Raw genomic sequence first — 56,915 nt, 5'->3', positions numbered from 1 at the left:
CCGCGAGCGCGGTGAGCTTCGGCGTGATCTGCGCGCGCACACGCACGCCGAGGCCCGCGAGCGGATACGCGGGGCCGCCGTTGGGCAGGTCGTACGACGGCAGCGCGGGCCAGCCGAACATCGTGTTGACGAACGTGTTCGCATACGTGCTGACCATGAATTCCTGGTCCAGGCTCTGCTGGCCGATCTTCACGTCGACGCGCTTGTCGAGGAACGACTGCTGGTACCACAGCTCCCACAGGCGCGTCGTGCCCTGCGCCTCGATGCCGCTCGCGGTGTTGAGCGTGCCGAGGTTCCGCGCGCTCAGGTTGGTGCCGTGGATCTGCAGCGCGCTGACGTTGAACGTGCCGCCGGCCAGGCCGATCGCCTTCTGCGTGTCGACCGTCAACGTGGCCGTCGTCAATCCGTCGTAGGCGCCGCCGCGGTTCAGGCCGCCGCGCAGGTTCGCGAGGTATTCGCTGGTTTCGGTGATCTGCAGCGTCGCGCCGTACTTGCCGAGCCACGGGCGGATGCCGCCCATGTCGCCGAGCAGGCTCTGGCGCGTCCAGATGCCGGTCCACATGTTGGTCGGCTTCGCCTGGATCGCCAGGTCGGCCTCGGGTGCTTCGGGTTGTGCGTCGACGGGTACGTCGGCGAAAGCGGCGCCGCTCGCGAACGACGCGCATGCAAGGATGGCCGCGCAGGCGGCGGGGCGCATCCGGGCACGGACGCTGTCTCCCTGGAACGACGCAAACTTCATATCAAATTCCTGCTTCTAATTGGTTTGGAGTCCTGCTTGTCGATCGCTGTCCAGACGCTCGGCTTCGATTGGCCAGGGCAAGAAGCGAAGCGCAACGCGGCGCATCGTAGGAGTGTCAAATGGGAAAGTCAATGTAAACGAGAATGATTCGCATTAAATTACCGAATGTAATCCAGGGGCTTACGGACAGGGCGTTTGGCGTGTTTAGTGCAGAGGTAAACCGTAAATATCGGCGTAATGAAAATGAATGATTCGATGTGAGTCGATGGATCTGCGCGGGTGGGGCGCGCGAGGTATTGGGCTGGTGCCGGAGGGGGTGTGTCAGCGGACAGATGTGGTGCCGTTACGGAAGTTTTTGTGTGATGACGTCGATCGCAGGAACTCCGTGCTTTCCCGGTGTCCAAACGGGGCTGGATGAGATTTCTGGGCCGCGCGGGCCTGCCAGGTTGGCCGGGAAGTGAATGTAAGGGGCTGTTGTGAAAGGATTTTTTGCCGTTTCCGCGCGCTTTCTGCGCTGCGTCTCCGCCCTGAAAATTCGTCCGGTTTCCCTTCTTGAATTTGTCAAAACCCGTCCATATAATTAGCACTCGCTGCACGAGAGTGCTAACAATTCTCTGCCGGGCGATAAGCCGGGCAGATTCGCTAAGCGTTCTTCAATCTCAGTCAAGAGAGGAGTGAATATGAACCTTCGTCCTTTGCACGATCGCGTGATCGTCAAGCGCCTGGATCAGGAAACCAAGACCGCCTCGGGCATCGTGATCCCCGACGCCGCTGCTGAAAAGCCGGACCAGGGCGAAGTCCTGGCCGTCGGCCCGGGCAAGCGTGACGACAAGGGCGCCCCGATCGCGCTCGACGTGAAGGTCGGCGATCGCGTCCTGTTCGGCAAGTATGCAGGCCAGACCGTGAAGGTCGACGGCAACGAACTGCTGGTCATGCGCGAAGAAGACATCATGGCCGTGGTCAACGCCAAGTAAGCGTCCACCGACGGTACATATTCCCAAGAATTCAAGGAGTTAGAAGATGGCAGCTAAAGACGTCGTATTCGGCGATTCCGCCCGTTCGAAGATGGTCGAAGGCGTGAACATTCTCGCCAACGCAGTCAAGGTCACGCTGGGTCCGAAGGGCCGCAACGTGGTGCTCGAGCGCAGCTTCGGCGGCCCGACGGTCACCAAGGACGGTGTGTCGGTCGCGAAGGAAATCGAGCTGAAGGACAAGCTCCAGAACATGGGCGCGCAAATGGTCAAGGAAGTGGCTTCCAAGACCAGCGACAACGCAGGCGACGGCACGACGACGGCAACCGTCCTCGCGCAATCGATCGTTCGCGAAGGCATGAAGTACGTCGCATCGGGCATGAACCCGATGGACCTGAAGCGCGGCATCGACAAGGCAGTCGCAGCGGCTGTCGACGAGCTGAAGAAGATCAGCAAGCCGTGCACGACGAACAAGGAAATCGCACAGGTCGGCTCGATCTCGGCGAACAGCGACACGTCGATCGGCGATCGCATCGCTGAAGCGATGGACAAGGTCGGCAAGGAAGGCGTCATCACCGTCGAAGACGGCAAGTCGCTGGCCGACGAACTCGACGTCGTCGAAGGCATGCAGTTCGACCGCGGCTACCTGTCGCCGTACTTCATCAACAACCCGGAAAAGCAAGTCGCCGTCCTCGACAACCCGTTCGTGCTGCTGCACGACAAGAAGGTGTCGAACATCCGTGATCTGCTGCCGGTGCTCGAGCAAGTCGCGAAGGCTGGCCGTCCGCTGCTGATCATCGCTGAAGACATCGAAGGCGAAGCGCTCGCAACGCTGGTCGTGAACAACATCCGCGGCATCCTGAAGACCGTTGCGGTCAAGGCGCCTGGCTTCGGCGATCGTCGCAAGGCGATGCTGGAAGACATCGCGATCCTGACGGGCGGCCAAGTGATCGCCGAAGAAACCGGCCTGACGCTCGAGAAGGCAACGCTGGCAGAACTGGGCCAGGCGAAGCGCATCGAAGTGGGCAAGGAAAACACGACGATCATCGACGGCGCAGGCGAAGCCGTGAACATCGAAGCACGCGTGAAGCAAGTGCGCGCGCAAATCGAAGAAGCGACGTCGGACTACGACCGTGAAAAGCTGCAAGAGCGCGTGGCCAAGCTGGCCGGCGGTGTTGCAGTGATCAAGGTCGGCGCAGCGACCGAAGTCGAAATGAAGGAAAAGAAGGCACGTGTCGAAGACGCACTGCACGCAACGCGCGCAGCTGTGGAAGAAGGCATCGTGGCAGGTGGCGGCGTTGCGCTGATCCGCGCTCGCACCGCGATCGCAGGCCTGACCGGCGCGAACGCCGACCAGAACGCCGGCATCAAGATCGTGCTGCGCGCAATGGAAGAGCCGCTGCGCCAGATCGTCACGAACGGCGGCGAAGAAGCCAGCGTCGTGGTGGCGGCAGTTGCTGCAGGTACGGGCAACTACGGCTACAACGCAGCAACGGGCGAGTACGTCGACATGGTCGAAGCCGGCGTCGTCGACCCGACCAAGGTCACGCGTACCGCACTGCAGAACGCAGCTTCGGTTGCAGGCCTGCTGCTGACGACGGACGCAGCCGTTGCCGAACTGCCGAAGGAAGACGCACCGATGCCGGGCGGCATGCCGGGCGGCATGGGCGGCATGGGCATGGACATGTAATCGACTTCGGTCGATGGTGTCCGGAGCGCGCAGCGATGCGCGTTCCAGCCAAAAGAAAAGACCCGCAGCGATGCGGGTCTTTTTTTATTGGCGCCGTCGAATCGGCGGCAGGCGCGGGACGGCCGGGTGCGGCAAGGATGGCGCCGCCGGTTCGCCGCGACGGCGGGACGTGCCCGCCGTGTCAGGCTCAATGCCGGTGCGACGTCCTCGGCACCGGGTCGACCTTGACCGCCGGCGGGGTATCGGCGTCTTCATTGCTGCGCGCCCAGAAGAACCGGTCGGGCAAATACGCGCCCATGCCGGGCCGGAACGCGTCACGCACGGCCTGGTATAGGTATTCCTGCGCCTCACGAACCGCTTCGGGCGGCTCCTGGCCGTTCGCGAGCAGTGCCGCGATGGCCGCGCCCAGCGTGTCGGTGATGCCCATCAGCCGATGCGGCGAACGATCCCACATGTCCTCGCGCAGCTGGCCTTCTTCGCCGTACAGCGTGTTGACGAGCCGATGCGAGCCGGTCTCGGACGACAGGATGTACTCGCAGCCCTGCGACAGCAGGTGCGACACGGCCGCGTCGAGATTCGGCGCCTCGGCGTCGCCGTCCGGCTGCGCGAGCGCGATCAGCGTCGCGTAGTCGGCAACCAGCAGCGTGGTTTGCGGCGCCAGAAGATCGGCGATCGATTCGCGCAGGTCGTCGGCGGCGAGCACGTGTTCGTCGTCGAGCGTGAAGTCCGGCGCGAGCACGAGCGGCACGCCGTCGTAGTCGGCGACGACCTCGGCGATCGCGCTCACGACTTCCGCACGCGTCGCCGCGCCGATCTTGAACGCGGCAACCGGCATGTCTTCGAGCAGCATGCGCGCCTGGGCGGCGACCACGTCGGGATCGAGACCGGTGACTTCGTCGCAGGCGGCCGAGTCGCGCACCGTGTAGCCCGTCAGGACGGACACGCCGTGACAGCCCATGCTCGCCAGGGTCATCAGATCGGCTTGGAGGCCGGAGCCGCCGGTGGGATCGGACAGGCCGAAGGTGAGGACGATCGGAGGGGCGTTGCTGGACATGTAAAAATGGGGCAAGAGAAAAACGGGAAAGCGACGGACATGCGGACGGCGAGGCGAAATGGGCGTTTTCGGCCCTGTGTTGCCCGGCAGGCCGCACTTTTCAGCCATTATGCGGCGGAATCCGGCCCGCACGACGGATTTTTTAGCGCAGCGCAACGTAGTCGCCTTACTCGAGCGCGATTGCTAGGCAGTCCGGCCCCGACACGGTACCATCATGGCTCCCGAATTTACCGACTTTCCCGACGCGGCTTAAGATGGAATACAAGAGCTGGATGTGCCTGATTTGTGGCTGGATTTATGACGAAGAAGCCGGGCTGCCCGAAGAGGGCATTGCCCCGGGCACGCGCTGGGAAGACGTCCCGATCAACTGGACGTGTCCTGAATGCGGCGCCCGCAAGGAAGACTTCGAGATGGTCCAGATCTGACCGGACCCTCGGCCCACGGCACACCGCTCAGGCCTCGCATCGGCCCGGCGCTCGCGCGCCGAGGCCTGCGCGAGCGACTTGACGATGACAGGCGCGCGTGTGCATGAGGCCCGAACCGGCGAACGTTCCCCACCCTGACGCATTGCCCAACCCGCGCGGCGGGGCCGTGCGCGCGGCCGACGCGTGGCTTGCGGCGGCTGCCGACGCATTCGAGCGTCGCGACGACGCGGCCGCGCCGCTGTCCGCCGCGGCGGCCGTGCTGGCGGAAGCCGGCTGGCTGCCGGCCGCGCGATTCGCGGGGCAGTTGTCGGCCGCCGTGCCGCTCGTCGCCGTCGAGCCGACTTCGGCCGGCTGGCGGGTCGCCCTGCGCGATTTCCGCGCGGCCGTTGGCCGTCACAACCTGCGCGAGCTCGCGTGCTCGCCCGTTCTCTTCGAGCATTTCCGTGCGTTGCGCGCGCAAAGCGCCGCCGACCTGCGCGCGAGCGCGCCGCTCGACGCGCTCGCGCTCGTCGGCCGCGCGGTGCCGCCGGCCACGCTGCGCGCGTTGCCCGATGCGTTTGCGACCCGGATTCGTGCCCGCTACGAACAGGCGCTGCTTGGCGTGCTGCGCGCGGAACACGGCGCGCCCGATGCGGCACTCGCCGAACTCGACGCGATGCTGGCGGCGCTCGCGGGCGACGATCCCTACGATTTCTGGCGGCTCGCGGCCGCGTGCGTGCGCGCGCTGCGCGCCAGCGGCGCGCCGGAGCTGAAGCGCTTTCTCGCGCGGACGAACCTGCTGCTCGGCGAGCACGCGCAGGGCCGGCGCAGTGCGCCGCCGGAACTCGTGCGCGAGACGGTGGCGCTGCTGTGGCGCGATTTCGCGCTGTTCGGCGCCGCAGCCGAGGATGTCGCACTCGTCGACGTGCTGCACGACTACGGGCTGACGGTCGACTGGCACGTCGCCGGCACGCCCGCATCGGAGGCGCTGTGGGAGGCCGATGCCGCCCGGGCCGAGCACGATGCGGTTGCCGCCGCGCCGACCCGCGCGCTCGGCGTCGTGACGGTCAATGCGCACGCCTATGAGGATTTCCTGCAGACGGCCGATGCGTCGATGGCCGACCTCGCCGCCGATCCGGCCGCGGCCGACGCGGGGGCCGCATGGCACGCGTCCGGCGCGGCCTACCGGGTCGGTACGGCCGCATGCGCGCTCGGGCTCGGCCATGCGGCGCTCCTCGCCGACACGCTGGGCCTGGCGTGGCGGCGTGCGGCGCACGGCGTGCCGCTCGCCGACGGCGGCCTCGATGCGCACGGCCACGCGTCCGACATGCTGCGCGCGGCGCTGCTGAAGATCGCCGCCGGCGTGGCGCCGCCGGACCTCACCGCGGCGTCCGGCGCGCTCGGCGCGGCGCTCGGACGGGCCTGACGAACAAGGGGACGAGCAGGGGGGCGAACACGCGGCGGCGGCCCTTGCCGCGCGGGCCTGCAACACGCTGCCGACAGCGCCCGCGCGCGTGTTAGAGTGCCGTGTGATCCGCGCGCGCCGTTGCCAGCGCGGCGCGGCGTTGCTTGTTGATCGCGGCCCGGTCAGGCCGCGGCGTCTTTGCTAAAATTCAAACCATGTCAAAGCCTTCCGATCGCATCAATCTCACCAACCAGTTCCTGATCGCCATGCCGAACATGGCGGATCCGACGTTTTCAGGAACGGTGGTCTATCTTTGCGATCACAGCGAGCGCGGTGCGCTCGGCCTCGTCATCAATCGTCCTACCGACATCGACCTCGAATCGCTGTTCAACCGCATCGACCTGAAGCTCGACATCGAGCCGCTGCTGCACATCCCGGTGTATTTCGGCGGCCCGGTCCAGACCGAGCGCGGTTTCGTGCTGCACGAGCCGGTGGAGGGCGCGAGCTACAACTCGTCGATGTCCGTCGAGGGCGGGCTGGAGATGACCACGTCGAAGGACGTGCTCGAGGCGGTCGCGACGGGCAACGGCCCGAAACGCTTCCTGCTGACGCTCGGCCATGCGGGCTGGGGGGCCGGGCAGCTCGAGGAAGAAATTTCCCGCAACGGCTGGCTGACCGTGGCCGCCGATCCGCGCATCGTGTTCGACACGCCGGCCGAAGAGCGCTTCGAAGCCGCGCTCGGCCTGCTCGGCGTCAGTTCGTCGATGCTGTCCGGCGAAGCAGGGCACGCATGAGTGGCGCGAGCGCGCGCGATGCGACGCTGCTCGCGTTCGACTACGGCGAAAAACGTATCGGGGTCGCGATCGGCAATGCGCTGACGCGCTCGGCCCGTGCGCTCGTCGTGATCCAGAACCTGAACCGCGAACACCGCTTCAAGGCGGTCGGCGACCTGCTGGCCGAATGGCGGCCGGACGCGCTCGTCGTCGGCCTGCCGATGCATCCGGACGGCACGCCGCACGACATGACGCAGCAGGCGAAGCGCTTCGGCAACCAGCTGAACGGCCGCTTCGGGCTGCCCGTCACCTGGGTCGACGAGCGTTATTCGTCGGTCGAGGCCGAGGCCGGGCTGCGCGAGCGCAACGTGCGCGGCCGTGCCCGGGCCGAGATGCTCGATGCCGAGGCCGCGCGCGTCATCCTTCAACAGTATCTCGATCAATTGTCCGACCATGAGCACCATTGACGCCGAGGCGCTTTACCGCGTCCTGCTCGACCAGATCCGCGCCGCGTACGGCACGGCGTTCGCCGAACCGGGCGGCCCGCGGCTCGCCGGCATTCACAGCGGCGGCGCATGGCTCGCCGAGCGCCTCGCGCGCGATCTCGGCGCGCCGGCGTTCGGCGTCGTGAACGTCGCGCTGCACCGCGACGATTACGCGAAAAAGGGGCTGCACAGCCAGGCCAGCCCGACGTCGCTGCCGTTCGAAGTCGACGGCGCACGCATCGTGCTCGTCGACGACGTGTTGTATACCGGGCGCACCGTGCGCGCGGCGCTCAACGAGCTGTTCGACTACGGCCGTCCGGCCGCGGTCGAGCTTGCAGTGCTCGCCGATCGCGGCGGCCGCGAGCTGCCGGTCGCCGCGCGCTTCGCGGGCGGCACGCTGGACGTGCCGGCCGGCGCGACGCTCGTGCTCGCGCGCGACGACGCGCAGTTCACGCTGCGCGTCGAGGCGCACGGCGCCTGAGCGGCACGCGAACCGTATCCCGGGCCGCTGGTTTGCACCGCGGCCCGTTTGCATAGTTGGAATCACGCACACCATGACCACCGACACCACTGGCCGCACCGGCAATCCCGCTGCGGCCGCGAGCCCCGACCGGTTCCGCTACGGCTTCCTGAAGGGCAATCCGCAGCTCACGAAAAACGGCGAGCTGAAGCACCTGCTGTCGATCGAGGGCCTGCCGCGCTCGATCGTCAATCACATCCTCGATACGGCCGAGCAGTTCGTCAGCGTGACGGACCGTGAAGTGAAGAAGGTGCCGCTGCTGCGCGGCAAGTCCGTGTTCAACCTGTTCTTCGAGAACTCGACGCGTACCCGCACGACCTTCGAGATCGCCGCGACGCGCCTGTCGGCCGACGTGCTGAACCTGAACATCAATGCGTCGTCGACGAGCAAGGGCGAATCACTGCTCGACACGATCAACAACCTGTCGGCGATGCATGCCGACCTGTTCGTCGTGCGTCACGCGTCGAGCGGCGCGCCGTACCTGATCGCCGAACACTGCGCACCGCACGTGCACGTGATCAACGCAGGCGACGGCCGTCATGCGCACCCGACGCAGGGCCTGCTCGACATGTACACGATCCGTCACTACAAGCGCGACTTCACGAAGCTGCGCGTGGCGATCGTCGGCGACATCCTGCATTCGCGCGTCGCGCGCTCCGACATCCACGCGCTCACCACGCTCGGCGTGCCGGAAGTGCGCGCGATCGGCCCGCGCACGCTGCTGCCGGGCGGCCTCGAGCAGATGGGCGTGAAGGTGTTCCACAACCTCGACGAAGGGTTGAAGGGCGTCGACGTGATCATCATGCTGCGCCTGCAGAACGAGCGGATGAGCGGCGCGCTGCTGCCGTCGGCGCAGGAGTACTTCAAGACCTGGGGCCTGACGCCCGAGCGCCTCGCGCTCGCCGCGCCCGACGCGATCGTGATGCACCCCGGCCCGATGAACCGCGGCGTCGAGATCGACTCGCAGGTCGCCGACGGCCCGCAGTCGGTGATCCTCAACCAGGTCACGTTCGGCATCGCCGTGCGGATGGCGGTGATGGGCATCGTCGCCGGCAACAGCGACTGAGCCCGCTTTCGCGCATCCTGATCCAGGCACTCAACGCATTCAACGCATTCACAGACAGCGCATGAAGATTCATATCAAAGGCGGCACGCTGATCGACCCGGTCGCCGGCACCGAACGGCAGGCCGACGTTTTCGTCGCGGACGGCAAGATCGCCGCGATTGCCGACGCTGGCACCGCCGCGCCGGCCGGTTTCAACGCCGGGAAGACCATCGACGCATCGGGCCTGATCGTCGCGCCCGGCCTCGTCGACCTGTGCGCGCGGCTGCGCGAGCCGGGCTACGAGCACAAGGCGACGCTCGCGTCCGAGATGGCCGCGGCCGTCGCGGGCGGCGTCACGACCCTCGTTTGCCCGCCGGATACCGACCCCGTGCTCGACGAGCCGGGCCTCGTCGAGATGCTCAAGTTCCGCGCACGCAACCTCCACCAGGCGAACGTGCATCCGCTCGGCGCGCTGACGGTCGGCCTCAAGGGTGAAGTGATCACCGAGATGGTCGCGCTGACCGAGTCCGGCTGCGTCGGCTTCACGCATGCCAACGTGCCGGTGCGCGACACGCAGGTGCTGCTGCGTGCGCTGCAGTACGCGAGCACCTACGGCTACACCACGTGGCTGCGCCCGCAGGACGCATTCATCGGCCGTGGCGGCGTTGCCGCGAGCGGCGCCCTTGCGTCGCGGCTCGGGCTGTCCGGCGTGCCGGTCGCGGCCGAGACGATCGCGCTGCACACGATCTTCGAATTGATGCGCGTGACGGGCGCACGCGTGCACCTCGCGCGGCTGTCGTCGGCGGCCGGCCTTGCACTCGTGCGCGCGGCGAAGGCCGAGGGGCTGCCCGTGACGTGCGACGTCGGCGTGAATCACGTGCACCTGATCGATGTCGACATCGGCTACTTCGATTCGCAGTTCCGGCTCGACCCGCCGCTGCGCAGCGAGCGCGATCGCGAAGCGATTCGCGTGGCGCTCGCCGACGGGACGATCGACGCGATCTGCTCCGACCACACGCCGGTCGACGACGACGAGAAGCTGCTGCCGTTCGGCGAAGCGACGCCGGGCGCGACGGGGCTCGAGCTGCTGCTGTCGCTGACGCTGAAGTGGGCGGACGAGACGCGTACGCCGCTCGCGCAGGCGCTGCGCCGCATCACGTCGGCGCCGGCCGACGTGCTGCAGCTGCCGGCCGGCCGCCTCGCCGAAGGCGGCGCGGCCGACCTGTGCGTGTTCGACCCGCGCGCACACTGGCGCGTCGAGCCGCGTGCGCTGAAGAGCCAGGGCCACAACTCGCCGTTCCTCGGCTACGAACTGCCCGCCTGCGTGCGCACGACGCTCGTCGCCGGACAGATCGCGTTCGAGCGCCCCTGAACCACGCCGAACCTTCGCCATGATTGCCCATCGCAAGCTGCGTCTCGTCTTTCACCTGTTGCGCGGCATGGCGATCGTCGCGCTGCGTTTTTCGCACGTCACGCCCGCGCGGCGTGCCGAGATGACGCGCCGCTGGTCGCTCAAGCTGCTGCGGATCTGCGGGATGCGCCTCGTCGTCCATAACGACGGCGCGCGGCTCGATGCGAGCGCGCTCGTGGTCGGCAACCACGTGTCCTGGCTCGACATCTACACGATCAACGCGTGGCGGCCGACGCCGTTCGTGTCGAAGGCCGAGGTGCGGCAATGGCCGGTCGTCGGCTGGCTCGCCGAGAAGCTCGACACCGTGTTCCTGCAGCGCGAGAAGCGCACCGAGGCGATGCGGGTCATGCACGAAATGGCCGAGCGCCTGCGCAACGGCGGGCTGATGTGCGTGTTTCCGGAAGGCACGACGACGGACGGGCAGGAACTGCTGCCGTTCCATGCGAACCTGTTCCAGGCCGCGGTATCGGCGGGCTGCGCGGTGCAGCCGATCTGCCTGATGTACGAGGACGCGCAGCGGCGGCAGTCGGTCGCGCCGGCCTACACGGGTGAGCTGGCGCTCGGCAAGTCGCTCGACATGGTGCTGCGCGGCGGCCCGATCGTCGCGCATCTTTACGTGTGCGAGCCGATCGCGCCGGGCGGCGACCGGCGGGCGACGTCCGCCGCGGCGCGCGATGCGATCGCGGCCGCGCTCGCGACGCTGCAGGAGAAGGTCGGCAAGCCGTCGGCCGAGTCGCTCGCGGAACTGGCGAAGCATGCGTATCCGGCGACCGAGGTCGGTGGCGGCGAAGCGGGGAACGAGGCGGCCGACGCGCCCGTGCCGGGGCGAGAGGGCTGACGCGTTGGGGCCGATCCACCTCCGGCCCCGCGAATCAGTTTCTCGTCACTCTCCGCCCGGTGAGCGGCACGCTTCGCACTGCACCTGCGTGACCGTGCGCTGCGCCGGATCGGCCGCCAGCCGCACGGCCGACAGCTGGTTACCCCACACACATCCCGAATCGAGCGCGACGACGTTCTCGCGCAGCATCAGGCCGAGCGCGGCCCAGTGCCCGAACACGACCGTTACGTCCTCCGTGCGGCGCCCCGGTACGTCGAACCACGGCAGGTAGCCGGGCGGCGCGCTGTCGGGGCCGCCGTTCGCCTTGAATTCCATCGCGCCGTCGGGCGTGCAGAAGCGCACGCGCGTGAATGCGTTGAACGCGACGCGCATCCGGTCGCGTTTCTTCAGGTTGGGACTCCATTGATTCGGTTCGTTGCCGTACAGCTGCTGCAGCGTGTCGCGCCAGTCGGGCGCGCGCAGCGCGCGCTGGAGTTCGTCGGCGAGTTCGAGCACCAGCGTGGTGTCCCACTGCGGCAGCACGCCCGCATGCACGAGCAGCATTCCGTTTTCCGCATGCACGAACGGGCGGTGGCGGACCCAGTCGAGCAGCGCGTCGGCGTCGGGGGCGTCGAGGATTTCGCCGATGGTGTCGCCCGGGCGCTCGGTGCGCAGGCCGGCGGAGACCGCAAGCAGGTGGAGGTCGTGATTGCCGAGCACGACGGTCGCGCGCGGGCCGAGGTCGCCAACGGCGCGCAGGGCGGCGAGGGAGCCGGGCCCGCGGTTGACGACGTCGCCGGCGATCCAGAGCGGGGTGTCGGCAGGTGGGGACAGCTTGTCGAGCAGCGACTGGAGAGCGGAATGACAGCCCTGGATGTCGCCGATGGCGATGGGGGTGCGGGTCATGGGAGGCAAGTTGTTACAAATCCTGACGCGGGTCGAAAAAGGATGCGATCGCTGCAATGCAACTGCGAGCGTATTCGGTGAATTTTAACGTATTGATTTGAATGGGGATTTTTTCGGGGGAGGGGCCGGGGCGCTGTTTCAAGTTGTTAGCGACGTGGATTTTGACCCAACCCGCTTCTTATAATCAGTGGCCCCTCAACAAAATTAGCATTTCATGGTTTTGACGGTTACGGTCAGCAGTTAGAATGCCCGCCTTGGGGGGACGTGCACGTCATCGTCGCGTCCGGAGTTTGTGGCGGCTCGCGCTTGAGGCACGCCATGTATGACGAGAGGGAGCCTCATGATTCTGGTGACGGGCGGCGCGGGTTTTATCGGCGCCAATTTCGTAATCGACTGGCTGCGTCAATCCGACGAGGCCGTGCTCAACGTCGATAAATTGACCTATGCAGGCAACCTTCGCACGCTGCAATCGCTGAACGGAAGCCCGAAGCACGTATTCGCCCGCGTCGACATCTGCGACCGCGCGGCACTCGACGCGCTGTTGGCCGCACACCGGCCGCGCGCGATCCTGCATTTCGCGGCGGAAAGTCACGTCGATCGCTCGATTCACGGTCCGGCCGAGTTCGTTCAGACCAACGTCGTCGGCACTTTCACGCTGCTCGAGGCCGCGCGCCAGTACTGGAGCGCGTTGCCCGACGAGGAGCAAGCCGGCTTCCGGTTCCTGCACGTGTCGACCGACGAAGTGTTTGGTTCGCTGTCCGCAACGGATCCGCAGTTCTCTGAAACGACACCGTACGCGCCCAACAGCCCGTACTCGGCAACGAAGGCGGGCTCCGATCACCTGGTGCGTGCGTATCACCATACGTATGGCCTGCCGACGCTCACGACTAACTGCTCGAACAACTACGGCCCGTACCAGTTCCCCGAAAAGCTGATTCCGCTGATGATCGCGAATGCACTCGCGGGCAAGCCGTTGCCGGTCTACGGCGATGGCCAGAACATACGCGACTGGCTGTACGTCGGCGATCACTGCAGCGCGATCCGCGAAGTGCTTGCTCGCGGCACACCGGGTGAGACCTACAACGTCGGCGGCTGGAACGAAATGACGAACCTCGACGTCGTGCATATGCTGTGCGATCTGCTCGACGATGCTCGACCCAAGGCGCAAGGCACGTATCGCGACCAGATTACGTACGTGAAGGATCGTCCGGGGCACGATCGCCGTTACGCGATCGATGCGCGCAAGCTCGAGCGCGAACTCGGCTGGAAGCCGGCCGAGACGTTCGCAACCGGCCTCGCGAAGACGGTCGCCTGGTATCTCGACAACCAGGCGTGGTCGGACGAGGTGGCTTCGGGCGAATACCGCAAGTGGGTCGAGACCAATTACGCAGCACGCGTTTGACAGGAGAGGCGATGGCACGCAAGGGCATCATTCTCGCCGGCGGTTCAGGCACACGGCTCTATCCGATCACGCATGCAGTATCGAAGCAGCTGCTGCCGGTGTACGACAAGCCGATGATCTACTATCCGCTGTCGACGCTGATGATTGCAGGCATCCGGGACGTGCTGATCATCTCGACGCCGCAGGACACCCCGCGCTTCGAGTCGATGCTCGGCGACGGCAGCCAGTGGGGGATGAATATCCGGTATGCGACGCAGCCGTCGCCGGACGGGCTCGCGCAAGCGTTCGTCATCGGCCGGGACTTCGTCGGCAACGAGCCGTCGGCGCTCATCCTCGGCGACAACATTTTCTACGGGCACGATCTCGCGAAGCAGCTCGAGCGGGCCAACGCGAAGGATACGGGCGCGACCGTATTTGCGTATCACGTTCAGGACCCCGAGCGGTATGGCGTGGTCGAGTTCGATCGCGAATTCCGCGCGATATCGATTGAAGAGAAGCCGGCAAAGCCGCGTTCGAGCTATGCGGTCACGGGGCTGTATTTCTACGACAGGCAGGTTTGCGACATCGCAGCCGACATCAAGCCGTCGGCGCGCGGCGAGCTCGAGATCACCGATGTCAATTCGCGCTACCTGGCGGCGGGCCAGCTCGACGTCGAGCTCATGGGGCGCGGTTATGCGTGGCTCGATACGGGTACGCACGATTCCTTGATCGAGGCGGCGACGTTCATCGCGACGCTGCAGAAGCGTCAGGGTCTCATGGTTGCGTGTCCCGAAGAGATCGCGTACCGCCGCAACTGGATCGACGCGGAGCAGGTGCTGAAACTGGCACAGCCGCTCGCGAAGAACGCCTACGGGCAGTATCTCCGGAACCTACTCACCCATCAGGTCGCATGGCAATCCACGTAACGGCAACGGCACTGCCCGAAGTCAAGCTTATCGAGCCGAAAGTCTTCGGCGACGCGCGCGGGTATTTCTACGAGAGCTTCAACGCGCGCGAGTTTGCGGAGCACGTCGCTCCGGGCTTCGAGTTCGTGCAGGACAATCACTCGCGATCCGCAAAAGGCGTGCTGCGCGGGCTGCACTACCAGATCGAACACACACAGGGCAAGCTGGTACGTGTGGTCGAGGGAGAGGTGTTCGACGTCGCAGTCGATGTGCGCCGCAGTTCGCACAATTTCGGCAAGTGGGTCGGCGTGACGCTGTCCGCCGACAACCATCGGCAGCTTTGGGTTCCGCCGGGGTTCGCGCATGGCTTCCTTGTGGTGTCCGAGTCTGCTCAGTTTCTCTACAAGACGACCGATTATTGGTTTCCCGAGCACGAGCGCAGCATTGTCTGGAACGATCCGGACATCGGGATCGCGTGGCCGCTGGATGGCGAGCCGCTGCTGGCCGTCAAGGATGCCGCGGGCATGCGGTTGATGGACGCTGATCTTTTTGAGTGAGGTCGTGATGAATTCCGAGTCGACGATCCTCGTAACCGGTGTCACGGGTCAGGTAGGTTTTGAGCTGCTGCGCTCGCTGCAGGGGCTCGGCCGTGTGGTGGCGTGCGACCGCTCGATGCTCGATCTGTCCGATCTCGACCGGATCCGTGCTGTCGTGCGGGCGTTGCAGCCGGCCTTCATCGTGAATCCGGCTGCCTATACGGCCGTTGACAACGCCGAGGACGACGTCGATGCGGCAAGACGCATAAATGCCGATGTGCCGCGGATCCTGGCGGAAGAGGCTGCGCGCAGCGGTGCGGTGCTGATTCACTACTCGACCGATTACGTGTTCGACGGAACCAAGGCGGGCGCGTATACCGAGACCGATGCAGTGAATCCGCTGAACGTGTATGGGACGACCAAGCTCGAGGGCGAGCGTGCGATCGAGAACGCAGGGTGCGCGTATCTGACCTTCCGAACCAGCTGGGTATACGGGCGACGTGGCAGGAATTTCTTGCGCACGATGCTCAAGCTGGGCGCGGAGCGACCCGAATTGCGTGTGGTTGCCGATCAGGTCGGCGCGCCGACCTGGTCGAAAACAATTGCAGCCGCGACTGCGCACATCCTCTCCAAAGGGCTGGCGGCCCATGATGAGGCGTGGTGGCAGGCGCGCTCCGGAACCTATCATCTGAGTGCGGCCGGCGAGACGTCCTGGCACGGTTTCGCCAAGGCGATCCTCGGCATCGCGATGGGTGACGACGCACCCGCTGTGGTGCCGATTTCCGCGAGCGAGTTTCCGGTGCGCGCAAGTCGTCCGGCGAATTCGCGCTTGTCCCACGGCAAACTCGCCGAGACGTTCGGCTTGCACTTGCCCGATTGGGAATATGCGCTGGGCCTCTGCATGGCCGACTGAAAGGGACCGCCGGCGGTCGGCCCCCTGCATCGCCAGGTATTGACGGGGAGCGTCAGGGTAACGGGCAGTCGCGCAAGCGGCGGGTCCCGTCACCGAGCTTTGCCGTCTTGTCAGCCTTGCATGCCAAAACGAACCGCGATCGAGCAGGGATGGAACACTAGCCGAGAATGCCTGTTGCCGAGAAACGGGCGGCCCAGCTGTTTGCGCCCCGGATCCGCGATACCTCGTCGGGCGTCGTCCGGTATTCGAGCGCCTCGACAACGATTGAAGACAGGTTCTCGGATCCGCTCGAGAGGAATGTACCGGGTTCGTCGCACCGCGTTGCCATTTCTCCGAAAGGGGTCGAGATGACCGGTAATCCAAGCGCTCTGTACTCGTAATACTTGATCGGATCGACACCGTCCGTGAGCGGGTTGCGCAGGAACGGAATCAGGCCGACGTCGAAATCCGACATCGCGGCGAGAGCGGCGGCGTGCTTCAGCGGCGGAAGAATCTGCACGTTCGCGGGCAGCGCGATTTGCGGGGGATGGAATAACGGCCCGATCAATCGAATCGTGTCCGCGGGGCAGCATTGCGCAAGCGCAGCGAGCCATTGCCAGTCGAACCACGGCCCCATGGTGCCCAGGTAACCCAGTACATGCGGCCCGGTATGATCCGACGTCTTTTCGCGGAACGCCGGAAGGACGGCTGGATCGAGCCCGTTGTGGACCAGCTTGGCGTCAGGCCGAATACTGCTCCAACTCGAGCGCAAGCCCGAAGACGATACGAAAACCGTGTCGACCTCGCGCGCGACAGCGAGTTCGGTGCGTTTCATCGCCGAGCGCGAAACGCCTCGATAGAACGACGGGAAGTCGTCCATCCTGTCGTAGAGCGACCGGGCGGGACGAGCCGCTCGTAACACGTCGAGCGCGAGCGCGGACGGCTTTCCGACCGCGAGAAGCGTGTTGCGCTCGGCGCAGAATTGCGTGACGCGACGCGTGATGTCACGCCATCCGAATCGATTGATCGCGGTGCCGAGGGGCAGTGGCTCGAGCGGAAGGCTGCGAATGCGGACGACGTCGAGCCAAGGCGGCGCGGCGGTATGCGCGTCGGACTTGCCTTCGCCGGATGGACGGCGCAAGTCTTGAAGCATGGGCAGGCGGGTTGGATACGGATCGATCCAGAGCACCCGGCCATGGGTTTCTTGATGAAACCACTCGACGAACTTGTGAGGTCGCTGTGCGAAGCTGCTCCATGGCACCGGCGACAGATAGACGAGTTGTTCGATCACGCGCATTGTTCCCGGATGACGTCGAAAATCCGCTGAGCTGCCTTTCCGTCACCGTAGGGTGAGACGCCGCGTGCAACCTTGCTGTACTCGTCGGCGTTGTCGAGCATCAGCTGGACCGTATCGACGATCGTATCGGTTTGAGTGCCGACGAGCTTGACGACACCGGCTTCGACAGCTTCCGGGCGCTCGGTCTCGTCGCGCAACACCAGAACCGGTTTGCCCAGAGCGGGCGCTTCTTCCTGCACGCCGCCCGAGTCGCTGAGGATGAGGTACGAGCGCTGCATGGCGGCGACGAACGGCACATAGTCGAGCGGCGGGCAGAGTCGGATCCGGGCGTGGTGCGACAGCAGTTCGCGCGTCGTACGCTGGACGTGCGGATTGGGATGGACGGGAAACAGCACCTCGACGTCGTCGTTGGCGTCGACAATCTGGCGAATGGCATGGCAGATCCGTTCGAGCGGAGCGCCAAAATTCTCCCGGCGATGCGCGGTGACTAGAATCAGCCGCTTCGTGTCGTCGATATCGACGCCGCAGGACGGATGTGTCCGCAAGACAGTGTGAAGCGCGTCGATGACGGTGTTCCCGGTCACCCAGATCTGGTCGCTGGGGATGTTTTCATGCAAGAGGTTGTCGCGCGAACTCGCTGTCGGCGCGAAATGCAGCCTTGCAAGGCGCCCCGCGAAAACGCGGTTCATCTCTTCAGGAAACGGATTGCGGAGGTCGCGGGTACGCAGGCCCGCTTCAATATGACCGAACGGTATATGCCGATAGAAGCATGCAAGCGCCGTGGCCATGACCGTCGTGGTGTCGCCTTGCCCCAGTACGAGATCGGGACGCTTGTCCACGAGCACGGCATCGATGCCGTCAAGCAGACGCGACGTCAGGCTGGCAAGCCCCTGATTCGGACGCATGATGTCGAGATCGACATCCGGTTTGATATCGAAACAGGTCAGGATCTGGTCGAGCAGATCGCGGTGTTGCGCGGTCGCGAGCACGTGCACCTTGAATCCCGGATCCGCTCGCAAACGCAGGATGACCGGCGCCATCTTGATGGCCTCCGGTCGCGTGCCTACGACGCACAGTATGGTTCTAGACATGCTGTCGCTTCGAATCAATCGATGTAGTCCAGATAGAAATGCGGGTAATCGCGCCACTTCTCCTTGAAATAGTTCGCGTTTCGAAGGAATAGCTTGCGATAGGCCTCGCTGCCGCTGTCGGCGCCGGTCGTTTGATGGGGCTGATGGCGGATTCCGGACAAATCCCGGTAAGTGACCTTCATTCCGAGTGCCTTGACCTGGAAGCACAGGTCCGTATCTTCAAAGCAGGTCGGGTCGTAGAAGGTATCGAATCCTTGCGTCGCATCGAACGTGCGCCGACGCATGAAGAAGCCGCTGGTGCCGAGGAAGCCGATGTCGGCACGATAGCCGTCGCGGATTGCCGCCGCGTTCATCGCCCGATTCGGACAATAGTCGGCAATCATGCCGCCGAGATCGGTGCGCGTGGCGTCGAACCAGCCTGCATTCCATCCGATGACGCCGACACTCGCGTCGTTTTCCAGGACGTGCAGCGCTTCTTCGAAACCCGACGCGCCCACAAACCACTGATCGCTGTCGAAGAAGACGATGTACTTGCCCGTGCTGTGCTGAACGCCGAGATTACGTCCCGACGAGCAGCCATTCTCCGGGTTGCGGACCAGCCTGACGTTGGGAAATTCGCGCTCGACGAGTTCTGCGCCACCATCGGAACTTGCATTGTCGACGACAATCACTTCCGCTATGTACGGCGCAGCGTGCTGGAGGAGGGTCTGCAGGCAGCGTGCGATGATGCCCGCGTTGTTGTGGATCAGGATAACGACACTGACGTCATGCCGGGGCTGCGGCGGGCACAGCTGCTCGATGCGGCCGAGCCAGCTGTTGCCCGCAACGAAGATGTCGTCGTTTTGTGTGACGGGTTCTGCCGCAGCAAGTGCGCCGCATTGCGCCGCGAACGACGCAAGGTCCGTGCGAACGTGCAGCAGCGGGGTGGCTGTCACGCCAAGTTCCATCGAACACACGACCGGTTTGCGCTGAAGCAGCGCCGCATAAATACCTGCGGTGGAGTCGGCGTAGCGCAGGCTCCGCGCCGCAAGCGGGAAGAACATGAAATCCGCATGGGCGATGTAGGCCGGCACTTCGCTCGTGTGCCGCATGCCAAGCATGACGACGTTATCCGGCAGGCCCGGCGTCAATTGCCCATCGGCGATCACGCAGAACGTGACGTTGGCGTTGCGCTCCGCGGTTTCCTTGAACCACTGGTAATCCACCGAGTCGAGTCCGTCGACCGAGTAGAACAGTGCGACGCTGCGGCGCTTGGACGGCATGTCGCCCGGACGGTTGTACTGCTTGTAGACGTCGAAGACCGTATGAACCGCGGCACCGGGCAGCAGCTCGATTTTTTCCCGGGCACGCTGCGGGAGGGTGTCTGCAAGTGCCGGCATGCCGACAGTGCATCGATCGGCATCGACGGCGATCGACTCGAGGATGCGCATGGCCTGGCCATCGTGGCTCCAGTCCTGTGCGACGTCGAGGATCGTTTCGAGCCCGCGATTGCGCGCGAACTCGAAAAAGGGTGTGACCCGGGAGTCGGGCACGCCGATGATCAATTTCGCGCTTTCCGATACCTGACCGAAAATGTCCTCGATCTTCGTCGGATCGATATATTCGTGAATCAATCCGGGAATGCGGGGCGTGAGCGGCGCGGGCGTCGATCCCGTATCCGGAGGCACGACCAGATAGACAACGCGATGGCCCGCGGCGAGCGCCGTCGTGGTCAGTTGTGCATAGCGATGCCCGGAACCCGCCCAATCGTAGGCGTGAGCGGCGATGACGATGATTTCTTCGCGTTGCAGCTTGGCTGCTGCGCGGAACGAGAGGCGTTGATCTTCCGCAGTCGGAGTGCCGCTTGCCACTTCGATGGCGGCCTGCTGGATCTGCTGCTGTGCTTGCTGATACCGGTAATGGCGTCGTGCAGCAGACACGAGCGCGCGTACGCCGCCATTGCGCAGAATATAGGCGGCACGGCTCATGTAGGTGAGAGGGGCGGACATGTACCGGCGAAAAAGCATAGAGGATCCCGAAGTGGAGTGAATTGCGGCTGCGGCCACATTGGGTTGCGTGAGTGCTTCGGATTCGGCGTGACCCTGCTCGAATTGCCGGATCGTTGCCTTCAGGCTTGAAATTTTATCAGCTTGTTCCTCCGCGACTTTTCGAGCGGAGTCCTTGAGCGTCGTCGTTTGTGCGGCATGCATCTGTGACGCGTGCTTGACGAACGCTTCCGCCGCGAGCAGTTTATGGTTCGCCAGTTCCAGTCTGTTCTGAAGCTCGGCGACCTGTTCTTCCTGTTGCGCAAGCTGTGCGTCGCGGAAGTGCAGCAAACCCACTGTTTTCCCGAGTTCCGTCTCAAGCTGGCCGACCCGTGCGTCTTTCTCGGCGAGTTGTGAATCGCGGTAGCGCAGCAGGTCGAGCGCCTTCTCGCTCATGCGAGCGGCGCCATTCTTTTGCCAGATGAGCTGCTCGAGCCATGTGCTCATCCAGTCCAGCTGCTGGCTGCTCCAGCGACGCGGGGCTCCGCCCGACGCGGAGCGAACGGCCGCAAAAGCGTCGTCCAGTACGGTCGAATGTACGCAGGCCGAAGCGTTTAGCGCGTCGAGCTTTTCCTGCGCGATGATCCAGGGCGCGCCATCCGGATGTGTCAGCCTGCGCACTGCGGCGGTGAAGTCCGCCGCGTCGTCGTTCAGCTGAAGGCGCAGCGACGCCGGCAGGCCCGCCATATCGTGCGCACGCGCCATCTTGGCGTCATATTCCAGCGCCGCGACCGGGATCGATTTTCCGAGTGCGAGGATGCTTCCGTGCAGGCGCATCGAGAACGCGGCGTCACACTCGCCGATGACCGCGAATGCCTCGTCGGGCGTGATCCGGTCAATGATGACGCTTTCGATATGGGGCGACACCGCGAGCTTGAGGTGCTCGAGAAAGGATCGATCGGTGAGACGCTCCTGGTCGCCGACGCTCCATTGAAAGCCGAGCCACACGATCGACCAGCTGTCGTCCAGCGCTTCGTTCAACGCGGCGACGAGTTTTCCTTCCCAGTTCCGGTTGAACTCCCACGATCGGGCGATGACCGCCAGCTTCTTCTTTGTCCCCAATGGGGCGAGCTTGCCGGAAATGTGGACTTCGGCGGGCGGGCGGCTGACGAATGCCCAGCCCGGATCGGCGCCGACGGGAATGTCCCGACGTACGCCGATATCGTGCAGAAGCGCCTCGGAGTCGGTATCGCGCAGCGAAACGTGATCTGCATGCGTGAACACGTCGCGCGTGATGTCGCGGCCGGCCGGGTTGACCAGCGGTCCGACACCGTGTGCCCAGATGACCGTGCGGACCCCGAACTGTCGAGCCATGTAAAAAATCCGCGCATAGCCCGCGATATCGTTTTGGGTCGGGTCGTAAAGTGCCTCGACGTTGAACGGATGATGATCCTGAAAGATGCCGCCACCGCCGAATACCAGCAGATCGGCGTCGGACAGCGCGCGGCCGACGGCACCGAGATTGAAATAGTCGACGGCGGCGATGCCGTGGGCATGCGTCGTATATTCGGGGTTGATGCTCAGTGCGACGAGCTCGCCGCCGCGCTCCCGAACCTGGCGAGCGAGCAGGCCCAGCAACAATTCGTCACCGACGTTGGGTGCGCCGTAATAGCCGACCGCGACGACCTTGATGCTGCGCGCTTGCATGGTGTCGTTCTCCGTCATCATTCGAACTCGAATACCGGACACGGCGCGAGCCACCCCGATCCACTGTTGTTTTCCGGAAGCACGTCGATGTGGCCACCATAGGGCAGGCGCGCGTGCCGTTTGTATTCGCCGGAGGCGATATCGCCGACGCCGACCGCCAGCACATAGCGGTTGCCGGAGAAGCTCGCGCGCATCTTCCAGGTGAACTGGTACGTTCCGGCGGACAGGGGCGGGAGCGCAATATTCATGTGCTGGGTGGTCGCGCTCCACAGCACGATATCGTCGATGCTTTTGATCTGAAGTCCGAAGCAAGGCTTCGGGTTCGGCTCGGACACGCTGATCGATACGACGACGCGGAACGCTTCATTGAACGAGAAGGTCGTGCGTTCCTTGCCGTTCGCATCCTCGATCTTCACGTCGAGAATCGACGTCCGGTCCGACATGGCCGTCATGGCATCGCTTACCGCCGGGCTGGCGGGGGAATCGGTGTCGGTGTGCTGTGTCGGCACCTCGATGTCGATCGCGCTCCCGCCTTCTTCGTCGACGAGGTCGTTCGCATAGAGCTTGACCACGTCGCGGCACGGACCATCCTTTACCAGCCGGCCCCGCTTCAGGTAGATGGCCCGGTCGCAGTACTCGACGAGGGTGTTGGTGGAGTGTGTTACCAGCAGGATCGTGACGCCTTCCTTCTGCATCTTCCGGATCCGCGTCAGGCATTTGGTCTGAAACGCGGTATCGCCGACCGCAAGCGCCTCGTCGACCACCAGGATATCGGGGGAGACGTGAATGGCTACCGCGAATGCGAGCCGGACGTACATGCCCGACGAGTAGGTCTTGACGGGCTGGTCGATGAATTCGCCGATGTCGGCGAACGCTTCGATTTCGTGAAAACGCGCGCGGATTTCTTCCGACGTGATGCCCATGATTCGGGCAGACAGCATCACGTTCTCGCGGCCGCTGAATTCCGGATTGAACCCGGCGCCGAGTTCCAGCAGTGCGGAGATCCGGCCGTTGACCGTGACCGAGCCGTCGCTCGGCGACAGCGTGCCGGCAATGATTTGCAGCAATGTCGACTTTCCGGAACCGTTTCTGCCGATGATTCCAATGGTCTCTCCCCGCCGGACGGGGAAAGAGACGTCGTGCAGCGCCCAGAAATCGCGACCGTATTGCCGGGAATTGCTCCCAGGGAGCTTGATGCGAGTCGCGAGCGAGTGCCGCAGCCGGTCCGCCGGTTTGTCGTAGATACGGAAGCACTTGGAGAGGTGCTCGACGTTGACGAGCAGCTGTTCCGTTTGGCTTGTAGGTTCAGGCTCGCGAGTTTGCATGAGAGGGAGCGAGTTAGCTTTCACGTGTTCAGCGCAGGCGGAAAAAAGACGATCGCACAGTGGACCCAGGGGTCGGATGCCGACTTGCCTCGCGGCCACCGCGGTGGCACGGCGAGGTCGGCATTCGTTCGGTTACCGCGAATGCATCAGCCTATTGTAGAGGTCCCGTTTGGTGCGGACGCACGCATCGAGATCATACTTGTCCTTCAGGAGCTGACGGGCGTTCGTGGACAGCGTCGCCAGCATCTCGCGATTCTGGGCGAGCTCGATGATTGCGTCGGCAAATTCAGCCGCCGTATCGCAAATGACGATATCCCGACGGTTGACGGCGCCCAGCCCCTCGCAGCCCTTTGCCGTGCTGAGGACCGGAATGCCGTTGCTCATCGCTTCCAGGATCTTGACGCGCACGCCGCCGCCTGAAAGCAGCGGAACAAACAGTAGATGTGCATCCGCCAGAATCGGGTCGAGCGACGGCACGAAGCCGTGAACGAAGATGTGTCGTCCGTCGTGCAGCGCCTTGAGATCGTCCGGCGGGTTGCCTCCGGTGAAATGGAGCTTGATGTTGTGCGTCTCGAGCCTGTCGCGTACCAGTGGGAGAATGTCGCGGACAAACCACGCAACGCCTTCCGCATTCGGATACCACCAGAAGCCACCCATCCAGAGCAGGTTGACCTCGTTGGTCGGCTTCGCTCGGTAGTCGGTGTCCTTGATCGGGAAGCACAGCGGCAGATAGTGTTTTTCCACGGGCGCCTTCACGCGATCCATGTCTTCGCGTGAAATGAACGTCATGGCGTCGAAGCGCCAGACGTTGTCGATTTCGACGCGTCGGGCGTTGCGGCGGCTGATCTCGGCGATGCGCGCGACCGCTGCTTTTTTCCAGCCCGTCAGCTGCGCCGGGATCCAGAACGGGAAGAGGTCGGATTCGATGTTGTGACTGACCAGGACGGCCGGCAAGGCCGGGAAGAACTTGCGGAAAAAGGCCAGATGACTGCTGTGCACCTCAAGCATGTCGATCTTCTTTTCCTCGACGATCCGGCGGGCACTGCGAATTGCCGCAGGGCTGAAGTAGCTCGCATCCATGAACGGCAGCCCATGGAAGCAGTGGACCAGTGAATGCCACGCTCGTCCGGGCGTACCCATGTCGGCAGGCATGGCCGCCCGCGGCTCCACGTGGACCGATTTGAAATGTCGTTCATATAGTGAACGATTTTCCTCGATCTTCTTCTTTTCCTCGTCTCCACCGATGGTGAACAGATGGAAATCGTACTCGTCGACCAGCGGCGCGAGCGTATTCATCACGTAGATCGGGCCACCCGCGCTGGCAGGAAGCGGCGGGGACAGCGTAAAAACGAGGATGCTCTTTTTCTGCATATTAGCCACGGGATTCGTCAAACACGTCGGTGTCGAAGAAAGGGGAAAAGTCGGTCAGATAGGCAATGTCGGGATTGCGTTGGCCGATGATTTTTGCAGGCACGCCACCGACCACGGTGAAATCCGGGACGTCCTTCGTGACGACCGCGCCGGCCGCGACGACCGCGCCTTTGCCGATCGTTACGCCTGGCAGGATAATGGCGCGCGCGCCCAGCCATGCGTGATCGTGGATGGTCACGGTGCCGCCGATCGACATGAAACCAGGGTGGTTGTGATCGTGATGCAGGCTGAGAAGGCAGCACTGGAACGAGATGTTGACGTTGTTTCCGATCTCGATGCCCGTGCGACCGTCCAGGTAGATCTCACGATTGAGCACGCAGTTGTCGCCGATGCGTACGTTGCAGCGTGTGTGGTACCCGGTGAAGAACTGCCGCATGCTGACGTGCGTTCGTTGGCCGATGACGACACCCAGCACGCGTCGATAGTAGAAGTTGCGGACTCTTTCAATCGGCATGCGCGCAATGAAGTTGTTGCCGATGTAGTACTTGAGCGCGGCCAGGAAAAAATACGTCGACGACGCTAGCAGGCGGGCCTTGATCCTGCTTTTCATGCGGCCTCGGAAGCTTGCATTGGTCATGATGTGAGGGAGCGGTTATTCAGGCAGTTGTTGTCGTCGCGCGCCGGAAAGGACGACGACTGCAACCGCCTTTGCGCGATGGCAGAGGGCTAGCTTCGACCGTAGTTGTCGTCGAAGCGGACGATGTCGTCTTCGCCGAGGTAGTCGCCGCTCTGGACTTCGATCATCACGAGGTCGACGACGCCCGGATTGGTCAGACGGTGCTTGTGTCCGGCCGGGATATAGGTCGATTCATTGGTGCGCAGGTAAAACTCCTCATCGTTGTTGACGACGAGGGCCATGCCGCTCACCACGATCCAGTGTTCGCTGCGATGATGATGCAATTGCAGGCTGAGGCTTGCGCCCGGTTTGACCTCGATTCGCTTGATCTTGAAGCGGGTGCTTTCTTCGAGAACCGTATACATGCCCCACGGACGGCCTACCGTTCGATGTACCCGGAAGGTTTCGTGGCCTTGCGACTTGAGGGCCGCGTAGACGTGCCGAACGTCTTGCGCGCGATTGCGATCGGCAATGAGGAGCGCGTCGGGGGTGTCGACGACCAGGAGGTCCTTGACGCCTACGGCACCGACCAGCCGGTTGTCGCTACGGATGTAGCAATTGCTGACATCGTGGAGCAGCGCTTCGCCGTCCACACGATTGCCGTGGTCGTCCGGCTTCAACAGGTCGCCGAGCGCATTCCACGAACCGATATCGCTCCAGCCGATATCGCAGCGCACTACCGCAACCTTGTCGGAGCGCTCCATCAGCGCGTAGTCGATCGAAATATCGGGCGTGCGATTGAGCTGGTCACCATTCAGTTCGACCAATGAAACGCCACCGCCTTCCGACTGACGAGACTGCGCGATGCATGCACGCGTGGCTTCGAGCACGTCGGGGCAATGTTTTGCCATTTCCGCCAGCAGGAATGCGGCGGTAAAGCAGAACATGCCGGAGTTCCACAGGAACGATCCCGACTCGACGTATTGCCTGGCCACATCCACCGTCGGTTTTTCCACGAATCGCTTGACCCGCGTGCCGTCTGCCTCGATGTATCCGTATGCGGTTTCCGCAAACGTCGGCGTGATGCCGAAGGTGACCAGCGCACCCTTGAGCGCCAAGGCGGCAGCTTCCTGGACGGCGGTCGCGAAGGCGGCATCGTCCGTCACGAGGTGGTCCGCGGGAAGCACCAGCAGGATGGCATTTTCGCCGAGCGTTGCGGCAACACGCAGCGCGGCGGCGGCGATCGCGACGGCCGTATTGCGTCCGAACGGCTCGAGGATGAACGACGTCGACAGATGCCCGGTATTGACGGTGCTGAATTCGTCGCTTGTCTTGAAGTACAACTCGCGGTTCGTGACGGTCACGACTTCGGTGACGCCCGGAAGCTGGGCGCCGCGCTTGAATGCCTTTTGCAGCAGGCTCTCGCCATCTTCGAGGCGGATGAACGGCTTCGGATGGGATTCGCGCGAAACGGGCCACAGGCGAGAACCTGCGCCGCCACACAGGATGGTGGGAACTATTTGGGGCTGCGTCGACATGTGCAGAATATCTCCGGTGATTGCTCTATCGCGTCATGATCCGATCAATCGGCGATCTATCCGCGTGCACGGCAACTGCCACTGATGCAAGGCGGCGTGCGAGCGCGCTGGCATGGATTACAGGACGTCTGCGAATCCCTTTCGGGTCCGCTGGAACCACCAGAATCCGAACCACGCGAGAAGCAGGGATGCGATCATGCAGGTTAGCCAGTTCGTCCAGTCGGGGGTGTGCCCGAAGATCAGCGTGTTGCGTCCCTCTTCGATGATGAACGTAAGGGGGTTGAGTTCGATCCAGTACCGATACTGTGGCGGCAGATTCGACACAGGGTAGAAAACCGGCGACAGGAACATCAGCACTGACGTGATGACGCCGGTAATCTGCGAAATGTCTCGAATGTAGACGCCCAGAGCCGACAGAAACCATGCGAGCCCCAGTGAGCCGACGATCAGAGGCAGCATGACGACGGGGAACAGGATGGCGGTCCAGGGCAGCGAGTGGATAAGGATGCACTCGGCGATGATCAGGACCAGCAGGCTGATCGCGCTGTGGAACAGCGCCGACGCGAGCGCGACCACCGGCAGTATCTCGAGCGGGAAAATAACCTTCTTGACGTAGTTGACGTTTGCGAGGATCAACGTCGGCGCCCGGTTGATGCACTCCGCCAGCAGGCTGTGGAGGATCAGGCCGACGAACAGGACGATCGCGAAGCTTGCCTTGTCGTCGCTCGTGGTACCCCATCGCGACTTGAAGATGACGGAGAAGAAGAAGGTGTAGACGACGAGCATCAGCACGGGATTGAAGAACGACCACGCAAGACCCATTGCTGACCCGCGATAGCGCCCGACGACCTCGCGTTGAGTCATTTGCAGAATCAGTCCGCGATTACGGTAAATGCTACGGGCGATCGCCATCGGCGATGCCGGGTGCTTCGAGTTCGGATTCATCAAGTTGCGTGTCGTTGCATTCGGATCGGTGATGGAGCCCCCAACCCCTCGCCCACGTGGCGCAGCCATTGTTGCGGGGTGTCGTGAGTCTGAAAAAGGCGGCAATCCAGTTGGCCGCGACGTTTCAATGTGCTCCCGACTTCAATCCTGAGCGATCGGGCAAATAAAGTGCCATCGCCCGCAACGTATTCTAATGCAGGCCATCCGTCCAGCCCTGGGCTGAAGCGCTCCCCGCCTTGATCGACGGCGCTTGGCGACGCTGGGTTGAGACCGGACCGGTACCGACTGACGACGGCTCGCCCATGGAAACCAAGTATCATCGCCGGAATGCCGATGACGCGCAATAGATGTTAATGTTTTCACATCTTTTAACAACTGGGCGTCCGGCGGGGGATTGACATGCTCAGGCCTCCTGGTGTTTATGAGATGCGGTATTCGGCACCGCGAGTGAGGCGCGCCCTGGAAGGGGCGCGTATCTCGTGCCGAAGCCGGTCCGGCCGTGGCTCGCCTGGGTCGCCGATCAGGGCGCGAACGCGCCGGGCCGGCACGGGGTGAGGGCAACGGCATTGCACGGCGTTCCGGGACGGGCGCGTCCGGCAAGGGTGCGACCAGTTAGAATTGCACCCGTATCGAGAGCACGCGGCAGGCATTCCCTGCACGCCTGACAAATGAGTAAGCCCGCTGTCTCCCAGACGGGCTAGCCAACCCATCGCGCTTGCTGCAGTCAAGCGCTTAGCCGAACTCCGGATGAATGTCATAAGCGCCCCACAACGTCAGTCCGATGACGTCGATGGTCTCTCCATTTCCCTGGTCGTATACCGCCCCGATATCGCGCAGCTGCGGCAGACGCTCGACAGCCTCGGCGCAGCGTGCGAGAACCTGCGGGTGGTTTCACCTGAATACCCCGTCGAGCTGTTCCTGGTCGACAACGGCGGACTCTGCGACATTTCGGGGGCGGTCGACCGGCTCGGCGCGCAAGGTGTGGCATGCCGAATATTGACGGGGCATGGCAACGTCGGTTACGGGCGTGGCCACAATCTGGCGATCGAGCATTCCACCGGGGCGCTGCACTTGATCCTGAATCCGGATATCGATCTGGATCCGCAGGCATTGGTGTTGGCCCGAGCGTTTTTCAATTCGCACGCCGACACGGGCTTGATCGCGCCTTGGGTCGGGGATGAAACAGGCGGGTTTCAGTATCTTTGTCGCCGGTTTCCGTCGATCGTCGATCTGCTGGTTCGCGGCTTCTTGCCGATCTGGGCCAGACGGCCATTCCGGAAGCGACTTGCCCGCTATGAAATGCGCGATGCCATCGACGGCAAGTCCGTCGTCTGGGATCCCCCCATCATCAGCGGTTGTTTCATGCTGTTTCGAACGAGCGTGCTGAAGACGCTAGGGGGCTTTGACCCTCGATATTTCCTGTATTTCGAGGACTATGACCTGAGCTTGCGCACCCACGATGTCGCGCGTGTCGCCTATGTCCCGTCCATCCGCGTGATTCATCACGGCGGAGGCGCTTCGCGCAAGGGTTTCGCGCACATTCGGATGTTCGCAGCGTCCGCGCTGAAGTTCTATAGCCGGTTCGGCTGGAGGTGGTGGTGAGCCGCATTGTCATAACCGGTGCGAACGGTTTCGTCGGCCGCGCCGTGTGCCGACTTGCGCTGGCGGCGGGGCATACCGTCACGGCGCTGGTGCGCCGGCCGGGTGGGTGTGTCGAGGGCGTGCGAGAGTGGGTGCACGACGCACCTGACTTCGAGGGAGTCGCTAGTGCGTGGCCCGAGGATTTGCAGGCCGATTGCGTGATCCATCTGGCCGCGCGGGTACACGTGATGCACGACAAATCCCCCGATCCGGACGCCGCCTTCGATGCGACCAACGTAGCGGGCACGTTGCGGGTTGCCGATGCGGCGCGCATGCATGGTGTGCGCCGGTTCGTCTTCGCGAGCAGCATCAAGGTCGTGGGCGAGGGCGATGCGGGCGTACCGCTCGCGGAGGATGCTGTGCCGGACCCGCAGGATGCATATGGGCGCTCGAAGCTGCGTGCCGAGCAGCAACTGGCTCGGCTTGGTGAGGTCGGTCTTGAAGTCGTCGTCGTCCGTCCGCCGCTCGTCTACGGGCCGGGGGTACGCGCCAATTTCCTCCGGATGATGGATGCCGTATTCCGCGGTGCGCCATTGCCATTGGCCGCGATTCCTGCTCGTCGCAGCGTTGTCTACGTCGACAACCTTGCCGATGCCCTGCTGCGCTGCGCAATCGATCCGCGTGCGGCGGGGGAGTGCTTCCACGTCGCTGACGACGATGCGCCCTCGGTTGCGGGATTGCTGCGGATGGTCGGTGACGCGCTCGGCAGGCCTGCAAGGCTGTTCCCGGTGCCGGCAGGTGCGTTGCGTGTGCTCGGTCGGCTGACCGGTCGAAGCGCCGCTGTCGATCGCCTGACGGGCAGCCTGCAGCTCGACACGGGGCGTTTGAAGCGGGTACTGAATTGGCAGCCGCCATATACGACGCGACAGGGCCTCGAGGCAACGGCCGCATGGTATCGTTCGCGCCACATACAGAAATAGGCAACATGCACTTCACGATTAACACGTGGTTTGCCGCGGCAGCGGTGGCAACGGGCGCGGCCGTCGCCACGACGACGATCCTGCGCGTGCTGCTGGCCACCGGTCTGGCGTGGCGACTTGCCACCGACATCCCGAATGAGCGCTCGCTGCATACGCGCCCGACACCGCGCGTCGGTGGCTGGGGCATCGTGCCGGTCTGTGTTGTCGCATTGCTGTGGCTCGCGCCGCAGATGTGGTTAATCGCCGTGGCGGCGGCGGGGCTGGCGGCCCTGTCGCAGCTCGACGATCGGCGCGGGCTACCCGCTCGTGTGCGGTTTGCGGCGCATTTGGCCGCGGTCGTGGCGCTGATCGTCGTCTACCCGGCCGCCGCCCCATGGTGGCTGCTCGTCGGGATTGGTTTCGTGATGGTATGGCTGACCAATCTCTACAATTTCATGGACGGAGCGGACGGCCTCGCCGGCGGCATGGCGCTGTTCGGCTTCGGAGCCTACGCCGTTGCGGCACTGGCCGGCGCGCAACCGTCCCCGGATCTCGTCGTCGCGGGCGGGGCGATCGCGGGGGCCGCGTTCGGCTTTTTGCTGCTGAACTTTCATCCGGCGCGACTGTTTCTTGGCGACGCAGGTTCGATCCCTCTCGGATTCATGGCCGGCGCGCTCGGCTATTGGGGCTGGCACGGTGGCATTTGGCCGATCTGGTTTCCGGCGGCGGTGTTTGCTCCGTTTATTGCCGATGCATCTGTAACGCTTCTGAGACGTTTGTTACGCGGAGAAAAGTTCTGGCAAGCGCACCGGGAGCACTATTATCAGAGGATGGTGCGTTCCGGCATGAGTCACGAGCGTACTGCCGTGTATTGGTACCTCATCATGCTTCTGGGCATCGTCGTCGCTTTCTGGGCGCTCGGTCGTCCTGTCCTGCTGCAATGGTTGGTGTTCCTGGCGTGGTATGGCGTGCTGATGTGTATCGGCGTGGCGATCGACATGCGCTGGCGCCGGCTGCGGACGGTCATTGATAACAATTCGTGAGGTCTCTCGCCGATGTTGCGATCCAAAGCATCATGGCTGTCACTCAGTGCTTTCCTGTTCGATCTGCTGGCGGTTGTCGTCGCGTGGTTGTTCGCCTATCTCGTTCGCTTCAACGGTAGCGTTCCGCCCGATTTCCTGAGGGGCTCGCTGACTGCGCTCGCCTGGGTGCTTCCCGTCTATGCGCTGACGTTCCACCTGTTCGGCCTGTATCGCGGGCTGTGGGTGTTCGCGAGCCTGCCTGACCTGGTGCGGATTTCGAAGGCGCTTGCGGGCGGCGGCGTGATCGTGATGATCGGCGCCGTGATGTTCCAGCCGTCGCCGATCATCCCGCGTTCAGTGCTGCTGGTCTCCCCGCTGATGCTGTTCCTGATGATGGGCGGCGCCCGTGCGCTGTATCGCGCGATGAAGGAGTTTTACCTGTACGGCGGCCTCGTCGGGCAGGGCAAGCCGGTGCTCGTGATCGGCGCGGGCACGGCAGGCGCGAACCTGGCGCGCGAATTGTCACGCTCGGGCGAATGGCGTCTCGTCGGCCTGCTGGATGACGACAAGACGAAGCAGGGCCGCGAAATCTATGGCTACAAGGTGCTCGGCTCGCTCGACGACGTCGCGCACTGGACCGAGGCGCTGAAGATCGAATACGCGATCGTGGCGATTCCGTCCGCGTCGGTCGAGGTGCAGCGCCGGACGGCGACCCTCTGCGTGCGCGCCGGCTTGAAAGTGATGGTGCTGCCGTCGCTGACCGCACTGATGCCGGGGCAGGGCTTCCTGTCACAGATCCGCGAGATCGACCTCGAGGATTTGCTCGGCCGTGACGCCGTGACGATCGACACGCCGCACGTCGAGGCGCTGCTTCGCGGTCGTGTCGTGATGGTGACGGGCGCTGGCGGCTCGATCGGTTCCGAGCTGTGCCGGCAGATCCTGCGTTTCGCGCCAGCGCAACTCGTTGCGTTCGACCTGTCCGAGTACGCGATGTATCGCCTGACCGAGGAACTGCGCGAGCGTTTCCCCGATCAGCCGGTCGTGCCGATCATTGGTGACGCGAAGGATTCCCTGCTGCTCGATCAGGTGATGTCCCGCCACGTACCGCACATCGTGTTCCATGCGGCGGCATACAAGCACGTCCCGCTGATGGAGGAGCACAACGCATGGCAGGCGCTGCGCAACAACGTGCTCGGCACGTACCGCGTGGCCCGTGCGGCGATCCGTCACGACGTGCGTCACTTCGTGCTGATCTCGACCGACAAGGCCGTCAATCCGACCAACGTGATGGGCGCGAGCAAGCGCCTCGCGGAAATGGCCTGCCAGGCGTTGCAGCAGACGAGCGGGCGCACCCAGTTCGAAACCGTGCGTTTCGGCAACGTGCTGGGCAGTGCGGGCAGCGTGATTCCGAAGTTCCAGCAGCAGATCGCGAAGGGCGGCCCGGTGACGGTCACGCACCCGGAGATCACGCGCTTCTTCATGACGATCCCGGAAGCGTCGCAGCTCGTGCTGCAGGCGTCGAGCATGGGGCACGGCGGAGAGATCTTCATTCTCGACATGGGCGAGCCGGTGAAGATCGTCGATCTCGCATGCGACCTGATCCGCCTGTACGGTTTCTCGGAAGATCAGATCCAGATCGAGTTCACCGGGCTGCGGCCCGGCGAGAAGCTCTACGAGGAGCTGCTCGCGGACGACGAGGCGACGACGCGCACCCCGCATCCGAAACTGCGGATCGCGCGTGCGCGGGAAGTACCGGACAATTTCCTCGACGAGCTGCTGCCGTGGCTGATGCAGCATCGTGTCCTGCCCGATGACGAAGTGCGGCGAGACCTGCGGCGCTGGGTGCCGGAATACCAGACGGCCGTTACCCCGACGCTGCAGAGCGTGCCGTCGGTGCGCGTCGTATCGAACGGGTAACTTGGCCGGGCGGCGGTTCGAACCGCATGGCAATGACGAAAAAAAACGCCCCGCGGGGCGTTTTTTTGATGAAGCCGGCGGGCCGTTCAGTGGCTGCGCCGCTCCTTCCTCACCACCATCCACCGCGGCACGCGGAACCGCACGATGCTGAGATACAGCCACACGTAGGTCAGCGCGAACAGCACGACGAACACGAACAGGTGCACCGTGTGCCGCCAGAACAGCGTCGCGGGTATCACCGCGACGAGGCACAGCAGCCACAGGTACGGCGACGTCAGCGAATTTCGGCGCGTGAGGTCGTGCGCGTGCTTCGTGCCGACCGCCCAGCGCATCAGCCGCTTGTACACGAGCATGTGCAGGTGCACGCCGTCCGGAATCCCCGGCGACATCCCCCGAATGAATTTCTTCCGGTAGATCGAGAAGCAGGTCTCGAAGATCGGGTACATGAACAGCAGCACCGGGTACCACGCGGATACCTCGCGGTTGCGCATCACGAGCATGATCGCGAGTTCCGCGAGCATGAAGCCGATGAAATAGGCACCGCCGTCGCCGAGGAAGATCAGCCCGGCCGGGAAATTCCACAGGAAGAAGCCGAGCACGGCGCCCATCATGATGATCGACGCGGACATGACGACCGGGTCGCGGACCTGGAACGCCACGTAAGCGAGCGATGCGAACATCATGAAGCTGACCATCGACGCGAGCCCGTTGAAGCCGTCGATGATGTTGACCGCGTTCGCGAGCGCCGCGACCGCGAGCACGGTGATGAACGCCGAAATGGCCGCGTAGCGGAGCAGGAAATCGAGCGGCGGCACGCTGATGCGCGTGACCGCGATACCCATCAGCCAGAACGCGAGCGCGGCCGCGCCCATCGTGCAGAGCAGCCGCGCGCGCGGCGACACGCGTTTGGTCAGGTCCTCGACGAGGCCGGACAGAAACGCCGGCAGCCCGCAGGCCGCGATGCCGAGAATACTGCCCGCGATCGTCGGATAGTGCCGGGACAGGATCAGCGCGGCCACGACGACCCCGGCGAGGATCCCGATGCCCCCCACGCGCGGCACGGGCCGCACGTGGAATTTCTGCACGCCGGCCAGGTCGCTGTCGACCGAGAATTTCTCGTGAAGGTGCGCGTAGCGCACGATGAACAGCGTGACGAGCAGGGAGACGATGAAGCCGGACGCGAAGCTGAGCATGGGATCGCTCGAAAAATGGACAGCGGATTATACAAAACCGCGCGGGTTCCCCTCCTGCCATCGCCAGTGGTCGACACACATTTCCTCGATGCCGAGCGTCGCGCGCCAGCCGATGATGTCGGCCGCTGCCTGCGGGTTCGCGTAGCACTCGGCGATATCGCCCGGGCGGCGCGCGACGAGTTCGTACGGCACCGGGCGGCCCGAAGCCTTCTCGAACGCGCGCACGACTTCCAGCACGCTGTAGCCCTGGCCCGTGCCGAGGTTCACGACGAAGCTCGCGTCGCGTTTCGCGAGCGCGTCGAGCGCGGCGATGTGCCCCTTCGCGAGATCGACGACGTGGATGTAGTCGCGCACGCCCGTGCCGTCCGGCGTCGGGTAGTCGGAGCCGAACACGCGCAGCTTTTCCAGCTTGCCGACGGCAACCTGCGCGACATACGGCATCAGGTTGTTCGGGATGCCGGCCGGATCCTCGCCGATCAGCCCGCTCGCATGCGCGCCGACCGGATTGAAGTAGCGCAGCGTCGCGATGCGCCACGTCGGGTCCGACACCTCGAGATCGCGCAGGATCTGCTCGGCGATCAGCTTCGACTGGCCGTAAGGATTCGTCGCGGACAGCGGGAACGACTCGTCGATCGGCGAGCGCTCGGGCACGCCGTACACGGTTGCGGACGAGCTGAACACGAACTGCTTCACGTTGCGCTCGCGCATGACCTTGAGCACCGCGAGCAGGCCGCCGAGGTTGTTCTGGTAGTACTCGAGCGGCTTCTCGACCGATTCGCCGACGGCCTTGAGCGCCGCGAAATGGATCGTGCCGGTGATCGGATGCGCGTCGAACACCTTGGCGAGCGCGGCTTCGTCGCACACGTCGACCTGATGGAACGCGGGCGTCTTGCCGGTGATCCGCTCGATGCGGCGCACGGATTCGGCCTTGCTGTTGACGAGGTTGTCGACGATCACGACATCGTAGCCGTTGTCGAGCAACTCGACGGCCGTGTGCGAGCCGATATAGCCCGCACCGCCGGTAACGAGGATGGTGCCTTTAGCGGTCATTGCAGATGCGCTCCTTCAGAGGGTGATGCCGGTTAACGAGTGGATGGTGCGCCGGTAGCGTTCGACGACCTGCTGTTCGTCGAATTCCGCCGCGACCTTCTGCCGGCCGCGCGCGCCCATCGCGTCGCGTCCGGCCGTTCCGAGTTCGATCATGCGGAGCAGCTGCTCCGCGAGGCTCGCGCTGTCGCGCACACGGCACAGGAAGCCCGTGTCGCCGTCGGCGACGACGTCGCGGCAGCCCGGCACGTCGGTCGCGACGATCGGGCGCCCCATTGCCGATGCCTCCATCAGCGTGCGCGGCACGCCTTCGCGGTACGACGGCAGCACGACGCAGTCGGCCGCCGCGATATGGGGGCGCACGTCGTGCGCTTCGCCGAGATACTCGACGACGCCTTCGCCGACCCACGCATCGACATCCGCGCGGCCGATCGCGCTCGGATTGTCGACGCCGAGCGGCCCGAGCAGCTGGAAGCGCGCGTTCGGGAAGCGCTCGCGCACGACGCGCGCGGCCTCCACGTATTCGCGCACGCCCTTGTCCCACAGCAGGCGGCCGATCAGGATGAAGACGGGGGCGCTGCCGGCCGGCAGCGGCACCGGCGCGAACTGTTCGAGATCGACGCCTTCGCCGTGCAGCAGCCGCGCGCGATCGGGATGCGCGAGCAACTGCTCGTCGGTGAAGGTGGCGAGATCGTCGCGGTTCAGGAACCACACTTCGCGCGGGAAGCGGAACGCGAACCGGTACAGGCGCTTCGCGACGCTCGCCGCGCGGCTCTTCTGGATGAAGACGTAACCAAGCCCCGTCGTCACCGCGATCGACGGCACGCGCGCGAGCCACGCGGCGACCGAGCCGTAGATGTTCGGCTTGATCGTGTAGTGAAACACGAGATCGGGCTGCAGCGCGCGGTAATGACGGAACAGTGCGGCAAGCGTGCCGAGATCCTCGCGTGGGCTCGTGCCTTTCGACGCGACCGCGAGTGCCACGTAGCGGCAGCCCATCTGCTCGAGCAGGGGCACCGTGCGGTCGTGCGGTGCGATCACGATGACGTCGGCGCCGCGCGCGACGAGCGCGCGGATCAGCCCGTGGCGATACGTGTAGATCGCCCAGGCCGTGTTGCAGACGAGCGCGATGCGCAGCGGGGAGGTGGCGGACATGAAAAAAAGAAAAAATAAAGCGTCGAAATGGCCGAAAACGCCGGCAACGCGTCAGGCGGACGGCCGGGCGGCGAACAGCGTCTGCTTGATCCGCTGCAACGTACGGTACGGCGTCACGAAATGCAGCAGGTTCTTGGCGAGGCCGGCCCAGTCGTACGGGTTCAGCGCGTTGAAGTGGCTCAACAGCAGCGTGAGCGTCGACACCAGCTGGCGCCGGCGCTTGGTCGCACTGATCCCGCCCTCGTTCAGTTCGTAATAGAGGCCGAGTTCCGGCAGGTTCGCGCAATCGTAGCGTTGCATTAACCGCAAGAAAAGATCGAGATCCTCGGCCGCACGGTATTTCGCACGATAGTTCCCCACTTCGCGCACGGCGTCGATGCGCAGCATGACCGACGGATGCACGAGCGGCGAGCGCAGAAAGCGCGTGCGGCGCAGCGTGCGCGGATCGGCGGGCGGCGTCAGCATGAAGCGCGGTTCGCCGGCGCGCGACACGACCTGCGTCCACATGCCGACGCAGGCCACGCGCGGATGGGCGCCGAGATACGCGCGCTCCTTTGCGAGGCGCTGTGGCGCAGCGAGATCGCCCGCGTCGATGCGCGCCGCGAAGCGAAAGCCGCGCGCGGCGAGCGCGTCGATGCCGGCCGCGAGCGCGCGCTCGATGCCGCCGTTCTCCGGCATGCGCAGCACGTCGATCGTGAGGCCGGGCAGGTCGGGCGCGACGATCGGCGGCGTGCTGCCGTCATCGACGATCAGCACGTGCACGGGCGTGTCCTCGCGAAACGATGCGAGGGTCCGAACGACGTCGTCGTGCCCGTTGTAGGCCGGCATCAGCACGGCCACGTCGTCGAGCGGGGTCGGGCAATCAGGGGACGTCATGGTCGCAGCTTGAAACGGATGTAATAAAAGTTGACGGCGGCGGCGGCCAGATAGCCGGCCGCCAGCCCGACGAGCGCGCCGTACAGGCCGAGCCGCGGGATCGCAAACAGGTTGACGAGCGCGGCGATCGCGAGCGCGAGCAGCCATTTCGACAGCAACACGAATTTTGCTTGATATTTGAGAACGATAAGATTGCCTATCGCCTCGATGCCGGCCGGCACCGACAGCCAGACCGCCCAGCGGAAGATGTCGACCGACGCCTCGTAGCCGTGGCCGAACACCTTGCCGACGATCAGCGGGGCGGCGGCGTCGAGCACGAGCGCGCCGGCCGTCATCAGGCAGGCCGTCATCGCGATCAGCCGGACGATGTTGCGGCGCAGCCGCGCGACGTCCTGCACGCGATAGACGAAGGCGGGTGCGATCGTCTGCGCGAGCATCAGCGCGAGCGTGATCCAGTTCTCGTTGAGCTGCTGCGCGGCCGAGTAGCGGCCGAGATCGGCGAACGACACGTGACGCTCGAGCATCAGGCGGTCGAGCTTCAGGAACAGGTACATGCAGATGAGGCCGAGCCAGAACACGGTGCCGGCCGTCGCAAAGTGCCTGAACAGCGGCTTGTCGAACGTCCAGCCGAGCGAGCCGCCGTTACGATGCCGGTAGTACAGCATCAGCGCGAAACCGATGGCGGCGGCCTCGAGCGCCCACAGCCACGCGAAGCGGGCGGGGCCCGCGGCCGCACGGACGAGCAGCCAGACGAGCAGCGCCTTCGCCAGCGCGGTGACCATGCTGGTGACGAGCTGCGGCTTGCTGTAGGTCATGCTCTGCAGCCACGCGTTGATGACGCCGACGAACGGTTCGCGGAACACCATCGTGACCGCCAGGCCGGCGAGCATCGCGCCGACCAGCGGATCGAAGGCGCCCGCGGCGATCGCGATCCAGGTCGCGACGAGCGCGGCGGCGGAGACGGCGATGCGCAGCGCGAATGCGCTGCCGAGTACCGCGCCTAGCTGGGCGGGCGGGCGCTGGACGATGGTCGGGACGAGGATTTCCGCGCCGCACACCCAGGTGAGCGGCGCCAGTACCAGGAGGAGCGTATTCGCATACTGCCATTTGCCGAACACATCCGGCCCGAAATAACGGGCCAGCAGGCCGCTGATCGCGATCGCGACGCCGATCTGCGTGAGCCGTTCGAGCCCCAGCCAGACGAGATTCGCGACGGCCTTCGCGACGTCCGGGTTGCCGAAGCGCTTCAGCATGCGCTGTGGCGGCGTGTGCGCAAGGGGGCCGGCAGGGCGCCCGGGGGCTGCAGGTCGGCGGCGACGGGACGGCTAGGCATTAAAATGGGCGGCATGCGCGTCATCAAAACCCGCGATTATAAGTGGGATCGGGGTGGCTTCCGCCGTTCTGCGCCAGCGGGTGCGCTCCTTGCCGGACGGGCATGTATCATGCGCGGCACCGGCGAGCGGCGGCCAGGCAAGCCAGACAATTTTCCATGCACGCAACTGAGAGAAGTGAATCGATGATCTCCCAATCCATCTTCAAGGCATATGACATTCGTGGCGTGGTCGGCAAGACGCTCGACACCGACACGGCGCGCGGGATCGGCCGGGCATTCGGCAGCGAAGTGCGCGCGCAGGGCGGCGATGCGGTCGTCGTCGCGCGCGACGGCCGCCTGTCCGGGCCGGAGCTCGTCGGCGCGCTTGCCGACGGCCTGCGTGCGGCGGGCGTCGACGTCGTCGACGTCGGCATGGTGCCCACGCCGGTCGGCTATTTCGCGGCGAACGTGCCGCTCGCGCTGAAGGACGGCGAGCGCCGCGTCGATTCGTGCATCGTCGTCACGGGCAGCCACAACCCGCCCGACTACAACGGTTTCAAGATGGTGCTGCGCGGCGCCGCGATCTACGGCGAGCAGATCCAGGCGCTGTACCGCCGCATCGTCGACGAGCGCTTCGAAACGGGCAGCGGCTCGTACGAACAGTTCGACGTGGCCGACCAGTACATCGCGCGCATCGTCGGCGACATCAAGCCGGCCCGCCCGATGAAGCTCGTCGTCGACGCCGGCAACGGCGTGGCCGGCCCGCTCGCGACGCGCCTGTTCAAGGCGCTCGGCTGCGAACTCGTCGAGCGCTTCACCGACATCGACGGCACGTTCCCGAACCACCACCCCGATCCCGCCCACCCGGAAAACCTGCAGGACGTGATCCAGGCGCTCAAGGACACCGACGCCGAGATCGGCTTCGCGTTCGACGGCGACGGCGATCGCCTGGGCGTCGTCACGAAGGACGGCCAGATCATCTATCCGGACCGTCAGCTGATGCTGTTCGCGGAAGAAGTGCTGTCGCGCAACCCGGGTGCGCAGATCATCTATGACGTGAAGTGCACGCGCCACCTCGCGCAATGGGTGAAAGCGAAGGGCGGCGAGCCGCTGATGTGGAAGACGGGCCACTCGCTCGTGAAGGCGAAGCTGCGCGAGACGGGTGCGCCGCTCGCCGGTGAAATGAGCGGCCACGTGTTCTTCAAGGATCGCTGGTACGGCTTCGACGACGGTCTCTACACGGGCGCACGCCTGCTCGAGATCCTCGCGAAGACGGCCGATCCGAGCGCGCTGCTCAACAGCCTGCCGGACGCGATGAGCACGCCCGAACTGCAGCTCTGGCTCGACGAAGGCGAGAACTTCCGCCTGATCGACAAGCTGCAGAAGGAGGCGAAGTTCGACGGCGCCGAGGAAGTCGTGACGATCGACGGCCTGCGTGTCGAGTACCCGGATGGCTTCGGCCTCGCGCGTTCGTCGAATACGACGCCGGTCGTCGTGATGCGTTTCGAGGCCGAGACGCAGGAAGGGCTCGAGCGCATCCAGGAAGACTTCCGCCGCGTGCTGACGGCCGCGAAGCCGGACGTCAAGCTGCCGTTCTGAGTGCCGGTGGCGGCGCGGCCGCCACTGGTGCTAAACGCCCCCAGGGCTGGATCCGAAAAGCGGCTCACGCGCATCGCGTGAGCCGCTTTTCGCACTGTGTGCGGCTAGACCGCAATTCCAGTCGCAACGGGGCAGGTTTGTCCCTGTGCCGCAAGCATTCGATGTGATTTTGAGGCCTCGGGTGCCGTCTACGGCCACGCCTGCCTGATCAGATCGAACGCGTTGCGTTGGGCGGGGTGGCAATGTCGAAGTCGAGTGCAGCTTCGCATGGACCTTGCCATTTCGACTCTTCGCGCGCGGCCATGAACGCTTGCCCCGAACGCTGACCGAATTTCGTTTGCTCGCCTTCGCCTGTCTGATTCACACCCGAATCATCGACATTATTTATATAGGTTCATATCGGATCCGGAATCCAGGCGGCCCAGATAGCGCGCAAATACGGGAATATCTGGGTATTCGACGAGTCTGAAGGCTCCCGGGCTGGCATTCATGGCTATTCCGAATATCTGACTCATTCGATCGATGTGGAGTATGCCGACAAGGCGGCTAACACGGAGACGGGTTTGCGCCCTGTTATCACTGCGTCGGTTGGCGCAAGTCAGAAATGGCGGAGGATGCTATACAATGTCCAGTCCGAACATCCCCACCAGCTGTCAACAGAGCATTGACATATGGAAACGATTGCCGCAGGAGCGAGGTTCGATTCACCATATATAAATCAGGAGACAATCACCGAAGCGACGAGGCGCGTCGACGAGGAGGGCCGACGTCTCGGCGTCGGCGGCGGAGGTCTTCATTTCGATACAAGGCGTTTCGCGTTGACGGTCGAATACATGAAAGCGTTCGAGCTTCACCGAGGATATTGTGTCGAAATCGGTAGCCTCGAATACTTGAGCTCCAAAGTGATATGGTCGTTCTTTCCGGGCTCAACCGTCCGCGGCACCGAAAGCGACCTGCGATATGATCCGCTTCCTTTTGCTGACAATTCAGTCGACAACATAATCTGTACCGAGGTCATCGAACATATTTCGGACATTTCTTATCGGCAGGCGACGACGCTGAACGGAATATTCTTTTTCCTCGATGAGGTCTACAGGGTTCTTCGCGTTGGGGGGCGTGCGCTAATATCAACTCCGAATGCGGCCAGCCTATGGGCAATTCAGCGGGCGATGATGCAACAAGTGCCATTGATGTATGACTGGCACTTCCGTGAGTTCACGAAACACGAAATGCGTCAGATCGTTGAATATGCCGGATTTGAGATCGTTGAACATAACGCCGAGTTTGTATGGCATTTATGGGATTTCAGTCCGGTTGAAGAGTTCTTGAGGAACTCAAACTACGAATTGTCTGACCGGGGGGATGATCAGTTCATGATCATCGAGAAGCCGGCCCAGCGAATCCGGAGGCCGCACGATCTCAATCTGCCGTCCAAGAAAATCTGGAAAGAAGGTGGCCTGCGGCGGGTCAAGAATCAAATTCGACGAAAGCTATATAACCTCGACCTCAGGCTAAGACTTGCGGCGAGGCGATTCGCCGCGCGTAATTAATGTACGAAACCAAATGTTCCGGCGGGGAGAAAGCGGCGTAAGCATCCCCGCCGCTCGCCAGTGTCTGATCCGGCCCCTTGATGCGGCCACGTCTCGAGATCCTGCACGCAACCGAGTGAGACGGTATGCCGAAACGGCTCTGCGGCCGATTGTGATCAGCGCACGATGGGTGGACCAGGGGCGATTCGTGGTGTGAGAAAATTGGCGCAACCCGCAACATGCGCTTGCGCCCCTTCCCGATTCGACCCGTCAACATGCTCGGAGCACTCCGCACCTTTCTTGCGCTGATCGTCATGGCCGCCCATCTAGGGCGATGGACTGATCTCACGGCAACATATGCCGTGGCGACGTTCTTCGTGATCAGTGGCTATCTGATGACCGCAACGCTCCATCGCAATTATGGGTTCGGATCATCGGGATTCTTTCGATTCTTCCTGAACCGATTCCTGAGGCTCTATCCGATGTACTGGATTGCAGCCGGCATGTCGGTTTTGCTGATTGCCCTTGAGCCCACGCTTGCGGAGGCATATCACCGAAATTTTCTGTTGCCCGACTCACTGCGATCGTGGGCTCGCTTGGCCATGAACTGGTACTGGCGCCCGGATTTTCCCCTGCCCGGCAAGGCGAGCGTATCGCACGTCGTGCCGCCGGCATGGGCGCTAGCCGTTGAATTTGCGATGTACGTGATGCTCGCATTGGGTGCTGCGCGCAACATCAAAACCGGCGTGCTGTGCCTGCTTGTCGGCGTGTTGTTCCATGTTGCGATGGCTCATGACGTGAACGAGCGGATATATGCGATACCTGCGGCCGCACTTCCGTACGGCATCGGAATATGTCTCTATTTCGCAGTCAAGGCATGTCGGGCTTCCGTCACCACGTATGCCTCGGTTACCGCTACGCTCCTGTACGCAGGATTTATATGCGCGCTGCATTTCCTCCCGCTCGATGCTGCAGGAATCCCTTACTACCTGAATCTGGCGGGATTCGCCGTGGCATTCTTCTTCATCGCATCCGCGACGGAAGGGCGCTATTTCAGATGGATCGATCGAAATATCGGAGGCCTGTCTTACCCGATCTATCTCATCCACTATCAGGCTGCCTTCGCCATCCAGCTCCTTCTTTCTACGAAAGCAACTGGCTGGACGTTGTTCTGGTTCACGCTCCCCTTGGCGGTGGCTTTATCGGCGGCGCTCGAATACTTGAACAGGCAGATAGTTGACCCTTGCAGGAATGTGGTTCGCGCAAAAGGTGGCGTCCTGTCTGGCGGCACACCGGACATGAGCCAATCAGGCACCAGGTGAATTCAAGGTGTCTAGCGGAAACCGAGCAGCGTAAGACGTCCATCGCGGATCAGCTTGCGCAGCATCATCCGCAGGTTGTGCGTGGCGTCGAGCACTGTGTGGATTGCGTCACCCAGCGCGCCCTTGAGTCAGTTCCGATCGAGTTTGCCGTCGATCGCAACGTCCTTGTAGTCGCCTTGTAAAGAGTTGCAGGTTTTACGCGCCAATATGCCCGTTCCCTGCAACTCCCGTATCGTTTCGACCTTGCAGCCTGGCTGTACATGCTTTCAAGGATTGTTCTGGGTCGACTGCTTTCTCGGTTGAGTCGGTGAAGGCGACCAGGAATTCCATCGGGAACCTCGGAAAGTACAAGCAGCCATGCTGGCCCGTCGGCGTCATCTGTTCGCCAACACCGCACCTTCGTTCACCAGTATCGCGGACAGCTTTGCATAGTCGATGTTTTGAACACTGCTTCGCGAATCTATGGCGAGCGCTGCGGCGGCACCGGCCGCCTGACCGGTAATCATGAAGGTCGGCTCGACGCGTATCGATGAATACGCGACGTGCGACGCGGACAGTGCAACCGGCACGAGCAAATTCCGGATCTCGCTGTACTTGGGGGTGATCGATCGATACGAGATCGGGTACGGACGCGGCAGTGGCTGCCAAATGGCGCCTTCGGTACCGACCTGTCCGTCTACCGCAATGCGATTGACCGTATGCTGATCGATTGGGAACGCACCGAGACCAATGGGATCAGAGATCCTGGTTTCCGTGTACAGATCGTGCTGTGTCATCACATAGCTACCGACCATCCGGCGACTCTCCCGTACATAAAGGCGCCATGGGAACCCGCCGTTATCCTGGAACTCGTCCTTGCAGAACCCCCACGAGCGAACGTCTTCGCGTACGTTAGGCGGAATGCGGGGATCCGTCGCGAGAAACGTCAGGAGCGCCAGCGTATAACGCTTGTGCTCCGCCTCGATTTGGCGCCGACCGTTCGCATTCGCATTGGCATACTCCGCGCTTCCCTCGATCTCGTCCGTAGACAGCAGGCCGAGGCTATTGACGTCGAACTTGTTGTTGGGAATCGGAACGTTCGCGATGTAGTTGAACGTCTTGACGATTTCCGGGTGAGCCACGGCGACGCGCCCCAGCAGTTCGAATTCCTTGGGATCGTAGTTGGCCGGTTTGACGACGGGAATCTGGTTTCCCTTATCCGGAGTGAGGCAAAGCCGGTAGCCATATGCCTGCACGGCCGAGTCTGCCGTGCCCGGCGCGCCGAGATTGTTGGGCGCCACATGCGGAAGCAATCCGCTGTCCGGGCGACCTGGCACGACGTAGGGATCCACGCGCGCGCCGTCCTTGATGGAAATGGGGCCAACGCCGGCGAGGGGTTCGCCATATTGTGATTTCGCTTCGCGCCCGAGCGTATGGTCGACGCCGGCCTTCTCGAGCAAATCGCCTTCGTAGCTCGCATCGATGAATATCTTCGCCGCGTAACTATGTCCGTTGCTCGTCTGGACGACCTTGATCTCGTGATTGTCGGTTTGAACGCTCGCCAGTTCGGCACCGTATTCGACGGAAACGGACGGGGCGTCGGCAAGCATCTTCAGCAGAATGCTCTCGGCGACATGCGGCTCGTGAAATATGCCGCCCATCGTCCAGGTCTTCCCGTAGCGCGTGTTTACCGCGTCGACGAAACGATGCGCGAAACCGCCCATTGCCCATAGACGATCCTGGGGATAGGCGTCTGTCACGCCGATCCCGCTCGTCGTCATGCCACCGACGTGTTTCGTCGGTTCCAGAATGACGACCCGCTTTTTCAATTTCGCGGCTTCCAGTGCCGCGGATATACCGCCCGGCGTCGCACCGTAGACGAGGACATCGGCAGGGTCGGATCCCGGCGCCGGAACGGGCATGGCGACGGGCGGAGCGGGTGTCCCCTGTGGTTCGTCGTCCGTACCGTGGCCGCATGCCGCGAGAATGAGCACCGAACCGACCAGCAGCAATTTGCTTGCAACACTATCGAATACTACGAACATGTGACAGCGCGAGTGTTAGAGAAACAGGGTTAGATGAATCGAGCGACGAGGAGCCGGGCTCGGCGAGCGCCTTCATTATTACGACGTATTAAAAACGTTACGGTGTATTACGAAAGGTGCGCGGAGTTTATCACTTGCGGATGACACAAAACTATCGACTGAAACCCTGCGGATCCTTGCCGCGCGAGGCGTGGCGAAACGGGGGCAGGAGAGGGTGAGGGCGGATCAAGGTGCTGGCAAACCGGGGGCGGGGGGCGACGAAGGCCGGCAAGCTGAAAGATGTCGTTGACCGACACCGGAAGCCACTGACAGAAAGGGAGGTCGAGCTGGCGCAGGTCAAGCGTTAGCTGGTCGGGGGCGGAACGGAGCGCGATCTCCTCGAAAGGTTCGCGACGTACTTCGCGAAGCAGTCGAGGTGAGGTGCGGATTGAACAAATACGACGAGACCACCCCGTGCCGCCAATGTGCCGAGCGCTGGGCGTACCGGTGAGTGGCAACCATGTGTGGCGCAAGCGCAAGTCGCCCGAAAGAACGTGGCAGGAACCTCGCCCAGGAAGCGGAAGTGCTCACGGTCCACCGGCGAATCCGCGAAAGTTTTAGGCCCGAGCGTCTGTGGCGATCGCGATCGATGAGGGTTGGTTGTGTCCTGCCGGCCCGAGAGACCCGTACCGCGGTGAAATCGCCGGTTACGCGATGAGCGAACGGATGACGAAACATCTGGTCACGCACGCCGTGTTTCGCGCTGTTTCGACTCGCCGGCCGCCTGCAGGGCTGATTCGCCACACCGATCGCGGGTCGTAACACTGTGCGCTGGCCTATCAACTGCTCGTGAACGGGGTGACCGCTGCTAATTCAATCCGACCTCAGTTTTTCGCCTGTCCGCCCCCCCGGGCGCGATAAAATCGCGTCTTTATGCCTGTCGCCGGCTGCCAGCCGGCGTTTTTTCAGCGTGCAAAAGATCCTGATCGTGCGCGTGTCGTCGCTGGGCGACGTCGTGCACAACATGCCGGTGATCGCCGATATCCGGCGCCGCCACCCCGATGCGCAGATCGACTGGCTCGTCGAGGAAAGCTTCGTCGACCTCGTGAAGCTCGTCGACGGCGTGCGCAACGTGCTGCCGTTTTCGTTGCGGCGCTGGCGCAAGAAGCCGTTCTCGGGCGCCACGTGGCGCGAGATCCGCGCGTTCCGCCAGCGCCTCGCGGCCGAGCAGTACGACCTCGTGATCGATTGCCAGGGTCTCATCAAGACGGCCTGGGTCGCGAGCTGGGCGCGCGGCCCGCTCGTCGGGCTCGGCAACCGCACCGACGGCGCCGGCTACGAGTGGCCCGTGCGTTTCTTCTATCGCAAGCGGGTGCCGATCGCGCCGCGCACGCACGTCGTCGAGCGCTCGCGGCAACTCGTCGCGGCCGCGCTGGGCGACCCGGCGCCGACGCCGGCCGACCCGGTCGACTTCGGCCTCGATACGCGCGCGGCGGCGCTCGCGGTGGCCGCGCTCGGCCTGAACCTGCCGGTGCCGTACGTGGTGTTCGTCCACGCGACGTCGCGTGCCGACAAGCAGTGGCCGGACGCCGCGTGGATCGAGCTCGGTCAGGCGCTCGTGCGGCGCGGCGCATCGCTCGTGCTGCCGTGGGGCAACGACGCGGAGCGCGCGACCAGCGAGCGGCTCGCGAAGGAATTCGGCGCGGCGGCGATCGTGCCGCCGAAGCTGTCGCTGCCGGCCGTGGTCGGCCTGATCGACGGCGCGGCCGCGACCGTCGGGGTTGACACAGGTCTGGTTCACATCGCGGCGGCGCTGAAGCGTCCGACGGTCGAACTGTACAATTTCGCGACGGCCTGGCGGACCGGCGGCTACTGGTCGCCGAACGTCGTCAATCTCGGCACGGCGGGGCAACCCCCGTCGATCGCGCAGGTGAAGTCGGCGCTCGCGGGCTTTGGTCTCCTGTAACGGCCGCCATAGGCACGAACCGGCACGCACCCGCACGCACCGGCACGAATCCGCGCGAACCCAAGCGAACCGATCATGAGCGAATCCCAGATCATCGAAGTCCCGTCCGCCGACTGGAGCGGACACAACCTGTCGGCGCCGCGCGAGCAGCTGCTGGCCGCCGTCGAGGAAGGCAAGGTGCTGTATTTCCCGCACCTGCGCTTCGCGATCGAAGGCGGCGAGGAGGCGCTGCTCGATCCGGCGCTCGCCGACCCGAAACGCAAGAACATCAGCCTCGCGCCGAACGGCGGCGCGCTCGCCGGCGTGCTCGGCGACAGCGTCACGCAGTCGGCGGTGCGCGCGCTCGTCGCGCGTTTCCAGCAGCAGGCCGGCACGCTCGTCGACGGCCTGTTTCCCGAATACCGCGGCAAGCTGCGCGTCGCGCCGACGAGCCTGCGGCTGATGCAGGTCGAGACGCGCCAGACATCCTGGCGCAAGGACGACAGCCGGCTGCACGTCGACGCGTTCCCGTCGCGCCCCAACTACGGCGAGCGCATCCTGCGCGTGTTTACGAACGTGAACCCGGCCGGCGTGCCGCGCGTGTGGCGCGTCGGCGAGCCGTTCGAGGACGTCGCGAAGCGCTTCCTGCCGCGCATCAAGCCGCAGCTGCCGGGTGCCGCGTGGCTGCTGAACCTGCTGCACGTGACGAAGTCGCCGCGCAGCGCGTACGACCACCTGATGCTGAACCTGCACGACAGCATGAAGGCCGATCTCGACTACCAGAAGACCAGCCCGCAGGAGACGATGCCGTTTCCGCCGGGCTGCGTGTGGATATGTTTCTCGGATCAGACTTCGCACGCTGTGATGTCCGGCCAGTTCATGCTCGAACAGACGTTCTTCCTGCCGGTCGACGCGATGGTTCGCCGCGAATGCGCGCCGCTCGGCATTCTCGAACGCCTGAAGGGCAGGGCGCTGGTTTGAGCGCGCACCTGCTTCGACGCAACACGAGGGCCGCCGCATGCTGCGGGTGATCTATCGCGCGCTGTGGTGGCTCATCGCGCCGGCCGCGGTCATCCGGCTCTACGTGCGCTCGCGCAAGGAGCGCGGCTATCGCGAGCACATCGCCGAACGTTTCGGCCACGTGGCGGGCCGCTCGCGCGACGACCGCGCGCCGCTGATCTGGGTGCATGCGGTGTCGGTCGGCGAGACGCGCGCCGCGCAGCCGCTGATCGACGCGCTGATGCGCGCGCGTCCCGATGCGCACATCCTGCTCACGCACATGACGCCGAGCGGTCGCGCGACCGGCGAACAGATCTTCGGCGATCGTGTGCTGCGCTGTTACCTGCCGTACGACATGCCAGGCGCGGTGCGGCGCTTCCTGCATGCGTGGCGGCCGACGCTCGGCCTCGTGATGGAAACCGAGGTGTGGCCCACGCTGATCGACGAGTGCCGCCGCGCGGACGTGCCGCTGGTGCTGACCAATGCGCGGATGTCCGCGCGTTCGTTCCGGCGCGCGGCGAAGTTCGGCGCGGCGACGCGCGACGTGTTCGGCGGCTTCTCGCGCGTGCTCGCGCAGAGCCCGGCCGATGCGGAGCGGTTGACGTCGCTCGGCGCGCGCAACGTCACCGTGCTCGGCAATCTGAAGTTCGACATGACGACGCCGCCGGAACTGGCGGCGCGCGGCCATGCGTGGCGCGACGCGATCGGCGCGCGGCCCGTGTGGGTCGCCGCGAGCACGCGCGAGAACGAAGAGGCGCTGGTGCTGCAGGCGTTCGCCGCGATGCGTACGCCCGGCGCGCTGCTGGTGCTCGTGCCGCGTCATCCGCAGCGTTTCGCCGAGGTCGAGGCGCTCGTCGGGCGCAACGGGCTCAAGTGCGTGCGACGCTCCGCATGGGCGGCCGACGCGGCGGCACTCGCGGCCGGCCGTCCGGCCGCCGAGCCGCTGCCGGACGACGTGACGGTGCTGCTCGGCGATTCGATGGGCGAGCTCGGCGCGTATTACGCGGCCGCCGACATCGCGTTCATCGGCGGCAGCCTGCTGCCGCTCGGCGGACAGAACCTGATCGAAGCGTGCGCGGTCGGCGTGCCGGTACTGATCGGGAAGCACGTGTTCAACTTCACGCAGGCGACCGCCGACGCGGTCGCGGCCGGCGCGGCACTGCAGGTCGAGGATCCGCTCGATCTCGCGCACGTGCTCGACGCGCTGTTTGCCGACAACGCGCGGCGCATCGCGATGGGCGCAGCCGGCGCGGCGTTCGCTTCGCGTCACCGCGGCGCGACCGCGCGCACGGTCGACGTGCTCGCCGCGCTGCTGCCGCCCGCCGAAGCCGGCGCGCATGCGCTGCCGGGCGTGCAGGACGCCGCCGACGACGCATAGACGGCGGGCGGCGCGATGCCGCCCCGGCACGCGTGGCGGCGTCGCAGCGCGCCGCCACGCCGCTCACCTCACACCGTCAGCAAACCCTTCTTTTCGATGAACGCGATCACGTCCGCGACGCCTTCGAGCGCCTTCAGGTTCGTCATCACGTAAGGCCGCTCGCCGCGCATCTTCCTCGTGTCGGACGCCATCACGTCGAGGTTCGCGCCGACCAGCGGCGCGAGGTCGGTCTTGTTGATCACGAGCAGGTCGGACTTCGTGATGCCGGGGCCGCCCTTGCGCGGAATCTTCTCGCCGCCCGCGACGTCGATCACGTAGATCGTCAGGTCCGACAGCTCGGGGCTGAAGGTCGCCGCGAGATTGTCGCCGCCCGATTCGATGAACACGATGTCGGCGTCGGGAAAGCGCGACAGCATCCGGTCGACGGCCTCGAGGTTGATCGACGCATCCTCGCGGATCGCCGTGTGCGGGCAGCCGCCCGTCTCGACGCCCATGATGCGCTCCTCGGGCAGCGCGCCGGCAACCGTCAGCAGCCGCTGGTCTTCCTTCGTATAGATGTCGTTGGTGATCGCGACGAGGTCGTAGCGCTCGCGCATCGCCTTGCACAGCATTTCGAGCAGCGTGGTCTTGCCGGAGCCGACGGGGCCGCCGATGCCGACGCGCAGCGGCGGCAGTTTCTTCGTGCGGCGGGCGGGGGAGGGTGCGGGTGCGTTCATGGCGTGTGTCGTGTTCAGGAGCGGAACAACCGCGAATACTGGGTTTCGTGCCGTGCGGACAGGATGCCGAGCTGCGGCGCGAACGTGTTGACGGCGTCGGGCGGCGTCGCGAGCGCGCGGCGTACGGCCGCGTCGATCGCGCCGCGCAGCGCGACGATGATGCGTTGCCCGGCGAGCTGGCCGAGCGGCACGGCCTTCAGCGCGGCGGACGTCTGGTTCTCGACCCAGCCGAATGCGTACGCGGCGAGCACGGCGTCGGCGCTCGCGTCGTGCGCGGCGGCCGCGTAGGCGAATGCGGTCGGCAGCGCGATCGGCGACATCGCCGCGAGCGTCGCGCGGCGCGCGGCATCGCCCCATTCGAGCGACGCGCACAGTTGCGCGAGTGACCAGCCCATCTGTTCGGTCTCGCGGCGCAGTTCCGCCGATTCGCGGCTCGCGACGAACCATGCATTTTCGGCGACGAGCGCGTGCGTGTCGTGCGCGTGCCAGCGCGCGAGCTGGTGCGCGAGGAACGGCAGCTCGCCGTGCGCGAGCACGTCGGTCAGGCCGCTGGCGATCCAGTTGCGCGCGGAATCGGCGTCGTGGATCAGGTTCGCGTCGAGCGCGGCTTCGAGGCCCTGCGAATAGCTGTACGCGCCGATCGGCAGCGCCGGCGACGCGAGATGCAGCAGCGCGACGAGTTCAGTGGTGGTCATGGCCGTGGCCGTGCGTGCATCCGGGACCATGCTGATGATCGTGATCGTGATCGTGATCGTGCGAGTGCGAGTGCGAGTGCGAGTGCGAGTGCGAGTGCGAATGGCCGTGATGCTCGCCGAACACCTGCTGCGCAAGCGCGTAATCCTCGGCGAACGTCGCATCGTGCCCGTGTTTGTGTCCGCCGCCATACGCGCCGGCTTCCGGCTGGAACGGCGCCTGCGTTTCCTCGACCTGCGTGCCGAGCCGGCGCAGCATGTCCGCGAGCACCGGGTCGGCCTCGAGCTTCAGGTAGCCGTCGCCGATCTCGACCGGCGTATGACGGTTGCCGAGGTGGTACGCGGCACGCATCAGCGTGAGCGGATCGGCCGCGCGCACGCGCAGCACGGTTTCGGCGGCCGCGGCGATGCGCACGAGCGCGCCGTCGTCGGCGACGAGCACGTCGCCGTCGCGCAGGATCGTGCCGCGCGGCAGCAGCACTGCGACGTCTTCGCCGGTGTCGAGCGTCGCCGCGAGGCGGCTCTTGCAGCGGGCGTCATAGGCGAGCGTGAGCGTCGGCGCGCGTGCGACGAGTGACGCGGCGAGTTTCACGTTCGGGGCGATACGTTTGTCGAGGGTGCGCATGAAACAGGAACCGGAAACCGGCCATCAGAACAGGAAATAGCGCTGCGCCATCGGCAGCACCGTGGCCGGCTCGCAGGTGAGCAACTGGCCGTCGGCGATCACGTCGTAGGTTTCGGGATCGACGCTGATCGACGGGCGCCATGCGTTGTGGATCATGTCGGCCTTCGTCACGTTGCGGCAGTTGCGCACGGGCACGATCCGCTTCGCGAGGCCGTAGCGTTCCGCGATACCGGCATCGGCCGCCATCTGCGACACGAAGGTCAGCGACGTGCGTGCGAGCGCACCGCCGCGCGTCGCGAACATCTCGCGATAGTGGACCGGCTGCGGCGTCGGGATCGACGCGTTCGGGTCGCCCATCTGCGCCATGGCGATCATCCCGCCTTTCAGGATCATCGACGGCTTGATCCCGAAGAACGCAGGTTCCCACAGCACGAGGTCGGCCCACTTGCCGGGTTCGATCGAACCGACTTCGTGCGCGATGCCGTGCGTGAGCGCCGGGTTGATCGTGTACTTCGCGACGTAGCGCTTCGCGCGGAAGTTGTCGTTACGCGCGTTGTCTTCCGGCAGCGCGCCGCGCTGCACTTTCATCTTGTGCGCGGTCTGCCAGGTGCGGATGATCACTTCGCCGACGCGGCCCATCGCCTGCGAGTCGGACGACAGCATCGACAGCGCGCCGAGATCGTGCAGGATGTCCTCGGCTGCGATCGTCTCGCGGCGGATCCGCGATTCGGCGAACGCGAGATCCTCGGCGATCGACGGATCGAGGTGATGGCACACCATCAGCATGTCGAGATGCTCGTCGAGCGTGTTGATCGTGTACGGGCGCGTCGGGTTGGTCGACGACGGCAGCACGTTCATCTCGCCGCACACCTTCAGGATGTCGGGCGCGTGGCCGCCGCCCGCGCCTTCGGTGTGGTACGTGTGGATCGTGCGGCCCTTGAACGCGGCGACCGTCGATTCGACGAAGCCGCCTTCGTTCAGCGTGTCGGTGTGGATCGCGACCTGCGTGTCGGTGTCGTCGGCCACCGACAGGCAGTTGTCGATCGCGGCGGGCGTCGTGCCCCAGTCCTCGTGCAGCTTCAGCCCGATCGCGCCGGCCGCGATCTGCTCGACGAGCGGCTCGGGCAGGCTCGCGTTGCCCTTGCCGAGGAAACCGAGGTTGATCGGCCAGCCGTCGGCGGCCTGCAGCATCCGCTCCATGTGCCACGGGCCCGGCGTGCAGGTCGTCGCGTTGGTGCCGGTCGCCGGCCCCGTGCCGCCGCCGAGCATCGTCGTGACGCCCGACGCGAGCGCCTCGTCGATCTGCTGCGGGCTGATGAAGTGGATGTGCGTGTCGATGCCGCCCGCCGTCACGATCAGCCCTTCGCCGGCGATCACTTCGGTCGCGGCGCCGATCGCGATCGTCACGCCCGGCTGGATGTCGGGGTTGCCGGCCTTGCCGATCGCGGCGATGCGGCCGTGCTTGATCGCGATGTCGGCCTTCACGATGCCCCAGTGATCGAGGATCACCGCGTTCGTGATGATCGTGTCGGGCACGTCGGCGGCCACGCGCTGCGACTGGCCCATGCCGTCGCGGATCACCTTCCCGCCGCCGAATTTCACTTCCTCGCCGTAGGTCGTGTAATCGCGTTCGATCTCGATCAGCAGTTCGGTATCGGCGAGCCGGACGCGGTCGCCCGTCGTCGGCCCGAACATTTCCGCGTACGCGCGGCGGCTCAAGCGTAATGTCATGTGCTGTTCCTGAAGAGCGGGGCGCGGCTTACAGCGGCCCCATCACCTTGCCCTGAAAACCGTAGACGGCACGATCGCCCGCGAGTGCGACCAGCTCGACGGTGCGCGTCTGGCCCGGCTCGAAGCGCACGGCGGTGCCGGCCGCGATGTTCAGGCGGAAGCCGCGCGCGGCCGCGCGATCGAACGACAGCGCGTCGTTGACTTCGAAGAAGTGGTAGTGCGAGCCGACCTGCACCGGGCGGTCGCCGGTGTTCGCGACGACGAGCGCGAGCGTCGCGCGGCCCGCGTTCAGTTCGTGTTCGCCGTCGTCGGTGAGGATTTCGCCGGGGATCATGCGGGGCCTCACGGAATCGGGTGATGGACGGTCACGAGCTTCGTGCCGTCGGGGAAGGTCGCCTCGACCTGGATGTCGGGAATCATCTCCGGCACGCCGTCCATCACGTCGTCGCGCGTGAGCAGCGTCGTGCCGTAGTGCATCACCTCGGCGACCGTCCTGCCGTCGCGCGCGGCTTCCATCAGCGCGGCGGTGATGAAGGCGACTGCCTCCGGATAGTTGAGCTTCAGGCCGCGTGCGCGACGGCGCTCGGCCAGCAGCGCCGCCGTGAAGATCAGCAGCTTGTCCTTCTCTCGGGGAGTCAGTTTCATGAAGGCAAACGTTCAGTAAAACGTAATTTTTATCGGTGCGTGGGCAACGTGGCGAACGCGCGGGTCATCGTAGCACCGCGCCGTTTTGCGTGCGTCGTGTATCGGTTATGTAAGCAGCAAGGCGCGTGCCATGTGCATGGAACGCGGCGCGATGCGCGTTCCTGGTGCGCGATGCATGGGCAACGTGCAGCGTCGGCCGTGGCGCTGCATCGAAACGGTGCGTGGTGCGACCGTGCTCAGGTTTGCCAGAGGCGCAGCGGCCGTGCGTCGACGCCGTGCACGATCGGCCGCAGATACAGCCAGCAGTCGGTGAAGTGGCGTTGCAGCGCCTCCATCGACGTCGACAGCGCGCGCACCAGCACGACGCCGGGTGTCACGCAGGTCGCGCTCGCGCGCAGCGTGTCGTCGAACGGCATCCGCGCGGCGAGCGATTCGGCGAGCGCGGCGTCGCACGCGGCGCCGGCGGCCCACAACGTGCCGTATACCGGAAAGCCGGCAAGGCCCTGCAGCGCACCGCGCAGCGGATCGTGCGCGTCGAGCAGCGCGCGTTCGGTCCACAGCGGCCGACCGTCGGCATCGACGAGCGCCGCGCTCGACACGATGCGCCCGGCCGACCAGGTTTCGCCAGCCGCTTGCCGGCCGAGCTGCGTCGCGTCCCAGCCGATCGCGCTCGCGCCGTTGCCGAGCGTCACCTTGAAGTCGAGCGCGGCGTGCGCCGCGTCGAAGAACAGGTTGTTCTGCGGCAGCCAGTCGAGCCTCGCGTGCGCGCCGACCGTGATGCCGATGCGCTGCGTCGCATCGAGACCGTTCGACTTGTACCACTTGGTCGCGCCGGGCGTCGTCAGCACCGCGTGCGTGCCGTCGCCGAGCGCGATGTCGATGTCGAGCCGGTCGCCGCCCGCGACGCCGCCCGGTGGGTGCACGATCACCGCGTGGCAGATCGCGTCGCCTTCCGGATACAGCGGCCGCTGCACGCGCAACGGGCCGTCGTGCAGCCGGTGGGCGAGCGTCGTGCGTGCGCCGTGCCGCTCGAAGCCGAGTTCGAGGCGGCCGCGCCACGACTTGGCGACGGCGGGGCGGGACAGCGGAGCGTGGGAATCGGGGGCAGACATCGGCGGGAAGCAGGGGACGGACGCAGGGATCGAGAATGCTACCGCAACACTATACGCCCGGGTGTTCCGGTTGCTGAACGCGGTGAAGCGGTGAAGCTGATAGGCGATGAAGCCGGCGATCGCATGACGTACATCGATCGCCGGCACCGCGCAGCGGCGCAATCGTGCGCCGCGTGCGTCGCTACACCGCGATCAACTCGCGCACGCCGTTCGCTTCCATGTCCCGCGCATCACCCCCCGCGACGATCTCGCCGCGGCTCATCACCCAGTAGCGATCCGCGATCGAGCGCGCGAAATCGTAATACTGTTCGACGAGCAGCACGGTCATCTTCGATTCGTCGACGAGCTGGCGCAGCGTGCGCCCGATGTCCTGGATGATCGACGGCTGGATGCCTTCGGTCGGCTCGTCGAGGATCAGCAGCTGCGGCTCGCTCATCAGCGCGCGGCCGATCGCGAGCTGTTGCTGCTGGCCGCCCGACAGGTCGCCGCCGCGCCGCGCGCGCATGTCCTTCAGCACCGGGAACAGGTCGTAGATGCGGTCGGGCACTTTCGACGGCGCCTTGCGGCTCGCCGCGCCGACGAGCAGGTTCTCCTCGACGGTGAGCCGCGGAAAGATGTCGCGGCCCTGCGGCACGTACGCGAGCCCGGCCGCGACGCGCGCATACGGCGGCATCGCGCCGAGCGCGGTGCCGCGCCACGACACGCTGCCGCTCTTCGCGGCGACGACGCCCATCAGGCAGCGCAGCAGCGTGCTCTTGCCGACGCCGTTGCGGCCGAGCAGCACGGTGAGCTTGCCGTCGTCGGCGGCGAGGCTCACGTTGCGCAGGATATGGCTGCCGCCGTAGTACTGGTTCAGTGCTTCGATCTTCAGCATCGCATCAACGTCCGAGATAAGACTCGATCACCGCGTCGTCGCGCTTGACCTGGTCGAGGGTGCCTTGCGCGAGGACCGCGCCTTCGGCCATCACCGTCACGCGGCCCGATTCGCCCGCGAGCGCCGCGACGAATTCCATGTCGTGCTCGACGACCATCATCGAGCAGGTGCCGCGCAGCGTGTTCAGCAGCTCGGCGAGCTCCATCGTCTCGTGGTCGGTCATCCCGGCCGCCGGTTCGTCGAGCAGCAGCAACGCAGGGCGCTGCATCAGCAGCATGCCGATCTCGAGCCGCTGCTTCTGCCCGTGCGACAGCTCGCCCGCCGCGCGATACGCGTCGCTTTCGAGGCCGATCAGCGCGAGCGTCTCCTCGATCTTCGCCTGCGCGGTGCGGTCGAGCCGCGCGCGCAGCGACGCGAGCCAGCCCTTGTCGGTCTGCATCGCGAGTTCGAGGTTTTCCCACACCGGATGCTGCTCGAACACGGTCGGCTTCTGGAACTTGCGGCCGATGCCCGCGCGCGCGATCTCCGGCTCGTTCATTCGCGCGAGGTCGATGGTCTGGCCGAGAAACACCTTGCCCGCATCGGGGCGCGTCTTGCCGGTGATCACGTCCATCATCGTCGTCTTGCCCGCACCGTTCGGGCCGATCACGCAGCGCAGCTCGCCCGCGTCGATCGCGAGCGACAGCTTCTTCAGCGCGCGGAAGCCGTCGAAGCTCACCTCGATATCCTCGAGGTAGAGGATCGTGCCGTGCGACGTGTCGATGCCCGGCGGCACCACGCGTCCCATCGATGCGGTGCCGCTGACGGCGAGCAGCTCGTCCTCGGGCGGCGGCGTAAACTGGTAGAGGGCCGTTCCGTTCATGCACGTTTCCCCTTCGCGAGCACGGTTTCGACG

Annotated in this window: 51 protein-coding genes and 1 pseudogene (2 of these 52 only partly in view); 25 read left to right on the top strand and 27 right to left on the bottom strand. The window is 64.7% G+C overall.

All coding sequences use genetic code 11. From position 1 onward, the window contains the following. Positions 1-739: the 5' portion of a carbohydrate porin gene (locus FOZ70_RS00545; protein ID WP_048024278.1), read on the bottom strand. 728 nt of this gene lie to the left of the window's left edge; the window shows 739 of its 1,467 coding nt (coding positions 1-739); its start codon is at positions 737-739; its stop codon lies beyond the left edge, outside the window. Between the two features lie 680 nt (positions 740-1,419). Here FOZ70_RS00545 and groES point away from each other — a divergent pair. Together groES and groL are read left to right on the top strand one after the other, a co-directional pair. Next, on the top strand, positions 1,420-1,713 hold the full coding sequence (gene groES, locus FOZ70_RS00540) for a co-chaperone GroES (RefSeq protein WP_011351136.1): 294 nt from the start codon (positions 1,420-1,422) through the stop codon (positions 1,711-1,713). Positions 1,714-1,759: 46 nt separating this feature from the next. Then, positions 1,760-3,400: a chaperonin GroEL gene (gene groL, locus FOZ70_RS00535; RefSeq protein ID WP_021163332.1), complete on the top strand. Its 1,641-nt coding sequence runs from the start codon at positions 1,760-1,762 to the stop codon at positions 3,398-3,400. Between the two features lie 187 nt (positions 3,401-3,587). Here groL and FOZ70_RS00530 read toward each other — a convergent pair whose 3' ends face one another. Further along, positions 3,588-4,454 (bottom strand): hydroxymethylpyrimidine/phosphomethylpyrimidine kinase, encoded by an 867-nt coding sequence (locus FOZ70_RS00530; RefSeq protein WP_027788204.1) that lies wholly within the window; start codon positions 4,452-4,454, stop codon positions 3,588-3,590. A gap of 254 nt (positions 4,455-4,708) precedes the next feature. Between FOZ70_RS00530 and FOZ70_RS00525 the strand changes: the two genes are divergently transcribed. From FOZ70_RS00525 to FOZ70_RS00490, 8 genes are all read left to right on the top strand, one after another. After that, positions 4,709-4,879: a rubredoxin gene (locus FOZ70_RS00525; RefSeq protein ID WP_004186709.1), complete on the top strand. Its 171-nt coding sequence runs from the start codon at positions 4,709-4,711 to the stop codon at positions 4,877-4,879. Between the two features lie 103 nt (positions 4,880-4,982). Further along, entirely contained in the window at positions 4,983-6,284 is a 1,302-nt protein-coding gene (locus FOZ70_RS00520) for a hypothetical protein (RefSeq protein ID WP_219704741.1), read from the top strand. A 194-nt stretch (positions 6,285-6,478) separates the two neighbouring features. Then, complete coding sequence (locus tag FOZ70_RS00515; RefSeq protein ID WP_027788202.1) at positions 6,479-7,057, top strand: YqgE/AlgH family protein; 579 nt, start codon at positions 6,479-6,481, stop codon at positions 7,055-7,057. Further along, positions 7,054-7,503 (top strand): Holliday junction resolvase RuvX, encoded by a 450-nt coding sequence (ruvX, locus tag FOZ70_RS00510; protein WP_027788201.1) that lies wholly within the window; start codon positions 7,054-7,056, stop codon positions 7,501-7,503. The genes FOZ70_RS00515 and ruvX overlap by 4 nt, the downstream gene beginning before the upstream one ends. Further along, the gene (pyrR, locus tag FOZ70_RS00505; protein ID WP_048024273.1) at positions 7,490-8,002 is read left to right on the top strand and encodes a bifunctional pyr operon transcriptional regulator/uracil phosphoribosyltransferase PyrR; all 513 of its coding nucleotides are present in this window, start codon (positions 7,490-7,492) and stop codon (positions 8,000-8,002) included. The genes ruvX and pyrR overlap by 14 nt, the downstream gene beginning before the upstream one ends. Positions 8,003-8,075: 73 nt before the next feature. Beyond that, entirely contained in the window at positions 8,076-9,107 is a 1,032-nt protein-coding gene (locus FOZ70_RS00500) for an aspartate carbamoyltransferase catalytic subunit (protein ID WP_006476735.1), read from the top strand. 61 nt (positions 9,108-9,168) lie between these two features. Next, complete coding sequence (locus tag FOZ70_RS00495) at positions 9,169-10,458, top strand: dihydroorotase (RefSeq protein ID WP_059590372.1); 1,290 nt, start codon at positions 9,169-9,171, stop codon at positions 10,456-10,458. 19 nt (positions 10,459-10,477) lie between these two features. After that, the gene (locus FOZ70_RS00490) at positions 10,478-11,335 is read left to right on the top strand and encodes a lysophospholipid acyltransferase family protein (RefSeq protein ID WP_219704740.1); all 858 of its coding nucleotides are present in this window, start codon (positions 10,478-10,480) and stop codon (positions 11,333-11,335) included. A gap of 45 nt (positions 11,336-11,380) precedes the next feature. Here the strand turns inward: FOZ70_RS00490 and FOZ70_RS00485 are convergent, their stop codons facing one another. Next, the gene (locus FOZ70_RS00485) at positions 11,381-12,220 is read right to left on the bottom strand and encodes a symmetrical bis(5'-nucleosyl)-tetraphosphatase (RefSeq protein WP_219704739.1); all 840 of its coding nucleotides are present in this window, start codon (positions 12,218-12,220) and stop codon (positions 11,381-11,383) included. Between the two features lie 340 nt (positions 12,221-12,560). Here FOZ70_RS00485 and rfbB point away from each other — a divergent pair, with 340 nt between their 5' ends. The 4 genes from rfbB to rfbD are packed head-to-tail and all read left to right on the top strand — an operon-like array spanning position 12,561 to position 15,955. Continuing rightward, complete coding sequence (rfbB, locus tag FOZ70_RS00480) at positions 12,561-13,622, top strand: dTDP-glucose 4,6-dehydratase (RefSeq protein ID WP_219704738.1); 1,062 nt, start codon at positions 12,561-12,563, stop codon at positions 13,620-13,622. Between the two features lie 11 nt (positions 13,623-13,633). Next, positions 13,634-14,527: a glucose-1-phosphate thymidylyltransferase RfbA gene (rfbA, locus tag FOZ70_RS00475; RefSeq protein WP_059860431.1), complete on the top strand. Its 894-nt coding sequence runs from the start codon at positions 13,634-13,636 to the stop codon at positions 14,525-14,527. Further along, entirely contained in the window at positions 14,512-15,063 is a 552-nt protein-coding gene (rfbC, locus tag FOZ70_RS00470; protein ID WP_219704737.1) for a dTDP-4-dehydrorhamnose 3,5-epimerase, read from the top strand. The genes rfbA and rfbC overlap by 16 nt, the downstream gene beginning before the upstream one ends. A 7-nt stretch (positions 15,064-15,070) precedes the next feature. After that, positions 15,071-15,955: a dTDP-4-dehydrorhamnose reductase gene (gene rfbD, locus FOZ70_RS00465; RefSeq protein ID WP_196488781.1), complete on the top strand. Its 885-nt coding sequence runs from the start codon at positions 15,071-15,073 to the stop codon at positions 15,953-15,955. A gap of 157 nt (positions 15,956-16,112) precedes the next feature. Here the strand turns inward: rfbD and FOZ70_RS00460 are convergent, their stop codons facing one another. From FOZ70_RS00460 to FOZ70_RS00425, 8 genes are all read right to left on the bottom strand, one after another. Next, positions 16,113-17,231 carry a glycosyl transferase gene (locus FOZ70_RS00460; RefSeq protein WP_219704736.1) on the bottom strand — a complete coding sequence of 373 codons (1,119 nt, stop codon included), beginning with the start codon at positions 17,229-17,231 and terminating at the stop codon, positions 16,113-16,115. Next, positions 17,222-18,322 carry a UDP-N-acetylglucosamine 2-epimerase (non-hydrolyzing) gene (gene wecB / locus FOZ70_RS00455; RefSeq protein ID WP_111998921.1) on the bottom strand — a complete coding sequence of 367 codons (1,101 nt, stop codon included), beginning with the start codon at positions 18,320-18,322 and terminating at the stop codon, positions 17,222-17,224. The genes FOZ70_RS00460 and wecB overlap by 10 nt, the downstream gene beginning before the upstream one ends. Before the next feature lie 14 nt (positions 18,323-18,336). Continuing rightward, positions 18,337-22,014 (bottom strand): polysaccharide pyruvyl transferase family protein, encoded by a 3,678-nt coding sequence (locus FOZ70_RS00450; RefSeq protein WP_219704735.1) that lies wholly within the window; start codon positions 22,012-22,014, stop codon positions 18,337-18,339. Continuing rightward, entirely contained in the window at positions 22,011-23,318 is a 1,308-nt protein-coding gene (locus FOZ70_RS00445) for an ABC transporter ATP-binding protein (RefSeq protein ID WP_060058373.1), read from the bottom strand. Before FOZ70_RS00445 ends, FOZ70_RS00450 begins: the two co-directional genes overlap by 4 nt. Before the next feature lie 132 nt (positions 23,319-23,450). After that, complete coding sequence (locus FOZ70_RS00440; RefSeq protein WP_059485301.1) at positions 23,451-24,689, bottom strand: glycosyltransferase family 4 protein; 1,239 nt, start codon at positions 24,687-24,689, stop codon at positions 23,451-23,453. A 1-nt stretch (position 24,690) separates the two neighbouring features. After that, positions 24,691-25,299: an acyltransferase gene (locus FOZ70_RS00435; protein WP_059485300.1), complete on the bottom strand. Its 609-nt coding sequence runs from the start codon at positions 25,297-25,299 to the stop codon at positions 24,691-24,693. A 116-nt stretch (positions 25,300-25,415) separates the two neighbouring features. Continuing rightward, positions 25,416-26,843, bottom strand: coding sequence for a mannose-1-phosphate guanylyltransferase/mannose-6-phosphate isomerase (locus FOZ70_RS00430; protein ID WP_059485299.1), 1,428 nt, complete (start codon positions 26,841-26,843; stop codon positions 25,416-25,418). A 117-nt stretch (positions 26,844-26,960) separates the two neighbouring features. After that, positions 26,961-27,788, bottom strand: coding sequence for an ABC transporter permease (locus tag FOZ70_RS00425; RefSeq protein ID WP_059485298.1), 828 nt, complete (start codon positions 27,786-27,788; stop codon positions 26,961-26,963). A 747-nt stretch (positions 27,789-28,535) separates the two neighbouring features. On the opposite strand from FOZ70_RS00425, the gene FOZ70_RS00420 reads away from it, so the two are divergent. The 4 genes from FOZ70_RS00420 to FOZ70_RS00405 are packed head-to-tail and all read left to right on the top strand — an operon-like array spanning position 28,536 to position 33,267. Further along, positions 28,536-29,390 carry a glycosyltransferase gene (locus FOZ70_RS00420; protein WP_219704734.1) on the top strand — a complete coding sequence of 285 codons (855 nt, stop codon included), beginning with the start codon at positions 28,536-28,538 and terminating at the stop codon, positions 29,388-29,390. Further along, positions 29,387-30,349, top strand: coding sequence for an SDR family oxidoreductase (locus FOZ70_RS00415; RefSeq protein ID WP_219704733.1), 963 nt, complete (start codon positions 29,387-29,389; stop codon positions 30,347-30,349). Before FOZ70_RS00420 ends, FOZ70_RS00415 begins: the two co-directional genes overlap by 4 nt. A 5-nt stretch (positions 30,350-30,354) precedes the next feature. Beyond that, positions 30,355-31,371, top strand: a complete 1,017-nt coding sequence (locus FOZ70_RS00410) for a glycosyltransferase family 4 protein (RefSeq protein WP_219704732.1) — start codon at positions 30,355-30,357, stop codon at positions 31,369-31,371. A 12-nt stretch (positions 31,372-31,383) separates the two neighbouring features. Continuing rightward, positions 31,384-33,267, top strand: a complete 1,884-nt coding sequence (locus FOZ70_RS00405; RefSeq protein ID WP_027788180.1) for a nucleoside-diphosphate sugar epimerase/dehydratase — start codon at positions 31,384-31,386, stop codon at positions 33,265-33,267. 86 nt (positions 33,268-33,353) lie between these two features. Here FOZ70_RS00405 and FOZ70_RS00400 read toward each other — a convergent pair whose 3' ends face one another. From FOZ70_RS00400 to FOZ70_RS00380, 5 genes are read right to left on the bottom strand one after another with little or no spacing between them, the layout of a single operon-like run. Further along, positions 33,354-34,460 carry a glycosyltransferase gene (locus FOZ70_RS00400; protein WP_021161712.1) on the bottom strand — a complete coding sequence of 369 codons (1,107 nt, stop codon included), beginning with the start codon at positions 34,458-34,460 and terminating at the stop codon, positions 33,354-33,356. A gap of 27 nt (positions 34,461-34,487) precedes the next feature. Continuing rightward, positions 34,488-35,510 carry a UDP-glucose 4-epimerase GalE gene (gene galE, locus FOZ70_RS00395; protein WP_027788178.1) on the bottom strand — a complete coding sequence of 341 codons (1,023 nt, stop codon included), beginning with the start codon at positions 35,508-35,510 and terminating at the stop codon, positions 34,488-34,490. Between the two features lie 15 nt (positions 35,511-35,525). Continuing rightward, on the bottom strand, positions 35,526-36,662 hold the full coding sequence (locus FOZ70_RS00390; RefSeq protein WP_059619114.1) for a glycosyltransferase family 4 protein: 1,137 nt from the start codon (positions 36,660-36,662) through the stop codon (positions 35,526-35,528). A 51-nt stretch (positions 36,663-36,713) separates the two neighbouring features. Further along, positions 36,714-37,538: a glycosyltransferase gene (locus FOZ70_RS00385; RefSeq protein ID WP_021161709.1), complete on the bottom strand. Its 825-nt coding sequence runs from the start codon at positions 37,536-37,538 to the stop codon at positions 36,714-36,716. Continuing rightward, positions 37,535-38,791: an oligosaccharide flippase family protein gene (locus tag FOZ70_RS00380; protein ID WP_059590324.1), complete on the bottom strand. Its 1,257-nt coding sequence runs from the start codon at positions 38,789-38,791 to the stop codon at positions 37,535-37,537. The genes FOZ70_RS00385 and FOZ70_RS00380 overlap by 4 nt, the downstream gene beginning before the upstream one ends. Positions 38,792-39,054: 263 nt before the next feature. Here FOZ70_RS00380 and FOZ70_RS00375 point away from each other — a divergent pair, with 263 nt between their 5' ends. The 3 genes from FOZ70_RS00375 to FOZ70_RS00365 all read left to right on the top strand — a co-directional run bounded on the left by FOZ70_RS00375 (position 39,055) and on the right by FOZ70_RS00365 (position 43,300). Then, the gene (locus FOZ70_RS00375; RefSeq protein ID WP_021161706.1) at positions 39,055-40,449 is read left to right on the top strand and encodes a phosphomannomutase/phosphoglucomutase; all 1,395 of its coding nucleotides are present in this window, start codon (positions 39,055-39,057) and stop codon (positions 40,447-40,449) included. Positions 40,450-41,120: 671 nt separating this feature from the next. Then, positions 41,121-41,999: a methyltransferase domain-containing protein gene (locus FOZ70_RS00370; protein WP_219704731.1), complete on the top strand. Its 879-nt coding sequence runs from the start codon at positions 41,121-41,123 to the stop codon at positions 41,997-41,999. Positions 42,000-42,253: 254 nt separating this feature from the next. Then, entirely contained in the window at positions 42,254-43,300 is a 1,047-nt protein-coding gene (locus tag FOZ70_RS00365) for an acyltransferase (RefSeq protein ID WP_175889802.1), read from the top strand. Between the two features lie 374 nt (positions 43,301-43,674). Here the strand turns inward: FOZ70_RS00365 and FOZ70_RS00360 are convergent, their stop codons facing one another. Then, positions 43,675-45,324: an FAD-dependent oxidoreductase gene (locus FOZ70_RS00360; RefSeq protein WP_081332245.1), complete on the bottom strand. Its 1,650-nt coding sequence runs from the start codon at positions 45,322-45,324 to the stop codon at positions 43,675-43,677. A 106-nt stretch (positions 45,325-45,430) separates the two neighbouring features. On the opposite strand from FOZ70_RS00360, the pseudogene FOZ70_RS37880 reads away from it, so the two are divergent. From FOZ70_RS37880 to waaA, 4 genes and pseudogenes are all read left to right on the top strand, one after another. Beyond that, positions 45,431-46,122 (top strand): annotated as a pseudogene (locus tag FOZ70_RS37880) (IS3 family transposase); the annotation flags it as partial. A 118-nt stretch (positions 46,123-46,240) separates the two neighbouring features. Next, positions 46,241-47,269: a lipopolysaccharide heptosyltransferase I gene (gene waaC / locus FOZ70_RS00355; protein WP_205713828.1), complete on the top strand. Its 1,029-nt coding sequence runs from the start codon at positions 46,241-46,243 to the stop codon at positions 47,267-47,269. A gap of 75 nt (positions 47,270-47,344) precedes the next feature. After that, the gene (locus FOZ70_RS00350; RefSeq protein WP_021161704.1) at positions 47,345-48,229 is read left to right on the top strand and encodes a Kdo hydroxylase family protein; all 885 of its coding nucleotides are present in this window, start codon (positions 47,345-47,347) and stop codon (positions 48,227-48,229) included. 37 nt (positions 48,230-48,266) lie between these two features. Next, positions 48,267-49,625, top strand: coding sequence for a lipid IV(A) 3-deoxy-D-manno-octulosonic acid transferase (gene waaA, locus FOZ70_RS00345; RefSeq protein WP_219704730.1), 1,359 nt, complete (start codon positions 48,267-48,269; stop codon positions 49,623-49,625). A 68-nt stretch (positions 49,626-49,693) separates the two neighbouring features. Here waaA and ureG read toward each other — a convergent pair whose 3' ends face one another. The 10 genes from ureG to urtC all read right to left on the bottom strand — a co-directional run. Then, positions 49,694-50,341, bottom strand: coding sequence for an urease accessory protein UreG (ureG, locus tag FOZ70_RS00340; RefSeq protein ID WP_059685657.1), 648 nt, complete (start codon positions 50,339-50,341; stop codon positions 49,694-49,696). 14 nt (positions 50,342-50,355) lie between these two features. After that, positions 50,356-51,036 carry an urease accessory UreF family protein gene (locus FOZ70_RS00335; protein ID WP_219704729.1) on the bottom strand — a complete coding sequence of 227 codons (681 nt, stop codon included), beginning with the start codon at positions 51,034-51,036 and terminating at the stop codon, positions 50,356-50,358. Further along, entirely contained in the window at positions 51,023-51,658 is a 636-nt protein-coding gene (gene ureE, locus FOZ70_RS00330; protein WP_219704728.1) for an urease accessory protein UreE, read from the bottom strand. The genes FOZ70_RS00335 and ureE overlap by 14 nt, the downstream gene beginning before the upstream one ends. A gap of 24 nt (positions 51,659-51,682) precedes the next feature. Further along, positions 51,683-53,389, bottom strand: a complete 1,707-nt coding sequence (gene ureC / locus FOZ70_RS00325) for an urease subunit alpha (RefSeq protein ID WP_124626872.1) — start codon at positions 53,387-53,389, stop codon at positions 51,683-51,685. A 28-nt stretch (positions 53,390-53,417) separates the two neighbouring features. Beyond that, positions 53,418-53,723 (bottom strand): urease subunit beta, encoded by a 306-nt coding sequence (locus tag FOZ70_RS00320; RefSeq protein WP_021161917.1) that lies wholly within the window; start codon positions 53,721-53,723, stop codon positions 53,418-53,420. An 8-nt stretch (positions 53,724-53,731) separates the two neighbouring features. Further along, positions 53,732-54,034 carry an urease subunit gamma gene (locus FOZ70_RS00315; protein WP_006491064.1) on the bottom strand — a complete coding sequence of 101 codons (303 nt, stop codon included), beginning with the start codon at positions 54,032-54,034 and terminating at the stop codon, positions 53,732-53,734. A gap of 236 nt (positions 54,035-54,270) precedes the next feature. Next, entirely contained in the window at positions 54,271-55,146 is an 876-nt protein-coding gene (locus FOZ70_RS00310; RefSeq protein WP_219704727.1) for an urease accessory protein UreD, read from the bottom strand. A gap of 181 nt (positions 55,147-55,327) precedes the next feature. After that, a complete protein-coding gene (urtE, locus tag FOZ70_RS00305; protein WP_124587986.1) occupies positions 55,328-56,020 on the bottom strand; it encodes an urea ABC transporter ATP-binding subunit UrtE in 693 nt (230 codons plus the stop codon). A 4-nt stretch (positions 56,021-56,024) separates the two neighbouring features. Beyond that, entirely contained in the window at positions 56,025-56,882 is an 858-nt protein-coding gene (gene urtD, locus FOZ70_RS00300) for an urea ABC transporter ATP-binding protein UrtD (protein ID WP_021161914.1), read from the bottom strand. Continuing rightward, on the bottom strand, positions 56,879-56,915 hold the 3' end of the coding sequence (gene urtC / locus FOZ70_RS00295; RefSeq protein ID WP_219704726.1) for an urea ABC transporter permease subunit UrtC. It continues 1,151 nt past the right edge of the window; the window shows 37 of its 1,188 coding nt (coding positions 1,152-1,188); its start codon lies off the right edge, out of view; its stop codon occupies positions 56,879-56,881. The genes urtD and urtC overlap by 4 nt, the downstream gene beginning before the upstream one ends.

Origin of the sequence: Burkholderia sp. COPS (assembly GCF_019425585.1) — a bacterium.
Taxonomy (GTDB): domain Bacteria; phylum Pseudomonadota; class Gammaproteobacteria; order Burkholderiales; family Burkholderiaceae; genus Burkholderia; species Burkholderia cepacia.
The sequence above is the reverse complement of the archived record's forward strand: the minus strand, read 5'-3'. Positions and strand labels throughout refer to the sequence as shown.

Excerpts from the sequence above, each read along its gene's own strand:
- FOZ70_RS00420 (WP_219704734.1), top strand. The coding sequence starts at position 28,536 with ATGAATGTCATAAGCGCCCCACAACGTCAGTCCGATGACGTCGATGGT.
- ruvX (WP_027788201.1), top strand. The coding sequence starts at position 7,054 with ATGAGTGGCGCGAGCGCGCGCGATGCGACGCTGCTCGCGTTCGACTAC.
- FOZ70_RS00410 (WP_219704732.1), top strand. The coding sequence starts at position 30,355 with ATGCACTTCACGATTAACACGTGGTTTGCCGCGGCAGCGGTGGCAACG.
- FOZ70_RS00400 (WP_021161712.1), bottom strand. The coding sequence starts at position 34,460 with ATGCTCAGCTTCGCGTCCGGCTTCATCGTCTCCCTGCTCGTCACGCTG.
- groL (WP_021163332.1), top strand. The coding sequence starts at position 1,760 with ATGGCAGCTAAAGACGTCGTATTCGGCGATTCCGCCCGTTCGAAGATG.
- FOZ70_RS00515 (WP_027788202.1), top strand. The coding sequence starts at position 6,479 with ATGTCAAAGCCTTCCGATCGCATCAATCTCACCAACCAGTTCCTGATC.
- FOZ70_RS00520 (WP_219704741.1), top strand. The coding sequence starts at position 4,983 with ATGAGGCCCGAACCGGCGAACGTTCCCCACCCTGACGCATTGCCCAAC.
- rfbA (WP_059860431.1), top strand. The coding sequence starts at position 13,634 with ATGGCACGCAAGGGCATCATTCTCGCCGGCGGTTCAGGCACACGGCTC.
- FOZ70_RS00350 (WP_021161704.1), top strand. The coding sequence starts at position 47,345 with ATGAGCGAATCCCAGATCATCGAAGTCCCGTCCGCCGACTGGAGCGGA.
- FOZ70_RS00430 (WP_059485299.1), bottom strand. The coding sequence starts at position 26,843 with ATGTCGACGCAGCCCCAAATAGTTCCCACCATCCTGTGTGGCGGCGCA.
- FOZ70_RS00435 (WP_059485300.1), bottom strand. The coding sequence starts at position 25,299 with ATGAAAAGCAGGATCAAGGCCCGCCTGCTAGCGTCGTCGACGTATTTT.
- FOZ70_RS00450 (WP_219704735.1), bottom strand. The coding sequence starts at position 22,014 with ATGATGACGGAGAACGACACCATGCAAGCGCGCAGCATCAAGGTCGTC.
- FOZ70_RS00530 (WP_027788204.1), bottom strand. The coding sequence starts at position 4,454 with ATGTCCAGCAACGCCCCTCCGATCGTCCTCACCTTCGGCCTGTCCGAT.
- FOZ70_RS00485 (WP_219704739.1), bottom strand. The coding sequence starts at position 12,220 with ATGACCCGCACCCCCATCGCCATCGGCGACATCCAGGGCTGTCATTCC.
- ureG (WP_059685657.1), bottom strand. The coding sequence starts at position 50,341 with ATGAACGCACCCGCACCCTCCCCCGCCCGCCGCACGAAGAAACTGCCG.
- wecB (WP_111998921.1), bottom strand. The coding sequence starts at position 18,322 with ATGTCTAGAACCATACTGTGCGTCGTAGGCACGCGACCGGAGGCCATC.
- urtD (WP_021161914.1), bottom strand. The coding sequence starts at position 56,882 with ATGAACGGAACGGCCCTCTACCAGTTTACGCCGCCGCCCGAGGACGAG.
- urtE (WP_124587986.1), bottom strand. The coding sequence starts at position 56,020 with ATGCTGAAGATCGAAGCACTGAACCAGTACTACGGCGGCAGCCATATC.
- ureE (WP_219704728.1), bottom strand. The coding sequence starts at position 51,658 with ATGCGCACCCTCGACAAACGTATCGCCCCGAACGTGAAACTCGCCGCG.
- ureC (WP_124626872.1), bottom strand. The coding sequence starts at position 53,389 with ATGACATTACGCTTGAGCCGCCGCGCGTACGCGGAAATGTTCGGGCCG.
- FOZ70_RS00335 (WP_219704729.1), bottom strand. The coding sequence starts at position 51,036 with ATGACCACCACTGAACTCGTCGCGCTGCTGCATCTCGCGTCGCCGGCG.
- FOZ70_RS00440 (WP_059485301.1), bottom strand. The coding sequence starts at position 24,689 with ATGCAGAAAAAGAGCATCCTCGTTTTTACGCTGTCCCCGCCGCTTCCT.
- FOZ70_RS00380 (WP_059590324.1), bottom strand. The coding sequence starts at position 38,791 with ATGCTGAAGCGCTTCGGCAACCCGGACGTCGCGAAGGCCGTCGCGAAT.
- rfbD (WP_196488781.1), top strand. The coding sequence starts at position 15,071 with ATGAATTCCGAGTCGACGATCCTCGTAACCGGTGTCACGGGTCAGGTA.
- FOZ70_RS00390 (WP_059619114.1), bottom strand. The coding sequence starts at position 36,662 with ATGTCCGCCACCTCCCCGCTGCGCATCGCGCTCGTCTGCAACACGGCC.
- FOZ70_RS00315 (WP_006491064.1), bottom strand. The coding sequence starts at position 54,034 with ATGAAACTGACTCCCCGAGAGAAGGACAAGCTGCTGATCTTCACGGCG.
- waaA (WP_219704730.1), top strand. The coding sequence starts at position 48,267 with ATGCTGCGGGTGATCTATCGCGCGCTGTGGTGGCTCATCGCGCCGGCC.
- pyrR (WP_048024273.1), top strand. The coding sequence starts at position 7,490 with ATGAGCACCATTGACGCCGAGGCGCTTTACCGCGTCCTGCTCGACCAG.
- FOZ70_RS00310 (WP_219704727.1), bottom strand. The coding sequence starts at position 55,146 with ATGTCTGCCCCCGATTCCCACGCTCCGCTGTCCCGCCCCGCCGTCGCC.
- FOZ70_RS00490 (WP_219704740.1), top strand. The coding sequence starts at position 10,478 with ATGATTGCCCATCGCAAGCTGCGTCTCGTCTTTCACCTGTTGCGCGGC.
- FOZ70_RS00525 (WP_004186709.1), top strand. The coding sequence starts at position 4,709 with ATGGAATACAAGAGCTGGATGTGCCTGATTTGTGGCTGGATTTATGAC.
- FOZ70_RS00495 (WP_059590372.1), top strand. The coding sequence starts at position 9,169 with ATGAAGATTCATATCAAAGGCGGCACGCTGATCGACCCGGTCGCCGGC.
- FOZ70_RS00320 (WP_021161917.1), bottom strand. The coding sequence starts at position 53,723 with ATGATCCCCGGCGAAATCCTCACCGACGACGGCGAACACGAACTGAAC.
- FOZ70_RS00385 (WP_021161709.1), bottom strand. The coding sequence starts at position 37,538 with ATGACGTCCCCTGATTGCCCGACCCCGCTCGACGACGTGGCCGTGCTG.
- rfbB (WP_219704738.1), top strand. The coding sequence starts at position 12,561 with ATGATTCTGGTGACGGGCGGCGCGGGTTTTATCGGCGCCAATTTCGTA.
- FOZ70_RS00360 (WP_081332245.1), bottom strand. The coding sequence starts at position 45,324 with ATGTTCGTAGTATTCGATAGTGTTGCAAGCAAATTGCTGCTGGTCGGT.
- FOZ70_RS00425 (WP_059485298.1), bottom strand. The coding sequence starts at position 27,788 with ATGAATCCGAACTCGAAGCACCCGGCATCGCCGATGGCGATCGCCCGT.
- FOZ70_RS00365 (WP_175889802.1), top strand. The coding sequence starts at position 42,254 with ATGCTCGGAGCACTCCGCACCTTTCTTGCGCTGATCGTCATGGCCGCC.
- galE (WP_027788178.1), bottom strand. The coding sequence starts at position 35,510 with ATGACCGCTAAAGGCACCATCCTCGTTACCGGCGGTGCGGGCTATATC.
- groES (WP_011351136.1), top strand. The coding sequence starts at position 1,420 with ATGAACCTTCGTCCTTTGCACGATCGCGTGATCGTCAAGCGCCTGGAT.
- FOZ70_RS00460 (WP_219704736.1), bottom strand. The coding sequence starts at position 17,231 with ATGCGCGTGATCGAACAACTCGTCTATCTGTCGCCGGTGCCATGGAGC.
- FOZ70_RS00375 (WP_021161706.1), top strand. The coding sequence starts at position 39,055 with ATGATCTCCCAATCCATCTTCAAGGCATATGACATTCGTGGCGTGGTC.
- FOZ70_RS00405 (WP_027788180.1), top strand. The coding sequence starts at position 31,384 with ATGTTGCGATCCAAAGCATCATGGCTGTCACTCAGTGCTTTCCTGTTC.
- FOZ70_RS00370 (WP_219704731.1), top strand. The coding sequence starts at position 41,121 with ATGGAAACGATTGCCGCAGGAGCGAGGTTCGATTCACCATATATAAAT.
- FOZ70_RS00500 (WP_006476735.1), top strand. The coding sequence starts at position 8,076 with ATGACCACCGACACCACTGGCCGCACCGGCAATCCCGCTGCGGCCGCG.
- rfbC (WP_219704737.1), top strand. The coding sequence starts at position 14,512 with ATGGCAATCCACGTAACGGCAACGGCACTGCCCGAAGTCAAGCTTATC.
- FOZ70_RS00445 (WP_060058373.1), bottom strand. The coding sequence starts at position 23,318 with ATGCAAACTCGCGAGCCTGAACCTACAAGCCAAACGGAACAGCTGCTC.